This is a genomic window from Sutcliffiella horikoshii (assembly GCF_020524325.1).
GTDB lineage: Bacteria > Bacillota > Bacilli > Bacillales > Bacillaceae_I > Sutcliffiella_A > Sutcliffiella_A horikoshii_D.
This window is the reverse complement of the sequence record NZ_JAIVKY010000001.1, coordinates 115,343-172,431: the sequence shown is the minus strand read 5'-3', so window position 1 is coordinate 172,431 and position 57,089 is coordinate 115,343. Positions and strand designations below refer to the sequence as shown.

65 protein-coding genes and 2 pseudogenes (2 of these 67 running past the window's edge) are annotated in these 57,089 nt (G+C 38.1%); 46 read left to right on the top strand and 21 right to left on the bottom strand.

Translation table 11 applies throughout. The annotated features are described in order from the left end of the window. From LC091_RS00935 to LC091_RS00910, 6 genes are all read left to right on the top strand, one after another. Positions 1-66, top strand: partial view of an NUDIX hydrolase gene (locus LC091_RS00935; protein ID WP_226679849.1) — the final stretch only. Its footprint begins 399 nt before the window's first position; only the last 66 of its 465 coding nucleotides appear in the window; the start codon falls outside the window, past its left edge; it ends in the stop codon at positions 64-66. Between the two features lie 63 nt (positions 67-129). Continuing rightward, complete coding sequence (locus LC091_RS00930; RefSeq protein ID WP_226679848.1) at positions 130-798, top strand: DUF421 domain-containing protein; 669 nt, start codon at positions 130-132, stop codon at positions 796-798. A gap of 67 nt (positions 799-865) precedes the next feature. Continuing rightward, positions 866-1,315, top strand: a complete 450-nt coding sequence (gene mntA, locus LC091_RS00925; protein ID WP_226679847.1) for a type VII toxin-antitoxin system MntA family adenylyltransferase antitoxin — start codon at positions 866-868, stop codon at positions 1,313-1,315. Beyond that, positions 1,308-1,721, top strand: coding sequence for a type VII toxin-antitoxin system HepT family RNase toxin (gene hepT / locus LC091_RS00920; RefSeq protein ID WP_226679910.1), 414 nt, complete (start codon positions 1,308-1,310; stop codon positions 1,719-1,721). Before mntA ends, hepT begins: the two co-directional genes overlap by 8 nt. A 412-nt stretch (positions 1,722-2,133) precedes the next feature. Beyond that, the gene (locus LC091_RS00915; RefSeq protein WP_226679846.1) at positions 2,134-4,065 is read left to right on the top strand and encodes an endonuclease MutS2; all 1,932 of its coding nucleotides are present in this window, start codon (positions 2,134-2,136) and stop codon (positions 4,063-4,065) included. 142 nt (positions 4,066-4,207) lie between these two features. Then, positions 4,208-4,354, top strand: a complete 147-nt coding sequence (locus tag LC091_RS00910; protein WP_010194254.1) for a hypothetical protein — start codon at positions 4,208-4,210, stop codon at positions 4,352-4,354. Between the two features lie 439 nt (positions 4,355-4,793). Here LC091_RS00910 and LC091_RS00905 read toward each other — a convergent pair whose 3' ends face one another. Further along, complete coding sequence (locus tag LC091_RS00905) at positions 4,794-6,725, bottom strand: S8 family serine peptidase (RefSeq protein WP_226679845.1); 1,932 nt, start codon at positions 6,723-6,725, stop codon at positions 4,794-4,796. A 226-nt stretch (positions 6,726-6,951) separates the two neighbouring features. Between LC091_RS00905 and LC091_RS00900 the strand changes: the two genes are divergently transcribed. From LC091_RS00900 to LC091_RS00870, 7 genes and pseudogenes are all read left to right on the top strand, one after another. Then, positions 6,952-7,656, top strand: coding sequence for a response regulator transcription factor (locus tag LC091_RS00900; protein ID WP_226679844.1), 705 nt, complete (start codon positions 6,952-6,954; stop codon positions 7,654-7,656). After that, entirely contained in the window at positions 7,653-8,654 is a 1,002-nt protein-coding gene (locus LC091_RS00895) for a sensor histidine kinase (protein ID WP_226679843.1), read from the top strand. Before LC091_RS00900 ends, LC091_RS00895 begins: the two co-directional genes overlap by 4 nt. Positions 8,655-8,757: 103 nt before the next feature. Next, positions 8,758-9,528, top strand: coding sequence for an ABC transporter ATP-binding protein (locus tag LC091_RS00890; RefSeq protein WP_226679842.1), 771 nt, complete (start codon positions 8,758-8,760; stop codon positions 9,526-9,528). Then, positions 9,518-11,500, top strand: a complete 1,983-nt coding sequence (locus tag LC091_RS00885) for an ABC transporter permease (RefSeq protein ID WP_226679841.1) — start codon at positions 9,518-9,520, stop codon at positions 11,498-11,500. Before LC091_RS00890 ends, LC091_RS00885 begins: the two co-directional genes overlap by 11 nt. 274 nt (positions 11,501-11,774) lie before the next feature. Then, positions 11,775-11,921: a hypothetical protein gene (locus LC091_RS00880; protein WP_226679840.1), complete on the top strand. Its 147-nt coding sequence runs from the start codon at positions 11,775-11,777 to the stop codon at positions 11,919-11,921. A gap of 424 nt (positions 11,922-12,345) precedes the next feature. Beyond that, positions 12,346-13,107: pseudogene (locus LC091_RS00875) on the top strand (Nif3-like dinuclear metal center hexameric protein). A gap of 52 nt (positions 13,108-13,159) precedes the next feature. Then, on the top strand, positions 13,160-13,912 hold the full coding sequence (locus LC091_RS00870; RefSeq protein WP_226679839.1) for a DUF5694 domain-containing protein: 753 nt from the start codon (positions 13,160-13,162) through the stop codon (positions 13,910-13,912). Between the two features lie 29 nt (positions 13,913-13,941). Here the strand turns inward: LC091_RS00870 and LC091_RS00865 are convergent, their stop codons facing one another. After that, positions 13,942-14,655, bottom strand: coding sequence for a DUF459 domain-containing protein (locus LC091_RS00865; protein WP_226679838.1), 714 nt, complete (start codon positions 14,653-14,655; stop codon positions 13,942-13,944). A 125-nt stretch (positions 14,656-14,780) separates the two neighbouring features. On the opposite strand from LC091_RS00865, the gene LC091_RS00860 reads away from it, so the two are divergent. Further along, positions 14,781-15,245 carry a YjdJ family protein gene (locus LC091_RS00860; protein WP_226679837.1) on the top strand — a complete coding sequence of 155 codons (465 nt, stop codon included), beginning with the start codon at positions 14,781-14,783 and terminating at the stop codon, positions 15,243-15,245. Between the two features lie 42 nt (positions 15,246-15,287). Here the strand turns inward: LC091_RS00860 and LC091_RS00855 are convergent, their stop codons facing one another. Continuing rightward, on the bottom strand, positions 15,288-16,769 hold the full coding sequence (locus LC091_RS00855; RefSeq protein ID WP_226679836.1) for an esterase/lipase family protein: 1,482 nt from the start codon (positions 16,767-16,769) through the stop codon (positions 15,288-15,290). 223 nt (positions 16,770-16,992) lie between these two features. On the opposite strand from LC091_RS00855, the gene LC091_RS00850 reads away from it, so the two are divergent. Genes LC091_RS00850 through LC091_RS00840 form a run of 3 tightly spaced genes read left to right on the top strand, consistent with a single transcriptional unit; the run spans position 16,993 to position 18,393 of the window. Then, entirely contained in the window at positions 16,993-17,268 is a 276-nt protein-coding gene (locus LC091_RS00850) for a hypothetical protein (RefSeq protein WP_226679835.1), read from the top strand. Positions 17,269-17,280: 12 nt separating this feature from the next. Further along, on the top strand, positions 17,281-17,673 hold the full coding sequence (locus LC091_RS00845; RefSeq protein WP_226679834.1) for a DUF2085 domain-containing protein: 393 nt from the start codon (positions 17,281-17,283) through the stop codon (positions 17,671-17,673). A 30-nt stretch (positions 17,674-17,703) separates the two neighbouring features. Next, positions 17,704-18,393 carry a hypothetical protein gene (locus tag LC091_RS00840; RefSeq protein WP_226679833.1) on the top strand — a complete coding sequence of 230 codons (690 nt, stop codon included), beginning with the start codon at positions 17,704-17,706 and terminating at the stop codon, positions 18,391-18,393. Positions 18,394-18,412: 19 nt separating this feature from the next. Here the strand turns inward: LC091_RS00840 and LC091_RS00835 are convergent, their stop codons facing one another. The 3 genes from LC091_RS00835 to LC091_RS00825 form a co-directional block, all read right to left on the bottom strand. After that, positions 18,413-19,165 carry a hypothetical protein gene (locus LC091_RS00835; RefSeq protein WP_226679832.1) on the bottom strand — a complete coding sequence of 251 codons (753 nt, stop codon included), beginning with the start codon at positions 19,163-19,165 and terminating at the stop codon, positions 18,413-18,415. Beyond that, positions 19,158-19,373 (bottom strand): helix-turn-helix transcriptional regulator, encoded by a 216-nt coding sequence (locus LC091_RS00830; protein ID WP_010194276.1) that lies wholly within the window; start codon positions 19,371-19,373, stop codon positions 19,158-19,160. Before LC091_RS00830 ends, LC091_RS00835 begins: the two co-directional genes overlap by 8 nt. A 123-nt stretch (positions 19,374-19,496) precedes the next feature. Then, positions 19,497-20,117: an alpha/beta hydrolase gene (locus tag LC091_RS00825; RefSeq protein WP_226679831.1), complete on the bottom strand. Its 621-nt coding sequence runs from the start codon at positions 20,115-20,117 to the stop codon at positions 19,497-19,499. A 141-nt stretch (positions 20,118-20,258) separates the two neighbouring features. On the opposite strand from LC091_RS00825, the gene LC091_RS00820 reads away from it, so the two are divergent. From LC091_RS00820 to LC091_RS00795, 6 genes are all read left to right on the top strand, one after another. Continuing rightward, positions 20,259-20,594, top strand: a complete 336-nt coding sequence (locus tag LC091_RS00820; RefSeq protein WP_226679830.1) for a zinc ribbon domain-containing protein YjdM — start codon at positions 20,259-20,261, stop codon at positions 20,592-20,594. 95 nt (positions 20,595-20,689) lie between these two features. Then, entirely contained in the window at positions 20,690-21,184 is a 495-nt protein-coding gene (locus LC091_RS00815; RefSeq protein WP_226679829.1) for a hypothetical protein, read from the top strand. Between the two features lie 3 nt (positions 21,185-21,187). Then, the gene (locus LC091_RS00810) at positions 21,188-21,643 is read left to right on the top strand and encodes a GNAT family N-acetyltransferase (RefSeq protein WP_226679828.1); all 456 of its coding nucleotides are present in this window, start codon (positions 21,188-21,190) and stop codon (positions 21,641-21,643) included. Positions 21,644-21,717: 74 nt separating this feature from the next. Then, positions 21,718-22,062, top strand: coding sequence for a hypothetical protein (locus tag LC091_RS00805; protein WP_226679827.1), 345 nt, complete (start codon positions 21,718-21,720; stop codon positions 22,060-22,062). Between the two features lie 176 nt (positions 22,063-22,238). Next, positions 22,239-22,400 (top strand): hypothetical protein, encoded by a 162-nt coding sequence (locus LC091_RS00800; protein ID WP_226679826.1) that lies wholly within the window; start codon positions 22,239-22,241, stop codon positions 22,398-22,400. 123 nt (positions 22,401-22,523) lie between these two features. Beyond that, positions 22,524-22,778, top strand: coding sequence for a hypothetical protein (locus tag LC091_RS00795; protein ID WP_319003621.1), 255 nt, complete (start codon positions 22,524-22,526; stop codon positions 22,776-22,778). Positions 22,779-22,834: 56 nt separating this feature from the next. Here LC091_RS00795 and LC091_RS00790 read toward each other — a convergent pair whose 3' ends face one another. Both LC091_RS00790 and LC091_RS00785 read right to left on the bottom strand, forming a co-directional pair. Next, positions 22,835-24,169, bottom strand: a complete 1,335-nt coding sequence (locus tag LC091_RS00790; protein ID WP_226679908.1) for an alanine/glycine:cation symporter family protein — start codon at positions 24,167-24,169, stop codon at positions 22,835-22,837. Positions 24,170-24,225: 56 nt separating this feature from the next. Further along, positions 24,226-24,855 (bottom strand): LysE family transporter, encoded by a 630-nt coding sequence (locus LC091_RS00785; RefSeq protein WP_226679825.1) that lies wholly within the window; start codon positions 24,853-24,855, stop codon positions 24,226-24,228. A gap of 128 nt (positions 24,856-24,983) precedes the next feature. On the opposite strand from LC091_RS00785, the gene LC091_RS00780 reads away from it, so the two are divergent. After that, positions 24,984-26,060: a YqcI/YcgG family protein gene (locus LC091_RS00780; protein ID WP_226679824.1), complete on the top strand. Its 1,077-nt coding sequence runs from the start codon at positions 24,984-24,986 to the stop codon at positions 26,058-26,060. A gap of 203 nt (positions 26,061-26,263) precedes the next feature. Next, a complete protein-coding gene (locus tag LC091_RS00775; RefSeq protein WP_226679823.1) occupies positions 26,264-26,890 on the top strand; it encodes a nitroreductase family protein in 627 nt (208 codons plus the stop codon). Between the two features lie 45 nt (positions 26,891-26,935). On the opposite strand, the gene LC091_RS00770 is transcribed toward LC091_RS00775, so the two are convergent. The 3 genes from LC091_RS00770 to LC091_RS00760 all read right to left on the bottom strand — a co-directional run bounded on the left by LC091_RS00770 (position 26,936) and on the right by LC091_RS00760 (position 29,319). Then, entirely contained in the window at positions 26,936-27,706 is a 771-nt protein-coding gene (locus tag LC091_RS00770) for an alpha/beta hydrolase (protein WP_226679822.1), read from the bottom strand. A gap of 114 nt (positions 27,707-27,820) precedes the next feature. Next, positions 27,821-28,243: a ferritin-like domain-containing protein gene (locus LC091_RS00765; protein ID WP_226679821.1), complete on the bottom strand. Its 423-nt coding sequence runs from the start codon at positions 28,241-28,243 to the stop codon at positions 27,821-27,823. A gap of 107 nt (positions 28,244-28,350) precedes the next feature. Then, positions 28,351-29,319 carry an alpha/beta hydrolase gene (locus LC091_RS00760; RefSeq protein ID WP_404819642.1) on the bottom strand — a complete coding sequence of 323 codons (969 nt, stop codon included), beginning with the start codon at positions 29,317-29,319 and terminating at the stop codon, positions 28,351-28,353. 104 nt (positions 29,320-29,423) lie between these two features. On the opposite strand from LC091_RS00760, the gene LC091_RS00755 reads away from it, so the two are divergent. Beyond that, on the top strand, positions 29,424-30,152 hold the full coding sequence (locus LC091_RS00755) for a nucleotidyltransferase domain-containing protein (protein WP_226679820.1): 729 nt from the start codon (positions 29,424-29,426) through the stop codon (positions 30,150-30,152). 57 nt (positions 30,153-30,209) lie between these two features. Continuing rightward, positions 30,210-30,608: a VOC family protein gene (locus LC091_RS00750; protein WP_226679819.1), complete on the top strand. Its 399-nt coding sequence runs from the start codon at positions 30,210-30,212 to the stop codon at positions 30,606-30,608. 5 nt (positions 30,609-30,613) lie between these two features. Here LC091_RS00750 and LC091_RS00745 read toward each other — a convergent pair whose 3' ends face one another. Next, entirely contained in the window at positions 30,614-31,384 is a 771-nt protein-coding gene (locus tag LC091_RS00745) for a class I SAM-dependent methyltransferase (RefSeq protein WP_226679818.1), read from the bottom strand. After that, on the bottom strand, positions 31,377-31,922 hold the full coding sequence (locus tag LC091_RS00740) for a GNAT family N-acetyltransferase (protein ID WP_226679817.1): 546 nt from the start codon (positions 31,920-31,922) through the stop codon (positions 31,377-31,379). The genes LC091_RS00745 and LC091_RS00740 overlap by 8 nt, the downstream gene beginning before the upstream one ends. 132 nt (positions 31,923-32,054) lie before the next feature. Here LC091_RS00740 and LC091_RS00735 point away from each other — a divergent pair, with 132 nt between their 5' ends. Continuing rightward, positions 32,055-32,426, top strand: coding sequence for a VOC family protein (locus LC091_RS00735; protein ID WP_226679816.1), 372 nt, complete (start codon positions 32,055-32,057; stop codon positions 32,424-32,426). Between the two features lie 56 nt (positions 32,427-32,482). On the opposite strand, the gene LC091_RS00730 is transcribed toward LC091_RS00735, so the two are convergent. Together LC091_RS00730 and LC091_RS00725 are read right to left on the bottom strand one after the other, a co-directional pair. Beyond that, positions 32,483-32,668 (bottom strand): hypothetical protein, encoded by a 186-nt coding sequence (locus LC091_RS00730; protein ID WP_226679815.1) that lies wholly within the window; start codon positions 32,666-32,668, stop codon positions 32,483-32,485. A gap of 37 nt (positions 32,669-32,705) precedes the next feature. Beyond that, positions 32,706-33,041 carry a hypothetical protein gene (locus tag LC091_RS00725; protein WP_226679814.1) on the bottom strand — a complete coding sequence of 112 codons (336 nt, stop codon included), beginning with the start codon at positions 33,039-33,041 and terminating at the stop codon, positions 32,706-32,708. A gap of 161 nt (positions 33,042-33,202) precedes the next feature. On the opposite strand from LC091_RS00725, the gene LC091_RS00720 reads away from it, so the two are divergent. Together LC091_RS00720 and LC091_RS00715 are read left to right on the top strand one after the other, a co-directional pair. Next, entirely contained in the window at positions 33,203-33,754 is a 552-nt protein-coding gene (locus tag LC091_RS00720; RefSeq protein ID WP_226679813.1) for a hypothetical protein, read from the top strand. Positions 33,755-34,031: 277 nt separating this feature from the next. Continuing rightward, the gene (locus LC091_RS00715; RefSeq protein WP_226679812.1) at positions 34,032-34,955 is read left to right on the top strand and encodes an aminoglycoside phosphotransferase family protein; all 924 of its coding nucleotides are present in this window, start codon (positions 34,032-34,034) and stop codon (positions 34,953-34,955) included. A 124-nt stretch (positions 34,956-35,079) separates the two neighbouring features. Here the strand turns inward: LC091_RS00715 and LC091_RS00710 are convergent, their stop codons facing one another. From LC091_RS00710 to LC091_RS00705, 3 genes are all read right to left on the bottom strand, one after another. Then, a complete protein-coding gene (locus LC091_RS00710) occupies positions 35,080-35,277 on the bottom strand; it encodes a hypothetical protein (RefSeq protein WP_319003620.1) in 198 nt (65 codons plus the stop codon). A 283-nt stretch (positions 35,278-35,560) separates the two neighbouring features. Next, a complete protein-coding gene (locus LC091_RS20295) occupies positions 35,561-35,695 on the bottom strand; it encodes a hypothetical protein (RefSeq protein ID WP_264179181.1) in 135 nt (44 codons plus the stop codon). A 55-nt stretch (positions 35,696-35,750) separates the two neighbouring features. Beyond that, a complete protein-coding gene (locus LC091_RS00705) occupies positions 35,751-36,671 on the bottom strand; it encodes a hydroxymethylglutaryl-CoA lyase (RefSeq protein ID WP_226679810.1) in 921 nt (306 codons plus the stop codon). A gap of 146 nt (positions 36,672-36,817) precedes the next feature. On the opposite strand from LC091_RS00705, the gene LC091_RS00700 reads away from it, so the two are divergent. The 12 genes and pseudogenes from LC091_RS00700 to LC091_RS00650 all read left to right on the top strand — a co-directional run bounded on the left by LC091_RS00700 (position 36,818) and on the right by LC091_RS00650 (position 48,491). After that, positions 36,818-38,002: an acetyl-CoA C-acetyltransferase gene (locus tag LC091_RS00700; RefSeq protein WP_226679809.1), complete on the top strand. Its 1,185-nt coding sequence runs from the start codon at positions 36,818-36,820 to the stop codon at positions 38,000-38,002. 20 nt (positions 38,003-38,022) lie between these two features. Further along, on the top strand, positions 38,023-38,712 hold the full coding sequence (locus tag LC091_RS00695; protein ID WP_010194325.1) for a CoA transferase subunit A: 690 nt from the start codon (positions 38,023-38,025) through the stop codon (positions 38,710-38,712). An 18-nt stretch (positions 38,713-38,730) separates the two neighbouring features. After that, the gene (locus tag LC091_RS00690; protein ID WP_226679808.1) at positions 38,731-39,393 is read left to right on the top strand and encodes a CoA transferase subunit B; all 663 of its coding nucleotides are present in this window, start codon (positions 38,731-38,733) and stop codon (positions 39,391-39,393) included. A gap of 431 nt (positions 39,394-39,824) precedes the next feature. Next, positions 39,825-40,067: a hypothetical protein gene (locus LC091_RS00685; protein WP_226679807.1), complete on the top strand. Its 243-nt coding sequence runs from the start codon at positions 39,825-39,827 to the stop codon at positions 40,065-40,067. A 544-nt stretch (positions 40,068-40,611) separates the two neighbouring features. Continuing rightward, the gene (locus tag LC091_RS00680; protein WP_226679806.1) at positions 40,612-41,250 is read left to right on the top strand and encodes a Type 1 glutamine amidotransferase-like domain-containing protein; all 639 of its coding nucleotides are present in this window, start codon (positions 40,612-40,614) and stop codon (positions 41,248-41,250) included. A gap of 218 nt (positions 41,251-41,468) precedes the next feature. Beyond that, positions 41,469-42,050, top strand: a complete 582-nt coding sequence (locus tag LC091_RS00675; protein ID WP_226679805.1) for a YdcF family protein — start codon at positions 41,469-41,471, stop codon at positions 42,048-42,050. A 3-nt stretch (positions 42,051-42,053) separates the two neighbouring features. Beyond that, positions 42,054-42,749, top strand: a complete 696-nt coding sequence (locus tag LC091_RS00670) for a Type 1 glutamine amidotransferase-like domain-containing protein (protein WP_226679804.1) — start codon at positions 42,054-42,056, stop codon at positions 42,747-42,749. Between the two features lie 14 nt (positions 42,750-42,763). Continuing rightward, positions 42,764-43,573, top strand: coding sequence for a protein phosphatase 2C domain-containing protein (locus LC091_RS00665; protein WP_226679803.1), 810 nt, complete (start codon positions 42,764-42,766; stop codon positions 43,571-43,573). 27 nt (positions 43,574-43,600) lie between these two features. Then, positions 43,601-44,074: an NUDIX domain-containing protein gene (locus tag LC091_RS00660; RefSeq protein ID WP_226679802.1), complete on the top strand. Its 474-nt coding sequence runs from the start codon at positions 43,601-43,603 to the stop codon at positions 44,072-44,074. Next, positions 44,074-44,799: pseudogene (locus LC091_RS00655) on the top strand (alpha/beta fold hydrolase); the annotation flags it as partial. The gene LC091_RS00660 and the pseudogene LC091_RS00655, both read left to right, overlap by 1 nt. Before the next feature lie 30 nt (positions 44,800-44,829). After that, a complete protein-coding gene (locus LC091_RS20590; RefSeq protein ID WP_455685170.1) occupies positions 44,830-45,174 on the top strand; it encodes a YunG family protein in 345 nt (114 codons plus the stop codon). A 95-nt stretch (positions 45,175-45,269) separates the two neighbouring features. Then, on the top strand, positions 45,270-48,491 hold the full coding sequence (locus tag LC091_RS00650; protein WP_226679801.1) for a hypothetical protein: 3,222 nt from the start codon (positions 45,270-45,272) through the stop codon (positions 48,489-48,491). 119 nt (positions 48,492-48,610) lie between these two features. Here the strand turns inward: LC091_RS00650 and LC091_RS00645 are convergent, their stop codons facing one another. Continuing rightward, the gene (locus LC091_RS00645) at positions 48,611-48,919 is read right to left on the bottom strand and encodes a hypothetical protein (RefSeq protein ID WP_226679800.1); all 309 of its coding nucleotides are present in this window, start codon (positions 48,917-48,919) and stop codon (positions 48,611-48,613) included. 251 nt (positions 48,920-49,170) lie between these two features. Further along, positions 49,171-49,881, bottom strand: a complete 711-nt coding sequence (locus LC091_RS00640; RefSeq protein ID WP_226679799.1) for a vanadium-dependent haloperoxidase — start codon at positions 49,879-49,881, stop codon at positions 49,171-49,173. A 138-nt stretch (positions 49,882-50,019) separates the two neighbouring features. Between LC091_RS00640 and LC091_RS00635 the strand changes: the two genes are divergently transcribed. Beyond that, positions 50,020-51,315, top strand: coding sequence for an MFS transporter (locus LC091_RS00635; RefSeq protein WP_226679798.1), 1,296 nt, complete (start codon positions 50,020-50,022; stop codon positions 51,313-51,315). 30 nt (positions 51,316-51,345) lie between these two features. Here the strand turns inward: LC091_RS00635 and LC091_RS00630 are convergent, their stop codons facing one another. Beyond that, a complete protein-coding gene (locus LC091_RS00630) occupies positions 51,346-51,648 on the bottom strand; it encodes a hypothetical protein (protein ID WP_226679797.1) in 303 nt (100 codons plus the stop codon). Between the two features lie 181 nt (positions 51,649-51,829). Here LC091_RS00630 and LC091_RS00625 point away from each other — a divergent pair, with 181 nt between their 5' ends. The 3 genes from LC091_RS00625 to LC091_RS00615 form a co-directional block, all read left to right on the top strand. After that, entirely contained in the window at positions 51,830-52,363 is a 534-nt protein-coding gene (locus LC091_RS00625; RefSeq protein WP_226679796.1) for a C40 family peptidase, read from the top strand. A gap of 152 nt (positions 52,364-52,515) precedes the next feature. Further along, entirely contained in the window at positions 52,516-56,739 is a 4,224-nt protein-coding gene (locus LC091_RS00620; protein WP_226679795.1) for a tetratricopeptide repeat protein, read from the top strand. 99 nt (positions 56,740-56,838) lie between these two features. Beyond that, positions 56,839-57,089 carry the 5' portion of a dihydrofolate reductase family protein gene (locus LC091_RS00615; RefSeq protein ID WP_226679794.1) on the top strand. It continues 304 nt past the right edge of the window, so only the first 251 of its 555 coding nucleotides appear in the window; its start codon is at positions 56,839-56,841; its stop codon lies beyond the right edge, outside the window.

Below are 57,089 nucleotides of genomic sequence, written 5' to 3'. Positions count from 1 at the left end.
GAATTTTTGAAGAAGGCGTTAAAGAAAATACCTGAGACCACCGAGCATCTAATAGTAAGCAACTAAATCACAGGATATTTTCAGGAAATCAGGACATCATATTTCGAAAAGAGATATGAGGAGTTAACCATGATTTTAATAATAAAAATATTGACCATATACATCATTACGATTGCCATTATGAGGATAATGGGGAAATCCACAATCGTACAGATGACTCCGTATGACCTTGTAGCCATTATTATCGTTGGAACGGTGGCATCAGAACCCCTCATCAGTACAGAATACCTACCGACGCTTGGTGCACTTGCTGTGCTCGTTATGATACATATAATATTCTCAAAACTGACCCTTTGGCAATGGGGCAACCGTTTCTTTCTGGGAGAGCCGACAATACTGATTAAACACGGACAAATAGTAGAGGATAATATGGAAAAATCAATGGTATCCATCGCACAGATGCTTTCCATCTTAAGAAGTAAAGGGTATCCGAAAATCTCTGACATTGACTATGCCATTTTAGAACCGATTGGGGAGATAAGCATCATTCCAAAGCCGGAAAACACCCCTGTTACGGTCCAACATCTTGAAATATCGATTGATGATGAGGGGTTACCAATTTCGGTTATTATTGATGGGAAAATTCAAGATAAGAATCTAAAGCTACTGGACAGATCCAAGGAGTGGCTGCTAGATCATTTAACTGTCCGACAGATAGATGTGAAAGACATCCTCTACGCCTATGTTAATGAGAAAACAAAGAAATTGATTATTAATAAGCGGAATAATATACAATAATGGAAGCAAATGTACTCCTGTTTATACAGGAGTTTTGTTTTGCTTGAGGATAGATGTGGAAAGAATAATGAGATGTGGTATGATTTACATAAAATTGTGTTTGGATGGAGGGATAATGATGGTTGACGAGAATATTATCATAGACTTTTTGGTCAAAGAATTAAGTCCAGAAGTTATCTATTTATTTGGTTCTCAAACTACACCAGAGTTAACTCATCCAGGTAGTGATGTAGATGTCGCTTATCTGAGCAGCAAGAAATTGGATCACTACGAAAGGTATATGCTTGCTCAGAAATTAGCAAGTCTTATTAATAAAGACGTGGATTTAGTTGACCTTACGCAAGCATCTACTGTTTTTCAAATGCAAATTATAACCAAAGGAAAAGTAATATATTTGTCCGATAAGAAAAGACAGGCTTTGTTCGAAATGGTCACCTATAAAAAGTATGCAATGTTAAATGAGGAAAGAAAGAGGATTCTCGATCGAGTTACCGAAAGTGGGAGAGTTTATGAATAGGGATATTATTCTAAATAAAATAAGTACGATAGAGCGGTGTATTAAAAGAATTAGAGAAGAATATGATAATGACCCATTAAATCTAAAGAATTTTACAAAGCAAGATTCTATCATACTGAATATTCAACGAGCATGTGAAGCAAGTATAGATATTGCAATGCATGTAGTATCTGAAAAGAAGTTGGGTATTCCTCAATCAAGTCGAGATGCGTTTGATTATTTGTCTTCGCATACTATCATTAATGAAAATTTGTCTTTACGGTTGAAGGCAATGGTAGGATTTCGTAACATAGCAGTTCATGACTACCAAGAAATTAACTTAGAAATTGTAAGAGTAATTGTCGAGAAACATCTTGAAGACTATTTAGAATTTACAAAGCAAATATTAAATGTAAAAAATAATTAGGCGTGACTTTCAAAAGTTCATCCTTTATAATGTTAGTATCTTCAAACAGAAGGAGTTTGTTTTATGGAAAAGGTAGTTCTTAACTAAACGTAACCAAATACGTGCGATATGAGGAAAAAGTTCGACTTTGTCGAGCTCTGTTTGAGTACGCTTTTTTTCTCATAGCGAAATGTTAAGAACACGGGTTTGCGCCTGCTCCATAAAATGATAGTTACAGCACGAGTATAGGTATTTTTCTGCCTAACGTGCATTCCATTTTAAAACTACCATTCAAAACGCAAAGGACGAGTGTTGTTCTTTGTGTTTTTTTATTTGTAAAAAATAGTTATGGCCCTGATCTTAGCATTTCCTCGCACGGTTTTAGTGGCCTACATCCACCAAACTGCTTACTAATTACTAGGAGGAAAAAACAGTGAATAACGAAACAATTAAAGCTTTACAATTTACAGATCTAAAGAAAGACGTGGCAACTTTTGCACTATCAGAACCTGGGAAAAATGCTGTTTTGGCATTGGAACCATCCGTGAATAAAAGACAGATTGAAGCATGGTTAAACGAGGTAACAGAAGGAAAGAAGATACTGGCCATTAGTTCAAGTGTACCCATTCACGGTCTTCACGGAATTGAGTACATTCTAAAAAATCTGCACAAAGGAATTGCATTCAGGCCAGATCAGCTGATAGGTCTCCATGATTTCTTGGATACCATCGAAAAGCTCAAACGTTTTATGAAAGACAAGGAGTACGCAGCACCAGTAATCACAAGCTACATCTACTCTGTTACAGAGCTCTCTCATGTAGCAGAAGAGATAATTCGATGCATTCGAAATGGCAAGGTAGACGATTACGCGAGCAAAGAGCTGCTGAAAGTAAGAAAACAGATAGCTACATTGGAGGAACGCATCAAGAACCGTATCGAGCAGCTTGTCAAGTCCACCAAATACAGTAAGTATCTACAAGAAAACCTGGTAAGTACCAGAAACGGAAGGTATGTCATTCCGGTCAAAAAAGAATACAAAAACAATATTAAGGGATCGGTTCTCGATGTTTCTGCTTCCGGATCCACCGTGTACATGGAGCCTGAAGAAATTAGCATCATCCAAGATTCCATCAGTATGCTGAAGTTTCAAGAAGAGGCAGAAGAAGAGCAAATCCTGTTTGCGCTGACTGGATTGGTCCAAGAGCATGAAAAAGAAATAAAATTGGCGATGGATTTAATGGTCAGCTATGATGTGATTTTTGCAAAGGCGAAGCACAGCTTATTGCTTGATGGAACAGCACCAAAGATAAATGAACATCATGTTATCCGATTGGAAGGTGCGAGACATCCGTTACTTGGAAAAAATGCAGTACCATTAAACTTGGTAATAGGTGAGGATTATGATGCACTGGTTATCACAGGCCCAAACACGGGCGGAAAAACAGTGACAATTAAAACAGTGGGACTCCTAACTTTGATGGCCCAATGTGGCATGCATATCCCTGCTGAAAAAGGGAGTGAGATAGCCATTTTCCACAAAGTGTTGGTGGATATCGGGGACGGGCAAAGTATTGAACAGTCTTTAAGTACCTTTTCTTCCAGAGTGAAAAACATAATTGAAATTTTGGCGGAGTCTACACCTCAGACATTGGTGCTGCTTGATGAACTCGGTTCCGGAACAGACCCGGCAGAAGGGATGGGGCTTGCAACTTCTATTTTAGAAGAATTATATAACAAGGGAACGACAATGCTAGCCACTACCCACTATAGTGAAATCAAGGAGTTTGCAAATGAACATGAAGGGTTCTGCAACGGATCGATGGAATTTAATGTCGAGACACTCAAGCCGACCTATCGTCTTATCGTAGGGAAAGGTGGGGACAGTCAAGCGTTTGCCATTGCACTTCGTCTAGGCATGCACCCCAAGTTGATAGAACGGGCACACCAGATAACGTATAAAGAAATGAAAGATTACAGCGATAAATCAGATAGGCCAAGACATGAGCTAGACAGGCAACTAGCGATGAATCAAAAGTACGTGAGAAAAATGAAACATCCAGAAAAAGAAAAAGCAAAGCAGGAGATTATTTTTAAGAAAGGGGACAATGTAAAAATTCAATCTATCGGTGAGTTCGGTATCGTCTATAAACCAGCTGATGAGAAAGGGGATGTGCAGGTAATGGTAAAAGGAAGCTTGGAAACCTTTAACCATAAGCGACTTTCCCTCTATATTAAAGCGGAGGATCTTTATACAGAAGATTATGATATGGACATTGTGTTTGAATCCAAAGAAAATCGTAAGCTTCGAAATAAAATGAAGAAACATCATGTAGACGAGGTAATTTTAGAGGAGTCAGACGACTGATATTTAGGGGATGTAAAGCGTACGTAAACAATGTTTAATTGTTGTGAATTATTGGTAAAATAGCTTTCTTTTGTTCGGATTTCTTGTAAGATTAAGCTTGTAGTCCACTAAAACAAGCATAGCTCAAGGAGGAAGTTCAATCATGAAGAAAATGTTATTGGCTTTATCATCTTCCGTATTATTATTAGCTCTTGCAACTGGATGCGCCGCTGAGAATGAAGAAATGAACAACAACGAAACGAATATGGAACAAAATGAAACGAATACTGGGGAAACAAACGAAGAATAGGTTGAGTGAATGAAAGCATCTGGGATAGACGGCTCTTTTAATGGGAGTCGTTCTACTTCTGGGTGCTTTTAAATTATTTGATGGTGATTTGGATTGAAAAATTGGAAAAAAAGATACCGAATAGTGGTCAAAAACGTGCTTTTTCAACCCTTTTTCATGTGTTTTAAAGTGGTTCGGTCAAATTATAGAGTTGTTCGGACATTTCAATGATGCAAAAACTTCGGTCAATTTCTCAAAAACTTCGGACATTTACCATGATTGAGCTTATTCTTCCGCAAAAACGGACACTTTCATGGCAAAAAAGGGCAATCCAACTCAATTCAACCAGCAGCCACCAGCATGCAATTCAGCCACCGTAACCTAACCCGAAAAACCAAAAACCACCGCAACCGAAAGTTCTCAAACTCCCAATCGCAGTGGTCTCTCCAAGAAATTAAATTTAGTTCACAATTGCCAATGAAAACGCCTGTGGGCCTTGAGGTACATTGTATGCTTGAACCTCTATCGTATATGTCCCACTTTGTGGAGCATTAACGAATACATTTTCTACGTTATTACGTCCGTCCCAATTATTGTTATAAGGAGCAGTAAAGTCGTTTCCTACATATTGTGTTCCGTTTGGTGCAGTAATCACCAAGTCAAGATCATTTACTAGTGTCACAGACGCGGATGTACTTGCAGGAGCATCAGACCATACTAGAGAGATCTTAAGCGGCTTGCCTGCTGTTGCTGTGAAGGAGTAGGTTGCCTTTTGGCTTGTAGAAAGAGAACTTGTTTCATTCACAAATGCAGTGTTTAAAGACTTGTCCAATGTTACACGTCCCCAACCTTGGTTACCATTCGGGAAGCCAAGACCTACATCCGTTGCACCAGCAATCAAAGCTGCCTTCAATAAGGATGGCTTCGGTGTGATGCCTCTGTTTTTGATAAAGTGCTCACGTAATTGTGCTACGTTTCCTGCGACAATCGGTGTTGCCATGGAAGTTCCGCCCATGTATGCATATTTGCTATCATGGTTTGCCCAGAAGGAAGAATCCGGTGCAAGGGAAGAACGTGCGGATAAGATAAATGTTCCTGGCGCCATTACGTCTGGCTTGATACGTCCGTCACGAGTTGGCCCTCGGGAAGAGAATTGAGCAACATGGTTGATATTATCCGCATAAGATCCAAAGCTTGGACGCAAGTTTTCTGTTGCTCCAACAGTAATGGCGTTTTTCGCAGTACCTGGTGCATTAACAGTACTGCTGCCTGGACCTTCATTTCCAGCTGCGAAAAGAACAGCCATGTCATTTTTACGAACATAATCATCGACATTTCTGGAATCTGTCGTGTAAGCACCGTTTACCGCAGCGCCCCATGAGTTCGTATGAATTCTTGCTCCGGCACTATACGCTTGGCTGAATAATGTGCTCAAGTTAGATGGAAGTCCGCCCAATCCACCGCTGCTATCCATAATAGATTGAAACACTAGGTTTGCCTGTGGTGCCATTCCTTTATTGCTTGTTCCGTTTCCAAGAACCGATCCGGCAACGTGCGTTCCGTGACCATTTGGATCATTGGAGTTATTCGATCTTCCTAATGCATACAATGCGGTGATTTTACCACGGAAAGCTTCATGCATGGAGCTGTCATTACGCCCGGTATCAAGACCAGTATCTGCTACAGCAACTGTTTGACCTTGCCCATATAACCCATAGCTGCTTTGGGCAACATCGGCTTTAACAATCCCTCTCGCTACATCATTCAACACCTTATATTCCGCTTTAGGAGAGATATAAAGAACATTATTGTTAGCGGCATATTCAACAATTGCATCTATGCCTTTGAAATTCATTTCTTTGTTATTATGTTTTGCGTCAAGTGCAACAGCTTTTACTAAAGCAGAAGCCCCTTTCGTAAACAATAATGGATCTACTTTATAAAGCGGCAAATATGGCTCTACGGATTCTAAATGAGCAATCCCGTTTGTAGCTTTCGCAACATCGCCTTTGTATTCCACAATGTAAGCATAGTCTGGTATGTAATCAACAATAGTTGCCCCAGTGGACTCCAACTCTTTTTTCGTTTCTTCTAAAATAGGCCCATCAAATTGAACAATATATAGACTGTTATCTTTAGGCACGACCTCTAGCTTCTTTTGAAGTCCTTTTGGGATTTTCACATTTTCTGTTTCTGCTAGAAAAGAAGCTTCCCCAGTTTTGCCGTTTTTAGAAACCGACTTCATCTCTGTTATCTTGCTGACTCCCTTAAAGTCTAGTTCGAAGCTGCTAGCCCCCCCTGTTGATGGACTGCTTAGCGCAACAGTTGATAGAATAGTTGCTGCTGATAAAACGGATAAAAACACTTTCTTGGATTGATTCTTTTTCTTCATCCTCATGCTCATCTCCTCTCATTTGGTAACACAAGAATAATTTAACATACTAAAGAAAGAATTTATATTGGGAAAATTCAGAATAAAAGTCTGAGATAATAGTAGAAAAAAGCATTCATTTTCCCAATGGAAAGAATTGTAGATTCCATTAATAAAGAGCGGCTAATAATTTCTATGGTAAAATATACATAATACAGCTACAGCAAAATAAAGGGGATTTTGAGACATGCATAAGATTATGCTTATTGAAGACGATAGGCAGTTAAGTGAGCTAGTAGAAAACCATCTAGAGAGGTATGGGTACAAGATACATAAGCCAACAGATTTCCAACATATTATGGAGAGCTTCACCGAAGTCCAGCCGGACCTTGTTTTATTGGATATCAATCTACCATACTATGATGGCTATTTTTTATGCAGAAGCATCCGTCAGCAATCGACTGTCCCTATTATTATCATTTCCGCTAGAAGTACAGAGATGGATCAGATTATGGCAATGGAACTTGGAGCGGACGATTACATAACCAAGCCCTTTACATTTGAATTACTACATACCAAAGTAAAGGCAACAATAAGAAGAGTGTATGGAGAATATGCATCAATAGATACGGGTGATTTATCTATTGAGGGCTTGAAACTAGATAGTCAAACTTTTGCAGTTTATCTTGAAGGGAAAAGGGAAGAGCTGAGTAAAAATGAATACATATTATTAAAAAAACTGATGGAACATCATCAAATCTATATTCCTAGAGAAACACTGATGGAAGCCGTATGGGATTCGTTAACTTTTGTTGATGACAATACGTTGACGGTCAATATGACGCGAATCAAACAAAAACTAACTTCTCTTGGACTGCCAAATGTCATTACAAGCAAAAGAGGAGTGGGCTATATGATGAGTATTCCATCTCGGGGTAGGCAGAACAAATGAATAAAAGAATTCTAAAGAACTTTTTCAAAGATAGAGCGCTGCTAATTTCGTTCTATCTCTTTAATATTCTTTCTGTCATTGCCTTCTTTCATCTGAGTGAGCCTTCCAACACAGAAATCCTGTATCCTTTTTCGGTAGGGATGTTTCTTCTATTCGTTTATCTCCTCATTGATGGATACCGCTATTATCAAGTAAATGGAGAGATAGAAAATCAGCATGGTGATATGAAGATATATACAGAAGAACAAAAGGCTTTTTATCAATGGATTAAGAAACTAAGCTATCAACATTCTAAGGAAAAGAATGAGCAGAGCGAAAAGAACAAGGAAAGGCTTTATTTCTTATCCCATTGGATGCACCACCTGAAGACACCGGTATCTGTCATGGATTTAATTATTCAAAATGAGAAGAAGTTACAAGGTGATCGAGAAGCTTTCCAAAAGTTACAACAGGAGAATAGGCGACTACATTCAGACATAGAACAAGGTCTGACCATGATCAGAATGGACAGTTTTGAAAATGATTTGGATATAAAATCAATGGACCTAATATCTTCATTACGGAAGTTAATCAATAACCAAAAAAGTGAGTTTATCTATCAATCTGCTTTCCCTGTTATAGATAGTGAGGAAGAAGCTGCTTTCATTATTACCGACCAAAAATGGAATGAAACCATGCTTGATCAAATCATTTCTAATGCTATTAAATACTCTAGTGGACGAGATGGAAGCAAAAAGATAAGATTTCATGTAAAACAAGAAGAAGAGGTTACGATTCTCTCTATTACAGATGAAGGCGTCGGCATCCAGCCCTATGATTTAGAGAGAGTATTTGAAGCATTTTTCACTGGCGAAAACGGGAGGAAATATGAGAATTCCTCAGGTATAGGGCTATACCTTTGTAAGAAAATTGCGAACCGGCTGAACCACCGAATTACAATAGAGTCGGAAGTATACCAAGGTACTACTGTCACGATTCAATACCTTACAAAAGTGTAAGGTATTTTTCGTATTGTTCCATGGTTGATGTATCGGCTAATCAGTAAAATAAGACATAGAAAGGGAGTAACATACATCCCAACTTGCTTGAGGAGGTTTTATTTTGGGAGATACGATTTTAGAAGCTAGTAAATTAGTGAAAATATATGGGGATGCCGGTGCAGAAGGAGGGACAACTGCAGTCGATGGCGTAAACCTTTCCATAAACAAGGGAGAATTCATCGCCATCATGGGTCCGTCGGGTAGCGGAAAAACGACCCTGCTTCATATGATGAGTGGAATAGACGCCCCAACATCCGGAGAGGTATATATTGCGGGAAAAGAAATTGGTGAAATGAACGGGGATGAGTTAGCCCTTTTCAGAAGAAAACAACTCGGTTTTGTTTTCCAAGAATTCAATTTGCTAGATAGTCTGACAGTAAAGGAAAACCTGCTGGTACCGATGGTGTTGGAGAAGAAATCAGTGGCCGAAATGGAGGCGAAGGTACAGGGACTGTCAGAGTTGTTTGGTATTGAAAGTATACTGAACAAATATCCCTTTTCTATTTCAGGCGGTCAGCAGCAAAGGACAGCAGTGGGCCGAGCACTGGTGAACGATCCTACCATTATTTTCGCGGATGAACCGACCGGCAACCTAGATTCTAAATCATCCACAGTCATCATGGAGTGTTTTGAAAAGATTGTGAAAGAACTCGATACAACTGTGCTAGTGGTCACACATGACGTATTCGCTGCAAGCTATTGCCGGAAGGTTGTATTTATTAAAGATGGAAAAATAGATTCTTATATTATTAGAAAAGGGGATCGAAAAGATTTCTTAAATCAAATCATGGACAATCTCGCCGTCTTGGGAGGAAGGAGCCATGACATTTAATCAACTGGTATGGAAAATGGCAAAAGGAAACAGGGGCAAATACTTATTTTATTATTTGTGTAACAGCTTTGCGGTGTTGTTCTTTTTCATGTATTCGACCATTTATTTCAATGAAGCAATTGAGGCGGTTAAAGTAATGGAAGGCATAAGAGATATACTAACGATACCAGGTGTGGGACTTGTATTGTTTACCGTATTTTTTATTACCTATGCTCATCGGATTTTTACACGGAGACGGAAGAAAGAGTTTGGTCTTTTAATGACACTTGGAATGTCGAAATGGGATATAGCCAGGCTTTTATTATTAGAGAACGCTTTGATTGCTGCTGCTTCCATCGTTACTGGAATTGTATCTGGTATGGTGTTTTCTCGATTGATTTTTTTGCTTTTCATAAATATAACTGGATTAGGTGATATCCCATTTAATCTTTCGCTGGAAATGTTTATTTATTCAATAGGTGCTTACCTGGGGATTTTTCTCATTTCGGTTCTCATCACTCTTTATCTGACACTAACAAGATCTTTATCTCAAAATATGAAAAGTGATCGAGTGGCAGATACGATCAAGCATCGAAGTCCGGCTTTCGGTCTGCTGGGAATAGTCATGGTTAGCGGAAGTGCTGTGCTGCTTTACTGTACCTTTTCCATACCCTCCATGTCTCAAGATGTTGGTGGATACCTTCTTATGAGTACCTTGGGCATATTAATGGGCCTTTATGTAGCCTTATCTCAAGGAATGAGTTTCTTTATGAAGTTAGCAAGGAAGCATAAACCCTATTACTATAACGAGCTACTTACTTTAAGTAGTCTTGAATACAAATTCAAACAGCTTACGGCCATCATGCTTCTTGTAACGATTATGAGCATGGTGACCATCTTTTATAGTACGACCATATTGATTATCAGTTCCATGGGAGAGCAGCAGGTGATGGATGATAATCCCAATGACCTTACTTACATAGAGACAGAGACGAAAAATAATATATCCACGGAAGAATTGTATTCTATTTTGGATAAAGAAGAAAATCCAGTTAAAGAACACGAAACAGTTAATGTGTTTGCATACTACGAGAAAGATCCGCAATGGGAAGAAGCGTATTACGAATATGTATTTATAGGGTTATCGGATTATAATCGAGTTGCTGGAAGGGAGGAAACCCTGACCAGTGAAGAATATATTTATCTAATAAATGATGTTCCTAAATATGCCCTTCCAGATAGTACTTATGAACATGGCCTTTCATTTAATGTGGAAGGTGGGAAAATAGAGTACACCTTGAAAGAAACCATTGTTGATCAAATAATTAATCGAACAACACTCATCCCAACTTCCATTTTGGTCATCAGTGATGAGGAGTTTGGGAAAATAAACAATGCTTTAATAGGAAATAAGATGAAGGTACACATCTTCAATTTTCAAGATTGGGAAGCTAGTGAACAAGTGACACATGAATTGAATGATAGATTAAAGGAATATAACAACACTACACCGCCATACCAAAGTGTACGTCTTAGCTATAGTGAGGAAGAGGAGGAATATTTTCTTCAGCCGACATCTAAAGTGATGCACTTCAACTATATCAAAAACTCATCTAGAATCATGTTTTTTGTCACCACCTTCATAAGCATTCTTTTCTTCTTTGGTTCCTTCATCCTTTTGTACCTAAACATATTCTCCAACATGGAAGAGGGGAAGGCAAAGTATAAAAAGCTATTTAAGATTGGTATTTCGAAAAGAGAAATAAAGAAGCTTGTTTCAAAGGAAATGAGCGTGCTGTTTTTCTTTGCACCGCTACTGGGTTGCGGTTTGGCATTTGTTTATATTTTTTCCTTTGCCCAAGATGTAGGTGGAATCTTGGAGAATCCACAATTTCTTATTCATTTTTCCAGCATCTCCGGGGTTTACCTATTGATCCAGACGGTTTATTACTTTTATTCGAGGAAAAAGATGTTACGGGAATTAGAAACTTAAAATAATGGTCGTGGCAGGTTTTATTCTATAACGAATGAAGCCTGCTTATTAATGTTTAAGAAATTATAAAATAATCGAATAGTGGATAGTCTTCAGAGTAGACGGGATGAAGACCTATGTGACAAGAAATCAGGAGGAGAGAGGTCCTCATCGCCGTTATGAAGACCTTAGTGACAAGAAATCAGCAGGAGAAAGGTCCTCATCGCCGTTATGAAGAACTTGGTGACAAGAAATCAGGAGGAGAAAGGTCCTCATCGCCGTTATGAAGCCCTTAGTGACAAGGAATCAGGAGGAGAGAGGTGCTCATCGCCGTTATGAAGCCTTAGTGACTAGGAATCAGCAAGAGAAAGGTCCTCATCGCCGTTATGAAGACCTTGGTGACAAGAAATCAGGAGGAGAAAGGTCCTCATCGCCGTTATGAAGCCCTTAGTGACAAGAAATCAGGAGGAGAAAGGTCCTCATCGTCGTTATGAAGCCCTTGGTGACACGAAATCAGGAGGAGAAAGGTGCTCATCGCCGTTATGAAGCCCTTAGTGACAAGGAATCACTTGGAGAGAGGTCCTCATCTCCAATATGAAGCCCTTGGTAAAATGATAATCTTGCCAAGGCCAAAATTTCGGAGCTATTCAAAGAGCGAGAAAACGTCCAAAGAGATTAAGATTTTGGAACGTGGTTTTAGGTCGCGTTAGCAACTCTTTTTAAAAAAATAGATATAGAGCTATTTACCCTAGCAATCTATTATATTAGTTTGAATTGAATAGAAAAATAAGTATTGAGTTAATAATTGGGATTTGAAATAATTGTCATATGAAAAGGTTACCCACGAAAGATTTTGGGAGGGAATTATGGATATCACAAAATTTGAAGCTTCAATCAATGAGCTTTTTCCTAAAGAATTGTTGGAAGAATTCCATGACGATTACGGATTTACCAACACTTCCAATAACAAGATTAAGAAGATTGGGTTTTCAACCAACCTTTCAATCGAAGTGATTGAACAGGCAAGAGTCGCAAAGGTTGATTTAATCATAACTCACCATGACGCATGGGATTTTATTTATGGCTTAAAAGAAGAATGTATCAAAAGATTAAAAGCATATAACATCAGCCATTTCTGGATACATGGACCATTGGATTATATTGAATTTGGAACCTGCACTTCCTTGATGAAAGAAATTGATATTGATAATATCTTACGTTTTTCTGAGTACAAGAACTCGAGTGTGCCTGGTATAGGTGAGTTTAATGAAACAAAAGATTTTGAGGCCCTTGTGGACAACTTGAGAACTAAACTGAACGAACCAGTAAGAGCCTGGAAAAACAATAAGGACAAGGTAAAGTAAATAGGAATACTGACAGGTGCAGGCCATTCAACCGATCAAATAAAATTTGCATTGGATCAAGGCTGCGATACGTACATAACTGGAGAGGCAAGTTTATATACCATTCAATATGCTAAGTTTGCAGGTGTAAATCTACTGGTCGGGAGCCATACCTTTACGGAAATATTTGGTGTGGAGAGTTTGGCAGTTAGAGTGAAAGAATCTAATGATGGGATTTCCCTCGTAAAGCTGCAGGAAGAGCATTTTGAGTTAAATCATGGATAATGATTCTTAACTTTTAAATGCAAATTAAGAAAAGTAGAGGAGCAAGTAAATCGTGAATAAACCTTCAATCATGATATTAGGAACCGATCACTTTGAAAAGTCTGCTGTTCAGGACTATGCAAAAACAAAAGACTCGGACATTTTCTCTCACCGGAAACAAATGGAGATAAAAAATTTATTATCAAGTCTGAAAGAATACGCTCCTACAAAAATTGTGTTGGAGTATCCCTTAAAGTATCAGTCGAAGTTATCAGATGAGTATCAAGAATACATAGATGGAAACTTTAAATTATCGGCTAATGAACGCCACCAAATAGGGTTTAATCTAGCAAAAGAGTTAGGTCATACAAACATTTTTTCAGTTGATTGGAATGAAGAAGAAGGTGTACCAGATATATTTGGGTATATGCAAAATCATGAAACTCAAACAACTCGAAAAATATTCAAGGATATAGAGAAGATGGTAGCTGAAGCCAATGAAAAATCTAATACTACAACAATAAGAGAATATCTTTTATTTCTGAATGAAACTCAACATGTGAGAAACAATCATCAATTATATATGGATATTGCGATGATAGGAGAGAATGACAATCCAATTGGAGCTAATTGGGTTGCAAATTATTGGTATTATCGTAATTTACTAATCTATAAAAACATAAAAAGTCTAGCTTGCGAAAATGATCGTTTATTAGTCATATATGGGGTAGGACATGTTCACCTGTTAAATCAATTAGTTTTTGAAGGGGACAGCTTCACTATTGAAAATGTGAGGGATTACTTAGTATGTATGAGCACTAATTAAAAAACGCTCACTCCTGAGCGTTTTCAATCTTAAAAATCATATTCATCAATAATCTTGTTAGTAATCAAGTCATATCCCTTTTCGTTAGGGTGCAAGGAATCGCTGAAATACTCCTTTGACTTCTCCTTAAAAAGATTATTAGTGGAAATAAATTTGATGCGTTTATAACCATCCACTAGTCTTTGGCTATTTTCATTCCACTCGTCAATGATATTTACATGTTCGGCTGAATCAGGATAAGCATTGTATAGCCCGAGAAATAATATTGGAACGTCTTTATTTTCTTGACGGATTGTCTTAAGAATTTCTTGAACATTCTTCTCGTATTCTAAAGCGCCTTCTTTGATCTTTTCTTCATTGATTCCTTTCAAGTCGCCGCCATTGCTTTGAATTAAATCATTGGTGCCGATAAAGAGAATAATATAATCAGCATTGCGAATATCCTTCTGAATGTTAGTAAGTTTCACTTGTTTTACAACACCGTCTGATTCTTGACCAGGGATACCGTAGTTCTTCACTTTAACATTTGCTTCTTTCTCTTTTTGAATAAGTTGCTCTAGGTTTTCTACGTATCCTTCACCGGACTTGTCCCCGACTCCATAAGTCAATGAATCGCCTAGTGTAACCATAGTTTTTGGTAAATGACTAGATTTTTGTGTATTATCTTGATAGCCACTATAAAAACCTGCCCCGATAAGAGCAATCACAATTAAGGCGGCAGCATAGATGATTGTTTTTTCCATAGGTGAACCTCCTCAATGGTGTAGTAGTTCCCTATCGTAAAAATAATTAAACAGCCTGTTTGAAACTTTTTCATTATCAGATTCGTTTATTTTAATAGGAACATTTGAAAAAAAGGGGGATGTTTATGAGTTATAAAAGAACCATTCCATTCGGTTTGGCTATTATGTTGTTCTGCATCGCCACTTTTGCTTCATGGTATGAAGGGAGCGAGTTGGTAGATAATTCGTTCGAATGGAAACACACGGCAGTATTTACCTCTTGGATCCATGATGGGGAAATTGAGAGGGGAAATATATCTCAACTAGACTATTTTGTGTATTCAATTAAATTCAAGCCCATTTTTCCAATAATCATGATGGTAAGTTTTATGTATATGGTCTTTGCAGTTGGTCAGAAATTGCTGCAGCCCGGAATAAAACAAAACATATTTATGAGTATTCTTGGCGTTATTTTACTTACTGGAGCGGGAGTGATATCTGGGTCTCCAACTTCTGGAGCAAAAGTTTTTATGATGTCACAAATATTGGGCGGAACTTTACTTATTGCTCTAGCATTCTTCCTTCAATTTCGAAAAGTACAATTAGACTAATGTAAAAAGTGCTCTTCCATGAAGGAAGAGCACTTTGTCAAATCAATATCTATTGCCGTTCTTATCTACATAAACCGATTTCACGATTGTTCGTTCAAATGGATTTCCGTCTTTTGTGGTACCTTTTACATCAAGCGTAATAGTATAGACGCCTTCCTCTTTGAAGTCCACGTCTACCTTCCCTTTATTAGCAACCTTCATCCCGAAGTCTGCTTTAGCCTTCCCATCTTTATTGATTTTGACATCTACATTCATTTTTTTGACTTTTTGCCCTTTATTCTTCAGTTCAAATGTAGCATCTTCCAGTACTACTTCCTCATTCAGATCTGTATGGAAACCAACAGTCATTAAATAAGCAGCTTTATCTTTTTTGGCTTTAACGGTCCATTGCCCTTTTTCAGGTGATAGGATTTGGAAAGTGTGGTGGTGGCCACCCTTGAAAATTTCCTGATCGATGGAGTGGACAAAGTTTGAATATACCTTTCCAGATGGACTTATCACTTCAATATCTTGTGTCTGCTTGTCACTTAGCCAATCCAAGTCAATTTTTTGTACATTTTCCTCTACAGTAAAGGTTTGTTTCCCTTCTATCTGAAACTGGCCGCCACGGTGAAGTGCACTTATGTTAACTGGCTCCTGTTCCATTGGTTCGACTGTTGCAGCTGCCTGGCTAAGTGCGAAACCGGCAGTTTGGGTAGTAGTCAAATATGGACGGAAGTATTGAAATGTACCACCTTCACGAACTGTGGTATGGTTCCAGTTACTTACCCTGACTTGTGTACTATAGGTTAAACGGGAATTATTAACGGTGACTGCACCGTCATTTGAACCATATGCACTTAAGTATAATCCACCCCAATAAAGAGCAGATCCGAACCCGCCCCAACTAGTTCCGGCTAGAGTATAAATTTTATTGCGATTTCTATTTGCATGATTATCCATTTGAGGTCGGTAGCTATTCATATAACCAGTTTGAAGAGAGTAGGTTGCATCATTTTTACTGCCTAGAATACTTGCAAGCCAGCTTGCCCAGCCACTATAAGCAAGGTCTGCGAGTTGTGAACCGTAATGAGGAGTAGATAGTGTGATGAGGTTTGAAACATAAGGATGCGCTCCATAGTGAACAAGAGCGTTCTGAGCATCAATGCCGCCTTTGCTATGGGCAACTATCACTATTTTCTTTTGGTTAAAATGATTGGATATATCACGGATTCGACTATTAATGATGGCACCATTATCCCACATGTTCTTATCTGGATGAACATCGATGAACGCTGTTTCATATCCGTTATTCAAGGCTGTTTGATACATATTATTGTTTTCCCACCAAGTTTTTGATGAGCTGTTAATTCCGTGAACAAATACAAGAACCGGTTTGTTCGGATCGACGTTACTTGGTGTATCACCAACATACCACTGACCAGGCACACCTCCAGGATTGTCTTTCCCACCAATGGTGCCGGCATTCACGGATACTGGTACAACTAGCAATGCTACTAACAATAAAATCACCAACCTTCTCATTTCAACACTCCTTTTGAATAAATTAGGAGATATCTCCCCATCTATTCTATCTGAAAAGGGAGCGCTTTCAGAATAGATTTTTAAAAAATGGGAGGAAGGACTTGGCGTTTGAACTATTTTAATAGGAAAAAAGATACATATTCGACAAAAAGAAGCAGGAATTTCAAGATAAGAAAAGAATTGTATGGAGTGAAGTTCAACTAATAACAAAAGAGGGTTGCAGATGATTTTTATTTTATGGGCATTATTAAGCATAACTACAATTGGTAGTATATATGGCGTTGTTGTAGCAAAATCAACAGGAGAGCTGATTGCTAGTATTATTTTTCTTATACTTAGTATGATTGGGCTGTTTGCGAGCATCCATTACTATATGAAAAGAAGCGAAAAGAAAAATAGAGGTGACGGAGGGTGGTTTGATTGTTACTATTGCGATATTCCATCAGGGAAATCAAGTGGATTGGATTGCACAGACTGTGACTGCAATCCATTTAATTAAGGGGAATGAAAGATGAATGAATACATTTATGCAGTTATCACATTGCGCTTCTTTCCGTGTCATAAAAGAAAAGAACGCTCACTTGTCATAGGGGACAGGCAATTCCCTATGTGCTATAGGTGTATGTCCATATTGCTGGGTTATCTTGCTGTAGTTCCATTACTATGGCTTGCTGCAGATGTCTCATTTTTTAAAATGGTTCTATTCGGTATTTTATTGAACATTCCGATGGTTGTGGATGGTTACTCACAGGTCCGTGGCTGGAGAGTAAGCAACAATTTCCTCCGAACATTTACGGGTTTGATGAGCGGCTTTGGTATGTCTTGTATCATCGTAGCAGGATCTATACAGTTTCATCGTGGAATTCAGGAGTTTGCTAATTTTATTGATTCGTTTATTGGTTGATTATTGATTATTTAGAATGGGGCAATGATATTGAAGACAGTAGGGAGAATTTTAGTGTATATATTAGGGTCTTTATTGGTCCTAATTTTAAGCTTCTGCATTTTTATATTAATTGGATTCATTCAATACAGTCTGTTTGTACCGGATGACTATGTGTTATGGGTATTTAAATATCCATACTCTAGATATATTATTGTTATAGTCTTTTATTTATTTTTAGTATTCTTCTATTTTTTCTATAAGGAAAATAGGGAGAAGGATCCAGTCACCAAAAAGCGTAAAAAATTTTGGACAGGTTTTATAATATTAAATATTATAGGCTTCTATATTATCTTTACTTCAGTGACTGTTGTTACAGACCATAAAATCATTGACCATTCATTCCTGCATCCACAAGGAAGAGAGTATGAATTTGAAGAAATTGTTAAAATAGAGACCGGAGTTCGTGGAAACAGATATTATTTTCCTTTTACACACAATAGAGGTGATTTCTATTACAAAATTGAGTTAATGGATGGAAAAATAATAGATTTGAATGATGAAGCTAGTGGCTATGAGGATGAAGATGATCATCCAACTTTTGTTCTAAATAAACTTGATGCACGCTTAGTAGAGATGGGGGTTACTAAAGTATCGAGCATGGACAATTTCGATTACACAACGGAAAGTTTAGATAGGATGTATACGGATCAAATCAAAAGCATATTGGAAAGAAAATAGGCATTGCTTCGAGCAATGCCTATTCGCATGTAAATTTTGAAAGGCTCCATATGTTACCACTTTCAACAACTGCGGTGCCACCCTCGTCCATACAAGCTTCCATTTGAGGTAAAATACTTTGGGAATTTGAATGGATTTGAACTATTCTTCCTATAGATAAAGCTATAATAATTAGACTAACAATCGCAATGCCTCGAACCACTCCTTTATTCACTTGCGAAAGTTCGCGACCTGTTTTTTTACCTTTATTGCCGAATGTATAATTGCCAGAGTAGTATTGGTTGATTTCATTGTAAAAAAGAAGGTTCTGAAAGATTATAACAAGCAAGATCGCCATAATGAATACAGATCGGTGAAGAGGTATCACCATCAATAATGCAAGTACGGGAAGTGCATTTGCAAAGAGTATGTAAACCTTTTTGGTGGCATTTTTAGATACTTGTTGAAGCATTTCATCATCTTCAAGTATCTCCCCAGGTTTATAAAAAACAAAGAAGTATAGTTTTTCTCGAGGATTCTCCCGATTATGTTTTCTATATCTCCGATAAAATGCAATATAGAAAATGATAAGAAGCAAAATACTTATAATGAATAGTTGAATGGATATTAAACCCCAATTAAAAGAGGTTTCTGTGCCGTTTACAACGAAAAGAGCATCAAAATTATGTATTACTAAATCAATTAACTGGACCAGACTAAACGTTAGCGGCATCAAAAGAATGCAAAAAGCGATAGTCCACAGTGGCAGCTGAATCCTTAAATCTTTATTCATTTTCCTCATCCTCTCCTTCTAACCAAAATAACTCATCCACTTTTACTTTCAAATGCTTGGCAAGCCTTAAAGACAAAGCGATGGACGGCGAAAATTCCCCTTTTTCAATAAAACCGATTGTTTGTCTCGTTACCCCGACTAAGCTACCCAAATCAGATTGAGAAAAGCCATGTCTTGCCCTTAATTCCTTCACCCGATTACACAGCATATGTTTCTCCTTTTTGTTAACTTTTATATACTTAATGTAAAGTATTGTTAACATAGTGTCAATGATACTTTACTAAACGTACAAAAAAAAACAGTACAAGAAGTGCCTTGTACTGTAAGGAAGTTAGTTTGAAAATTTTATGATGTTGTTTATAACATCTTTAAGCATATCAATTGAACCTAGTACATCCTCTTTATTTTCAAGACTGTGATCTCCATTTGGAATAAGTAGTGTTTTTAAAGATGGATTAGATTTTAGGTCTGCAAATCGGTCTTCTCGATAGCAAAAATCTTTATCCCCAATAATACAGAAGGATTTATTTTTAGCCTCTAACATAGCTTGATACACATCATCCCGATGTAGCAGAGGAGTCAACCATATGGCAGAAGCACTATTGAAAGTTGGGTGTTTTAACAGACTTGCCAATGCAATGGTTCCGATTGATTTTGCAACAATAAAACATTGGTCATAAGTTGTTTCTTTTAGGGTTTCTTCCAACGTATGTAAAACATTAGCTGAAAACCCGTCTGCATCAAATGGGTTAAGTTCTGCTTCGCTAAAACTGTAATTTACTTGAAGCACATCAAATCCCTGTTTAAAATAGTGTCCTGATGAGAAGTGCAATAAAGGCCCTTGAGACGTGTAACCTGCTCCAGGAAGAATGATGGCAAGTTTAGTAGTGGTGGCTTTTTGTTTCATTAGATTAGTAGGAAACGTTTTAACTTCTAGTTTTTGGTTTATCATGGCTTCACCCCGATTATGAATTTTATAGAATTATATCATGTTATTAGCGATATAGGGAAAAAATGTATAATTAAATTTAAGAATAACTTATGCTATTCTATAGTGAGCGTAAAAATGAACGCAAATGGAGGAACACGATAAATGTCAACATTACCAAACTGTCCAACATGTAATTCTGAATATACATATGAAGATGGGAACCTACTTGTTTGTCCGGAATGTGCTTATGAATGGGCACCAGGTACTGAGAAAGTGGATGAAGAGAAAGTGTACAAAGATTCTAATGGAAATATCCTTATTGATGGAGATACGGTAACCGTCATAAAGGACTTAAAAGTAAAAGGTAGTTCTTCCGTTGTGAAACAGGGAACAAAAGTGAAAAATATCCGTCTGGTTGATGGGGATCATGATATCGAGTGTAAAATCGATGGATTTGGTGCTATGCAGCTTAAGACGGAGTTTGTAAAAAAAGTGTAAGGATGGATCCTATTGGGGTTCATTTTTTTGTGGTCTGATATTGGAATTTAATGCTAAAATGAGATATCAGCGACGAGTGTAAAGGGGAAGAAAAAGTGAGATATTTTACATATGAATTATTTCTTGCTCAAAGCGATGGGAGCTTGAGTCTAATAGAAGAAAAGAAAATCCAGGACCAATGGAATAAATATGTTTTAGAATACAGGTCAACTTATGAAGCACTGGCTAATAGGATGTCTAAAGATGTCTATCAGCGTTTTAGCGGTTGGGGTTTTCATGATTATCATCTATTAAGTCTTAAATTAGAGCATGAAAGCCTGCGCAAAATGAACTTGAAATTAACTTTAAGCAATGATGAGGGTTTGACTAAAAATATTCTGTTATTTAATGACGTTTCTTTCATTGAATATCATCATGAAAATTATGACAACGATAAACCTGTGATGAACCGGGATATAGATATATGGTTATATGAAGAGTTACTTTCTGTCGATTCAACCACTTTATCTTTCGAAGTGATATTCTCTTCAGGTGCTTCTATTGCAATTAAGTTTCCCAATCATGCTGTAACAATTATAGAGGAGCGATAGTAAATGAAAATTAAGATTGATGATGTAACTCACCCAGCAGTTATCACTTTTGTAGAAGAGCATATGAAAAATTTAAATTTACTCTCTCCACCAGAAAGTAACCATTATTTAAACCTTGATGCTTTGAGAAAACCGGATGTTACTTTTTGGAGCGTGTGGGAAGGTAAGGAAGTTGTTGGTTGTGGAGCTCTTAAGGAGCTGGACGCCAAAAGTGGTGAGGTAAAATCCATGCGCACTTCTTCAAAATATTTAAGAAAAGGTATAGGCGCACAAATCCTCCAATCCATTATTCAAGCTGGAAAAGAACGTGGATATCAAAATTTGTATCTTGAAACAGGTTCCATGGAAGCTTTTTACCCAGCGCAAAAACTCTATAAAAGCTTTGGATTTGACTATTGTGAGCCGTTTGCTGATTACGAAGAAGATCCTAATTGTGTTTTTATGATGAAGAAATTGTAAAATATAGAAATAATAGGAAGAATTTATTTGCCACCTTAGCGAATTAATTATAGCAACAAAATTTAGGAAGTAAGGTGGAATTCGCTATTAGTATTGCAATGGTAGATGTAACAGTAAAAATGAATGATCATGATTTAAACGACAGGGAAGCTAAGATTCTGGAAGTATTCTTACTTAATTTAGCTGCTCAATCAAATGCAAGCTCAACAAAAATGGGAATGGCATTGAATCCTCTTGAAAAGTCGGAACAAGACGAGATTTTACATTATCGTTTTGCCTGGCATTCTTCCATTTCAGAGGAACTGTTTGGAGAGTTTAAAGAGGGAATAGAACGCCGATTCTCGGGGGCTTTTAAAATGTGTGATCTTCCAGAGGGTCAATTGCTATTTGAAGAAAACGCATATATAGCGAGTAGTTAGGACGTAAACTGTGTAGGGTGTTTTGTCGTTATTTGTCGGTTGGTATGTATTTGCTAGGTTTTCGACAGTAAAGTGTGTAGTTTGGATTGTATTTATAATTTTCGGACAGTATTTGGTGTAGTTTCGACAGTAAGTGGGATGGTTTGGACAGTATTTAGGAGGAGGAGGGGCAGAACATGACCACAATGAAAGATAAAACGTTTATATTGGAATGTATGGAAGGATATACACCTGAAATTGGTCGACTATTAGCAATGATGGAGTATGCAAGAGAGACAACATTTGAGGCTACTCAATATTTATCTGCGGAAGAGTTAGATTATAGAATAAACGGATAAGGTAACTCAATAGGAAGTCTACTATTACATATTGCTTGCGTTGAGGAGGTATATCATATACTTACCTTTGAAGAAAGAGACCCTGCAGACCAAGAAATAGAGAAGCTAAGAGCTGGCTTAACTTTGGGTGATAGTACCTTTAAAGAATCCGAAGGTAATGCTGTATCCTTCTACATAGAAAAATTGAATAAAATTCGTGATACGACCAAATCCCAACTAAAAGAAAAAGAAGATAAATGGTTAGATGAAGATTTCCCGTTTGGACCTAAACACCTGGCTAACAACTACTTCCGTTGGTTCCGTGTCTTTGAAGATGAACTATATCATCGAGGGCAAATCAGGTTAATACTAAGCCATATGAAACGGAATACTCACTAAATAATAAAAAGGTGCTCACTCCTTCCCGGAGCCAAGCACCTTTAACACCATAAACTTCAATTCACAAACTCCTCAAGATACTCATCCTTCGCCTTCTTAACCACTCCACTCAAAAACACAATTCCTATAATGTTGGGAACCACAATGAAGAACAGCAACAAGTCCAAGAGTTCCCAAACAAATTTTAATCCTCCAACTGCTCCGACGACAATGGCTGCAAGATAAACGAACCTCATAATATAGCGCATTTTCCGACCGAATAATAATTCAGCCTGACTTTCCCCGTAAAAGATAATTACCCCGACGGTAGCCAGGACAAAAAACACTAAGAATACGGAGATGGAAAGGGAGCTAAGCCAATCCGGCAGGGTGGTTTTCATGGCGTAGGAGACCATGGAGGCAGCTTTTTTTACGCCAACTTCTTTCCATACATCTGTTATTAGCACGGTAAGGCCGGTGAGGGTGCAGATGACCAATGTATCGATTATGACCGCGATCATGCCCCAGAATGATTGTCTTACAGGTTGGTCCGTATCAGCAGAAGCGTAGGCGATTGCAGATGTCCCCATACCGGCTTCACTAGTGTATAGTCCACGTGCTAGTCCCCATCGCATGGTCTGAACCACAGTAGCTCCTGCAAACACTCCCGCAGCCGAGGTTGGAGTAAAGGCATCCGAAACAATTAAGGAGAAAACTCCTGGCAGCTTGCCAATATTCATGCATATAATGGTGAGCGTCAACCCGACATAGGTAAGAACAAACACTGGCAATAATCTTGAACTAATTTTTCCGATACGATCAATGCCACCAAAAACGATAAAAGCAGTGACAATGGCCAAAATGATCCCAACTACCAATAAAGAAAAATTATATTCATTCTCCAGTTGAACACTTACGCTATTAGACTGGACCATGACGCTTGGAACTACTTCAAGCATTAAGCCAAATGCATAAAACCAGCCAAGCTTGTCCCAGCGCAATCCTTTGGAAAGGTAGTAAAAAGGACCGCCAACCCATTTCCCTTCTTTATTTTTTTCACGATATGTAATCCCTAATACTAGCTCGGCAAAAATGGTCGACATGCCAATGAATGCCACGATCCACATCCAAAATAATGCCCCTGGTCCTCCAAAAGCGATAGCAACTGGAACACCCACTATATTTGTAGCACCAGCAGTGGCGCTCAATGCAGAAGTAAAAGCGGCAAACGGAGTAATACCTCCCGAAGAACCCACTGTTTTTTTCCCTATTTGACCTAAAGTCATTTTCACAATGTGTGGGAAATAACGAAAAGGAAGAAAGCCTAGTCTAATCGTTAAAAAGATTCCGGCAATCACAAAAAGTATAATCATCGGGAAACCCCAAATAAAGTCAGTAAACGTAGACAGCATATGTTTCAAGTGTATCCCCCCTCTTAAGTATCTTTTTCAAAAGGGAGGAATCTATTCTACAAAATGAGGTTCAGGAATTTTGACAAAAATGGGAAGGCAGATACCGTTAAGAAAATTCCAGCACCGAGGTTAACGGTTTTAAGGATTTTTTCTTTGATAAACGCGCGTGCAAAGTGAACCGTAAAGGCTATATTCAAGTTCCATAGGAAGATCCCGAGCAACAAGGAAAGACAACCAACTAAAGCAATAATCCAGCTTTTCTCAGAAAGAGATTGAATGGAAGAACCGAAAATTCCAAACCAAAAAATAAAGTTAATGGGATTAAACGCAGCTATGCTAAATCCGACGATGAATGAATTTCTCTGAATGGGTTGTCCAAGTTCGAGGATTTTTCTTTTGGTGAAGGACCCATAGATAGTGGTTATACCGAGGTAAAGCAATAACCCTCCGCCTATTCCATACATACATAATTCAACCCACTCTATTTGGAGATAGGGTGCCATTCCAATTAAAATAATCAATAAAAAAATAATATCAGCAGTCATACCACCTAATCCAACAACCCAGGAAGCATAAAACCCAGATGAAATTCCTCGTTTGATCATCTCTAAATTTATTGGCCCCACTGGAGCAGCTAAGCTAATCCCAAGAACCATGAAGTGCACGACGGTCCATATAATTTCCATGTAAATATCTCCTAACTACAAGACTTGTCCATAAATTTATATGTAAAAGAAAAGCCGTTTCATGCATAGATGGTAAGATTTGTTCGTATTTATAATTAGTACTTTTCTTAGCTAAAGGGGGAGAATGGATGCAGCAATTGGATTTGGAAGCACTTTATACATTAAAGAATGTTCCTCCATGGGGGAGGCATGTCTTCTCAGAATTCACAAAAGACATGTTGTCAGAAACTCGTCCTTTTCCATGTGTATTCGGTGTGGAAGGCTTTAAACAGGGCTCGCTTCGTTTTGCATTTATTGAAAGTTCAACAAGTCCAGATGCAATGGAAAACTTGGCTGCAGCATTAAAATTATATCTTGAAGAAGCGAGGGAACTCGGGAAGAATACGTCGTTTGTTGCATTCTTTAGACCAGAGGAGAAGAAAACGTTAGAAAAGTATGAAAAGCAATTCTGGAATGTCCTTCAACACCTCCATCAATTGGATGATAAGGAATGGCCGGAAAATATCCCGTCAGATCCAGATCATTATCTATGGGAGTTTTCTTTTCATAATGAGCCAATATTCGTTGTTTGCAACACTCCTGTACATGAAAAACGAGCAAGCAGGAAAGCATCAACGTTTATGATCACTTTCCAGCCAAGATGGGTGTTTGACGGGATAAGCGGGGACACTCATATCGGAAAGCTGTTTCAAAAGACGGTCAGGGATCGTTTAGAAGTGTATGATAGTGTACCAGCTCACCCTTCGCTTAACTGGTATGGTAAAGCAGAAACGAGAGAATGGAGGCAGTATTTCTTAATGGATGATAATAATGTTGAAACATCAAAATGCCCATTTCACGCGTCGTTGGAGAAAGAGAAAAACAATACTTCAGAGGTTGTTTATTCGTTCACTTCAGACTTTAAAGATTTTCGAGTAGATAGAGGAGTAGGTGGCAGCCTTGAAAAAGTAACAATGGAACTATTGCCGATAAAGGGAACAGGATATGTGGAAGTACAGCGAGATGAACCGTTTAAAGCCCATCCTACTCATACCCATCCAACAAATGAGGTTTTACATATCCTTAAGGGAAGTGTCTCTATGGAAGTGGGAGGAGACCTCATTACCTGTCAAGAAGGTGACCGGATTTACTTACCAAAAGAAACAGTACACGGATCCTTAGCAGGCATGGACGGTTGTTTGTATGTCATTGCAGTTTTAAAATAATGGATTAACTCCATTCTCTTTTATTGGAATGGAGTTTTTTTGTTTAACGGGGAATAATAATAAATGATTGGAGACATTCCATTACTTTCTAATGGTAGATGAAACTTCCAGTTATCTCGAATGCATACATTTTGACATTGAGATATTCATGTGATAAAAATAAATAGTAATGAATCTCAACTAGAAGAAGGAGTGATTTCTTCATGAATAACACAACTACTAAGTCAGCTATTGAAACAATGAAAGAGCGTCATTCAGTACGTAAATATACACAATACGATATGCCGCAAAAAGACCTTCAAGAAATTTTAGAGGCAACCATTACTGCACCATCTTCATGGAACTTGCAGCATTGGAAATTTCTTGTGATTCAATCAGATAGCCAAAAGGAAAAGCTTTTACCAATAGCCTACAATCAGCAACAAGTAGTCGACAGTTCCGTCACTATTGCGGTGCTAGGTGATCTTCAAGCAAACCAAAATGCGGAAAGAGTATATGGGGAAGTAGTAAAGAAAGGTTTCATGACGCCAGAAGTTAAAGAAATCTTAACGAACCAAATTCATGGAGCTTATACAAATGACCAGTTTGCGCGTGATGAAGCGGTTATGAACGGTGCGCTGGCTTCCATGCAATTGATGCTTGCTGCAAAAGAAAAAGGCTATGATACCGTACCAATGGGTGGATTTGATAAAGTAGCATTCAGAGAACAATTCAACATCCCTGATCGATATGTACCTGTTATGTTAATATCTGTTGGTAAAGCGGCGGCTGAAGCTCATGGAACATTGCGTTTCCCACTTGATGAAGTTGTAACATATGAAACATTTTAAGGTGTAAAAATTGAAAGGACTCACTCGAGGGTGAGTCCTTTTCCATTACTTATACAAAAATTCAAACATGACAGGAAGCCTATCGCGCCATGCAGCCTCGTTATGCACTGCCTCTTCCACGATATCGAAGCGTACATTCTGAATTTTCTCTACTAATAATTCATACACTTTTTGACTAGAGTCTATATAAATTTGATGATTGATAAATGAGGTATCTTCCTTTGTGCCAACATCCAAATAAAATCGTTCCACTTCATTTAAATCACTTTCTTGTATGTATACTTCTATTTCAGGTTGATTAATCCAATAGGCAGAAGACAGGGAAGCAATCTTCTTATAAATATGAGGGTATTTACATGCCGCATAAGTTGAAATAAGTCCACCCATAGAAGAGCCAGCCATCGCCGTCTCTTCCGGAAGAGTTCGGTATTTTTCATCAATGAAAGGTTTTAACTCAAACGTCAAGTAATCAATATATTCTTTGCCTTTTCCGCCTGTAAGGTTGTCATCGTTAAACAGCCTTTGACCAAGCTCCTTATTTTCCCATGGCGCATATTCGTTAAAACGCTCAAAACCTTCATGGTTGCAGTCAATACCCACCACAATGATTTCAAAGTCTGACTCTTGTTCTAAATAATCCTTGATTCCCCAGCTGACACCAAAGCTTGCTTCGCTATCGATAAACAGATTTTGTCCATCATGCATATACAGAACAGGATATCGCTTATCCGTTGTTTCATAGCCTTTGGGTAAAAGAACGCTTACTCTGCGGTCTGATTGAAACGGGGTGATAGTTACGTTGAAAAATTCAAGCATGTTTCATTACTCCCTTATATTTTTTCTTTCTTTTATTATAGTAGTAATTTCGAAAGGGAGGTAGTGCATTCCATAAAAAAAGACAGTGGCAACCGCACCGTCCTAATTCATTTCTTATTTCAAATGCTTTCTTAATAATTCAATATGTTGCTGATGCTCCTTCAGTATGGACTGGACGATATTCCTGCTTTCCAAATCCAAGTCACCCTTCACAAACTCTGCCATCATATCTGACCCGAACTCCTCACCATGTATAGCCCCTTCTATAATTGCACGAGAATCCTTAGGGTAGCCCTTTACCTGTTGGACTCTCTCCTGAAAAGCTCCGACCAGGCCGACATCATCGACTGCCTCGCCACCAAGATTCTGAATTCTTTCCGCTACAAAAATAGCATGCATCTTATGGTTCTGCTGGATCGTTTGCAAATCTTTCTTTATCGCTTCATCCTGTGTGTTTTTTATATAATGTTCATATGCATGAATGCCCATGAATTCGCCCTCCAAAAAGGCGTTCAATTCCTTGATTTGCTCATCCATTCCTTTCACTCCTTCAAAATTGTCCTATCTTTATGATTCAATTAAAAATAGGAAATTATTCTAAGCAAAAAAAAGAAACAACCACTTTTATGGTTGCTCCCTAGATATTACTCGCTCTTGCCAAAACCAATCTCATCAAGAAATTCATCAATCGCTTTTTCGTATTCCTCGCGATTTTCACTATAGCTCATCGCATGCATTCCGTTTCTAGCGACATACAACTGCTTTTTGCCTTTTTTCTTTTCAAAAAGTTGTTGAGTCATCATAATCGGAATAAAGTCATCAGGTTCACTGTGGATAAACAAGACTGGATTCTCGATATTCTCAATAACATTAATTGGTGAAACATCTCGGATTGAGTATTTATCTCTAATGCGTAAAAATGTATTGGCGATTGGCATTACAAGTTGCTTGGGAATTTTGAAATCTGCTTTTAAACGATAAGTCAGTTGTTCCTCAAGATCTGAAAACGGACAATCAGCTATATAGAAGTCTGCACCATCTTCAATTCCTCCCGCATACATCAGCAGTGTAGCAGCACCCATGGATTCCCCATGTATCCCTATGGTTGCCTCATTTCCTGCATGTTCCCGAACCCAATCTACGACCGCTTTTAAATCGTGCTTTTCATAAAAGCCATAGCTTGTTGTCTTCCCACCGGATTTTCCATGTCTACGGTGATCATATAAAACAACATTCCAGCCCCTTTCAAGGAAGATATTCATGTATTTAATAGAATTGAGGGTGTTCTGTGTGACACCATGACTTAAAATCATATAACGAGTGGAACCTGGTACATCAAACATTTCCCCGTAAATATTGTAACCGAGTGGGGAAGGGATGGTAAGTTCTTGTTTAGGCAACTTCAAATAAACATCTTCTTTAAAGTGGCCGAGTAGCTTTTCACGCTGTAAAATTTCTTCATTTGTTTTTTTACGAATGTACATTACTTTATTGGTGAAAAAAATTCCGACAAACAGGATATAGGAAAGTAAAATGCCCATAACAATTAATATGCGTTTTAGCTGTCTCACCTTAAAACCTCCAAAAAGGATATATATACCATAGTTTATCATTTGGATAAGCCAGAAGGGAAATGGGATGGTAGAAGAGAGAGAAAATTTATCTAATAATGGATGTTTTTTTATGATATGCTTTTGGGAAAAGAGGTGTTTAAAGGATGAAAGTAGATTATCTACAACGATTGCCTGCAATGAAAGCTGCAAAGGAAATTATTGAGAAATATTTTCCTAATTGTGATGGAGCGATACTTGCGGGAAGCGTTGTTCGTGGACAGGAGAATTCCACATCAGACTTGGATATTGTGGTCTTTGACTCAAAGTTACACGCTTCTTACAGAGAGTCTTTCTTCGATTTAGGATGGCCGGTTGAATTATTCTGTCATAACTTAGACTCCTATCAGGCGTTTTTCAAAAGTGATTGTGAAAGGGCACGACCATGTTTGCCGAGAATGATCGCAGAGGGGATTGTTTTAAAGGATAAAGGGATTATTGTTGGAATAAAACAAGAAGCAGAATTACTTTTACATGCTGGTCCGGTAAAATGGGACGAAACAACAATTAAGCTGAAACGATATTTTCTTACTGATGTGTTAGATGACTTTATTGGTACGACAAATCGATCTGAAGCAATATTTGTTGCTGGGCATCTTGCTGACCTTGCAGCAGAATTTGTCCTAAGAATGAACAATAAGTGGATCGGCTCTTCCAAATGGGTTTTTCGCTCTCTAGCTGATTATGATGAAGAATATGCAATAGAATTTACGGAAGCCTTTGACTTATTCTATAAAACCGATGATAAGAGAAGAGTTATACATATTTTGGAGGGGATTTTGAATCCACACGGTGGTAGGTTATTTGAAGGTTTTTCGTTAGGGAAAAATCAATGAGTTATTTATTATTGTTATACTAAGCAATATTATTTTTAGAAAGGACGTGTAACCAAAATGAAAATATCGGATATGCATCATGTCAGCCTTGCGGTCAATGATGTGGAAGAAGCAAAACACTTTTACGGAACACTACTCGAGTTTCCGGAGTTAAAAAGACCTGATTTTGACTTTCCAGGAGCTTGGTATCAAGTTGGGAATTCGCAGCTTCATTTAATTCAAAATAAAAAAGCAGAAACATTGAGAAGTGAAAATAAAATTGACAGTAGAGATGGTCATTTTGCCATCAGAGTAGACGATTATAATAAAACAGTGGAATTTTTACAAGGTAAGGGTATTGAAATAGTGCAAAAACCTCATAGCAAGAGCGGCTTTGCGCAAATTTTTTGTATGGATCCTTCCAATAATTTAATTGAATTTAATGTTGACCAGATGGACTTAAATGGAAAGGAGTAGTCACTTTAACTACTCCCTTTCTTTTGGCAAACATAGATCATTTGGGGACTTTTTGCGGTTAATGAACTTTTATTCCAGTCACCGTACTCATGCAACAACTTGAATCCATGTTCATTTAAAAGCCGGCGCATTTCCAAGGGGAAAACATAACGTAATGAAATAGTATCTTTTTCTATTGACTCTATTTTTGTCCCATTTAAAAATCTTCTTTCCGTCTCGCAATGAAGTATCTGTGTTAGGGGCTGATACGTTTCTTTATGATACTCTGCCACCTGCATCCCATTAGAGTGCATAAAATACTCTTCATACTCATCCATCTTTGATAACTCATCCATCTTCGGATTTCTTGTATCAAAAATGAATATTCCTCCATCTTCTAGGTGTTGATGGACGGATTGAAAAAGTGCGTCTTGCACCTCATTCGTCAGGAAATGTTGAAATGAGTTGCCACTCATGAAGATTAACTTACTAGATTGATTAAAAGATAACTGAGAGCAATCCTGTAAAAACCATTGAATGGTCAGATTTTTATCAATAGCCTTTGCTTTAGCTCGCTCTAGCATCCCCTGATGAATATCCACTCCAATCATTTCATGACCTTGTTCAGCAATTGGAATAGTCAATCTTCCCGTCCCACATGCGAATTCAATAATAGGACCACTCTCCGGTGCCCACTCCAGAATTAGAGGTAAATCTATTAGAAAATTCTCGTGTTTACGATCATATTCCTTTGTATCTGCATATTTTTCAAGATTATCACTGAAAATGTTATTCATTGTTTTCCGCCTTTTTGTTTCTTAATACCGTAATAAATCCTTCTAGTATCTCGTGACTTACAAAAAAACCCTTTCGTTTATAAAACTCAAGTGCTTGTTCATTCCCATTTGAAACAAAGATAAAATAATCTTCTATTTCATTGAAATTTTGAAGCCAATCCAACGACATGGAAAACAGTCTTGAACCAATTCCATATTGACGATATTTTTCCTTAATGTAGAATTGAGACAAGCAACCAACATGCGTCTTCTCAACAGTATTCATGTCAAAAAAAGTTGCAAATTCCGACGAATAGACCTCTTTTGGAGAAATGTTTGAATAAACATAGCCAATGATTTCATCTTCATTTTTCACTACCATCAAATAATTATGTTGAGCTTTTTCCACAGAGGGAATCAATCTTGTTTCATAGGTCATGTTATCGAAGCGTTCAGGTGTTATAAAGGCCAATGATTTCTGGTATACCATTAACTCATTACAAATTTCTTTGCATATTTCTAATCTATCAATAGGTACCACTTCATATGTAAAATTCAATTATCTCTCCTCCTATAGGTTATTATAAAATAAATAGAATGAAAATTCTCTACTTTCTCTTTCCATATTGTTGATATAATAGAGTGGAACAAACTTAAACGGCTAGGATATTCGTATCCAGAGGGAGGAACAATGAAACTAGGCGCTTTTTCAGTAAGTTTAACGGTTAAAGATATTCATAAATCAAAAGAATTCTATGAGTGTCTCGGATTTGAAGTATTGGGAGGAGAAATCAGCCATAATTGGTTGATTATGAAGAATGAAAGTTGTGTTATCGGGCTTTTTCAAGGTATGTTTGAGAAAAATATTTTGACATTTAATCCAGGTTGGAATCAAAATGCCGAGAGCTTAGATGAATTTACAGATGTCAGAGTCCTTCAAAAGAACCTTATGGGAAAGGGAATAAAATTCCTGACAGAAGCAGATGAAACAACAAAGGGACCGGCCAGCTTTACAATAGAAGATCCAGATGGAAACCCTATTTTAATTGATCAGCATAGATAAAAAAGTCGACTTGTTGTATTGGGAGGATATCCCTCAACAAGTCGACTTTTTTATTTTTATTGATTAAAAATTTTGTCCCATGTATTTACCATATCCCAAGAAAATTTCGGTAACATGGAGAATATATTTTGGTCGGTTACCATGGCTGCAACTACAATCGAAGTAAGAAACAAACCTGTCACAGCAATTAAAAGCGCATAAGTTGCCATGGATTTTTGAAATTCAGTTTTCTGATTCATCATCTTTCCTCTTCTCTATGATTTAGTAATTAATAAGTATCTAAATCACTGTAAGTGAGAGGTAGCCACCTTGATAAAAGTATGGTGTAAGGAATAGATGTGGCCTTGCCAGGATAACTCGATTGATTGAAAGTTTGTATGGATGATGGTAAATGTCTATTAAAAGTAAAGGAGGGGATTCACACGTAATATCCATCTTCTTGTTTTGCCAGCCATTTGTACTAGGAGCCTGTACTGCCGGTTCAATCTGCATGTCAATATAAGTGGAAATAGTATCACTGGATAATGGAAAAGAGTGTGCAATTTCACTATACGCCAAACAAGGAAAGGATAGAATTAAGAAAGCTATAATTATGTAAAAGTGTTTTTCCATCATGATCCCTTTCCTTGTTAGGTTAATTATTTTTAGGATAATTTTACTCCCATATTATGCAGAAGGCAATATCAGACGAAAGAGCTATAAAATAAAAAGTATATGTAATTTTATGTTAAAATTGTTATAGATTATTAGAAAATGAAGTAAAAAGGGGAGTTTGGATGGTTGACAGTGTTCTTACCTTAAAGTTTCTTTTTAGTTTAGTTGTTTTTGGAGTATTACTTGTCGGTGCAGCAAAGCTACTACTTCGCAAAAGTCGGTTCGGACCAATTTCTGTAGTTCTGGTGATACTTGTAGGAGGATACTATCTGTATGACCAAGTGATTTCCACTACATCTGACGCTGCGGTTCTTGAAGAAATTCATGAGGATAGTGAGATACGGCATTTGGAAATAAGAAAGGTTGTATTAGAGAGAGGTATATATACATACAAGGAACGGATCCTGATAGAAGAAGAGGAGACGATTCAAAAGATATTGAAAGACTTGTCAGGTCTTGAGTTAAAAAGGGATATCAACAAGGAACCAGGCGGAGCGGAGTATGTGCTAAATTTGTTGGTATCGAATCAAAAGGATAATTTGATTGAAACGGGCAACTATCAGATTACAGTAGGAAAAGAGTATATTGATGATTATTATCAAATAGTGAGCGACAAGGATCATTTAAAGACGATCAAAGAGTTAGAGAGGGATTTAGAGTGGGAGGAAGAATAAGGGGAATTATTCTTTCTCCTTCTTTTCCTTGTTGCGTGTAAAAGAAGTAGCAATTGCAGCGAAAATGTCACCTAATAATGTAAGTAGAGCAGCCAAAGTTTAGACACCTCGTTTATTATAATTAGAGTTCATAATTTTCAATTAATTATAACATAGGAGTGATAAGTTTTGGTTAAGGTTCTAATTATAGTGTTGAATTTTTATCAATAACATGGACCTAGATAAAGTTATGAGGGATAATTTAATGTTCATAAGTAATTAAGGGGGATGTGGTAAATTGGTTAAAGTTATAGAGCAAGAAATTCTGTACTTGAGAGAAGCGAATAATATACAACAGCTTACCAAAGGTTTTTCCAACGACCAGAAGTTTGTGGTTGATGAAAAATACCTTATGCGTCTTTTTCCAATAGAAGATGCAGATCGTAGAAGGAGAGAATTTGAAACAATTAATAAGTTATCATTGCTCTCTGATTTGGTGCCAAAAGCAATCGAATTTGGTGAACAGGAAAGCTTAGGATTGGCTTATATGGTATTAACATATCTGCCAGGTAGAGATGGGGAAGAGGAGTTAAGTAATTTGACAGAGAGGGAGCAATTTCTTGTTGGGTTTCAGGCGGGGAATGAGCTGAAAAAACTACATGAGTATCCTGCTCCGGAAGGAACCGAACCATGGAACATACATAAGAAAAGAAAAAGTGATAAATACATAGAAGAATTAAAGCTACTAGAAGATATAGACACCGTGCTTATAAGTAAACTCATAAACTATATAGAAACAAATGATTACTTAATGGAAGGCCGTCCTAATAGATTCCAGCATGATGATTTTCACCCTTGCAATCTCATTGTAGATGGGAAAGAATTCAATGGGTTTATTGATTTTCAGAGGATGGACTGGGGGGATCCCATACATTATTTACAGAAACTTGGCTTTTTTGGAATAAAGGTAAGTGTCCCTTTTTCCATTGGTGCCATTGATGGATATAATGGAGGAGAGGAAATTAGTGAGGAATTTTGGAAGCTATTTGCTCTTTATAGTGCCATGCATGTAGTTTCATCATTCGTGTGGGGTAAGAAAATGGGAGAAGATCAGTATGAACTATTGTCCCGATATGCCATGGATGTGATGAGGGATCATGATGATTTTAGGGAGAATATTCCTCAATGGTATAGGGAGATAGGTTCTATAAGACAGTTTTGAAAGTTTGAGAGGTGCTCCGTTCAACTAGAACGCTTCTATAAGACATTTTGGCATGTTTGGAAGGTACTTCTATCTAATAGAATCAAAAAAGAGGTTCTTCAATTGAAGAACCTCTTTGCCCTAACTATTTCTTCTTCTTTTTCGATAAGTCCACAAATCCTTTCTTCACTACTTTTTCCAATGCAACATGTACATTAATGTGTCTGTCATCAAGATGACTAACACTAAGGACAGTCCCTTTTCTTCCCTTTATCTTCAATTCCTCATCCACGTTCGGCAGCTCTTTCCGGTACTGACTTAATACAACGTTCTTATTTTCCATAAAATAAACGAAATACATAGAGATCTCACCTGTTTCATTTAGAATGGGTTATAGGAGCTCGCTCTTATAACACTTTTTACAAAATATGTTTGGATACTTTGTTTTAGACCTTATTTAACCAGGACTACTAAATGAATAGAATGAGGACAAAAATTGCAATAATTCCGGGATACCGGGCTTCATAGGAGTTCAATGAGGACACTGTTAACATGAATTTAAGGAACCGGGCTTCATACCAAAAGAAAGAAACTGCACCTCTGCAGTTTCCATCAAAAAACTATGATTATTGCTCCGAATTCTGACGCTTTGTCGGGTGGCTCGCGCGTTCCACTTCTTCAGCAGATACAACCTGTTTCACGCTCTCAGCGTTAGGCTGCCCCTTTTGGCTGGGACCATTATGGTTATTATGCTTGGACATTTAAGTCTCTCCCTTCCTTATTCTCCCTATTTAATGTGAGTAAGGAAGCGGAAATTTATACACCTGGAGGGACAGCGGTTCCATTGACTTGTACAAGCTTATAATATTGACTTTCATATTGTTTATCCAAATGAGGCAAGAGATTCTCCAATGCTCTAACAACACGCTTCAAATTGATCCCTGTTTCAATGCCCATTTGTTCGAGCATATAGACAACATCCTCTGTTGCCACATTTCCTGATGCTCCCGGTGCAAACGGACATCCACCAAGCCCTCCTGCTGACGTGTCAAAACGGTCCACACCAGCTTGAAGGGCGGCAAATATATTAGTCAAAGCCATACCACGAGTGTTATGGAAATGGGCGGTTATCATTACATCTTCAAGTTCCTCTTTCAAAACAGAGAAGAGCTGAAAAGATTCCTTTGGATTCGCCATTCCGATTGTATCTGCAACGCTCAACTCATCCACACCAAAAGCAACAAAGCGCTTACATAAAGTTACTACATCCTCCATTGCTACTTTTCCTTCATAAGGACAATAAAACGAAGTTGAAATACACGCACGCACAAAGTATCCCTGATCTTTTAATTCTCTTACTAAAGGTTCCAATTCGACCAAGCTTTCCTCGGTAGTTTTATTAATATTTTTCTTGTTAAACGTATCGCTTACCCCTACAAACACAGCGGCATTTTTACATGACGTGCTTTTTAATCTCTCAATGCCTTTCTGGTTTGGTACCAACACAAAATTTCTAGTCTCACTATCATTACAACTTTCAATGATAGTTGCGGCGTCTGACATTTGTGGTACCCACCTTGGAGAGACAAAGGAGGTTAGCTCCATCTCCGGAATACCTGCTTTTTTTAATTCTGTAATAAATTCAATTTTCGCATCCGTCGGTACAAATGTTTTTAAGTTTTGTAATCCATCACGCGGACCTACTTCGATAATGGTTGCTTTAGAAGGCAAATTCACCGTTGTTCCCCCTTCACGAATAATTTCTCCCATCCTTAATTCTATGGAATAGAGGGTACTAAAAGCAAGAATAATAGAAATTTTATAAAAAAAGAAGGATTTTCGACATGAATCTAGAAATTAATCAGTCGAGAGGAGAGGAAATTATGTCGAATAAAGAAGTAGTTATTGTAAGCGCTGTCAGAACAGCGATTGGAAGTTTTGGTGGGGCATTTAAAGATGTTTCCGCTCCACAGTTAGGATCAGTTGTAATTAAAGAAGCGCTCGCAAAAGCCGGGCTTGCACCAGATAGTGTAGATGAAGTAATAATGGGAAATGTTTTGCAGGCGGGGCTTGGCCAAAATCCGGCAAGACAAGCAGCGATGGCAGCAGGACTTCCACAAGAAGTGTCCTCCATGACAATCAATAAAGTTTGCGGATCGGGACTGAAAGCAGTTCACCTTGCAACACAAGCCATCCTTGCTGGAGATGCAGATATTGTCGTGGCAGGTGGAATGGAAAATATGTCTCAGGCTCCTTACTTATTGAAAGGTGCTCGTGACGGTTTCAAAATGGGCGATCAGAAGTTAGTCGACACCATGGTGGCGGATGGATTAACTTGTGCATTCAACGATTACCATATGGGAGTGACAGCGGAAAACCTCTGCACGAAATATGAATTAACACGAGAAGAACAGGATGAATTTGCTGCAAACAGCCAACAGAAAGCAGTTCAAGCAATCGAAGACGGCAAGTTCAAAGACGAGATTGTTCCAGTAGAAGTGAAAAAGAAAAAAGAAATTCTGACGATAGATACAGACGAATATCCTAGAAAAGGAACCACAGCAGAAAAGCTTGGCGGCTTGCGTCCTGCTTTTAAAAAGGATGGTTCTGTTACAGCTGGTAACGCATCCGGAATAAATGACGGAGCTGCGGCTGTCGTGGTAATGAGCAAGGAGAAAGCGGATGAACTTGGTATCAAACCGCTTGTAAAAATCGTTGCCAATGCAAGCAGTGGGGTAGATCCAAGCATTATGGGAATCGGTCCTGTCACTGCCGTGAAAAAAGCGATGGAAAAAGGCGGACAGTCCATGGAGGATATGGACCTCGTAGAAGCAAATGAAGCTTTTGCAGCTCAGGCACTTGCAGTCGGAAGGGAATTGCAGTTCGATCCTGAAAAGTTAAATGTTAATGGTGGTGCCATTGCCTTAGGTCACCCGATTGGTGCAAGCGGAACTAGAATTTTAGTGACACTTATCCATGAAATGAAACGCCGTGAAGCGAAAAAAGGACTTGCTACATTATGTATCGGCGGCGGACAAGGTGTCGCAACCATTGTAGAAAACATATAAAGAGAGAGGTGCAACTTAAGATGAAACCAATTTATACATCCTTTACAGAAGCAGTAAAAGACATTCATGATGGGGCTACCATCATGGTCGGTGGATTTGGATTATGCGGCATACCGGAAAACTTAATTCTTGCCCTTGTGGAAACAGGAGTAAAAGATTTAACGGTCATTTCCAATAACTGCGGTGTTGATGAATGGGGTCTTGGACTTCTATTGAAAAACAAACAAATTAAGAAAATGATTGGTTCGTATGTTGGCGAAAACAAAGAATTCGAACGTCAGGTATTGTCTGGCGAGCTAGAAGTAGAGCTAACACCACAAGGAACACTTGCGGAAAAAATAAGAGCTGGCGGAGCGGGTATCCCTGCATTCTACACACCGGCGGGAGTGGGGACACCAATTGCGGAAGGCAAGGAAGTCCGTGAATTCAACGGGAAAGAATACTTGCTTGAAGAAGCTTACAGCGCCGATTTTAGTTTAGTGAGAGCAACCAAGGCCGATAAAATGGGGAACCTCATTTACAACAAAACGGCTCGAAATTTTAATCCAATGATTGCTGCAGCTGGCAAAGTGACCATTGCGGAAGTGGAAGAGCTTGTAGAGATTGGAGACTTGGATCCAAACCTGATTCAGACACCAAGCATCTATGTTCAACGACTAATCGTAGGTCAGCAAGAAAAGAAAATCGAACGTGTTACCACAAGAGACTAGCAAGGAGGGGAACAAACGATGACAAATATAAATAACCGCGAAAAAATAGCAAAAAGAGCAGAAAAAGAAATCGAGAACGGCTACTATGTGAACCTTGGAATCGGAATGCCCACTCTTGTGGCGAATTACATATCCGATAACAAACAGGTAGTCTTGCAATCAGAAAACGGCCTTTTAGGTATTGGGCCATACCCGACAAAAGAGAATGTGGATGCGGATCTAATCAATGCCGGAAAAGAAACCGTAACGGCTATCCCTGGAGCAGCTTATTTTGACAGTGCAGAGTCCTTTGCCATGATTCGTGGTGGGCATGTTAACATCGCAATTTTGGGTGGCATGGAAGTAAGCGAAAATGGTGACCTTGCCAACTGGATGATTCCAGGCAAAATGATCAAAGGCATGGGCGGTGCGATGGACCTTGTGCATGGTGCCGAGCGAATCATTGTGATTATGGACCACGTAAATAAAGCAGGAGAAGCGAAAATTTTAAAAGAGTGCACATTGCCTTTGACCGGAAAAGGTGTAGTAGATCGTATTATCACAGACCGTGCAGTAATGGATGTAACGGAACAGGGCTTGAAGCTTGTGGAAGTGGCAAGCGGCTTTACTGTGGAGGATATCCAGAATACGACTGAACCAACGCTGATTGTGGATGAGCACGTGAAACTTGAGGCTTTTTAAAATTTATAACATAAACAGGAGGGAGCAGGAATCCTTCCTGTTTTTTAGTTGTATCTATCTCTTTACCTTCTAACATAAAGAACAACGATCACCAAAAATATTAGTCCTCCTATAAAGAATGGACCGACACCTGAACTATAAACAACATAAATCCGAACGTGCCGGACAACATTTACAACAATGAATAGTAATAGCAAAACACCTAAAAATATGATCAATTGTTTATTTTTATTCTTGTACAAAGCAGTCAGCCCCTTAGTTGAAGCTTGTGTATTAAATAGGTGGAAATATCTCCTTATAAAAAACTATGTTCATTTAATCTTGTATTATTCTGAAAGTTACACTCGGGTCTTTTTGCCTATAAAAAGACAATGATTTGTACATGCTTATTAATAATCATGCTATAATAAGGTAAAGGGAGGTGATCTAAAGTGGAAAATGAACTGTTAAAACAAATATTGCAAGGAATCAATGAGATGAAAGCAGACATTACCACGTTGAAGAGTGATGTAGATACGCTTAAAGTTGAGTTCAAACAATATAAAGATGAATACCGACGTGACATGAAAAAGATTGATTTACGACTTAACTTCACAAATGAAAGACTCGACTCGTTTAAATTTGATTCAGATCTTCTTATTGAGAAAAACGCCAAATTGGAATTTAGTCAATAGGTTAGAGAAAAACACAGAAGTTTAAAGTCTCCTCGAGATAAGCTTATAATCAACCCCTAATTTCTACGCCACGCCACTAGAATGTAAATCTCCTTAAGTACAAATATCCAAGAATAAGCATTGAAAAATGTATCGGGTTCCATTACCTATCGCAAATATAAATTGCCTATCAGTTTGTAAGAATTTGATAGGCAATTTTTGTTGTTTATATCAAAGGCTTTCCAGTCATATATAGGGGGGGACAGCTGAATTTGTACCCCTATTTGCGAAAAAAACAATAGGCCATTGTATGACGGAAAATACACCTGTACCTTGTGATGCAAATTCAAATAGCTTAACTAATTTTATAAAGGTTTAGTGGAATTTTATGTTAAAATTAGTGGAATTTTATGTTAAAATAAAGCAAGATTCTATGTAAGCGTTATTCCGTTATAGGGCAGGATGGTTTAGTAAGGGTTATTATTTTTTTGTAATAATTTCTATTGGAATTGCGAAAAACAGAATAATGAAAGTGTTTAATAGATAATTGAATTGAGGGGAAAAGATGATTAATAGTCATTTATTTTTATTTGGGGGAAGTCCACCTTTTTCTAGTCATCTTGGAAAGAGGTTCTCAGAACTTGCAATGAGCGGAAAAGGAAAGGTAGCTATCTTATTTGTGCTGCGAGATGGATGGGAGCAATATATGCCAAGATATACAAATGAGTTAGAACAAAATGGGATTTCCGATTTTGTTTATATACCTTTATCAGAGCATAATATAGATATAAATCTTGAAAAATTGAATTCTTGCACAGGAGTAATAATTGGTGGAGGCGAAACGGAGCTATATCGTAAATATATTGTAGATACTGAAATAGGGCATCAGTTAAAAAGAATGTATGAACAAGGTGTACCAATAGCAGGATTTTCAGCAGGTGCATTAATCAGTCCTGAAAATTGTGTAATCCCTCCGATAGATAATTCTGAAGGCAAACATCTTTATCTTAAAGGGTTAGGATTGATTAAAGAATGTGTTGTTTGTGTGCATTTTACTGAATGGAACGAAGAGAAGAATCTAAAAATTGCAATGTCTAAACTTGGGGTCCCTAAAGGTTATGGAATTGACGATGAGGAAGGTTTGTATTTTATAGATGGAAATCTTAAAGAAAGTGAGGGTGATAATTATCTTTTTGTTCAATAAACTAGGGCTATTGTTGAGTAAGGTCTTGCAAAATATATGAATTTTAACTCAGTTCATTTTTGCGCTGGGTTATTTTTGTATGTTAAATACAAGTTTTATTTTCTAAATACACAGACAATATATCTAATGGTTATGGAATTTTATGTTAATATATACAGTGAGGTTTTTAGTGAAAAGTGAGTACCGAACTCTAAAGAATTTAAAAGGAGTTTATTTAGATGGTTAATCCGTATGATAGTATTACTGAATTTATATTTGTGGAAACGCCAGTATCTCCAGCAGATGTAATATTGGTTCCAGGTGCCGATCATCCTCCATTAATGGAGAGGGCTGCAGATTTGTATAAGCAAGGAATGGCTCCTTATGTTCTACCATCTGGCGGATATAAACCACATGTTGGAATGACTGAGTGGGAGTATTTACGAAATATAGCCATAGAAAATGAAATACCTGAAGATGCAATTTTAAAAGAAGACAAGGCACAACATACATTGGAAAATGCTCGCTTTTCGTTAAAAGTTCTTCATAGGAACAATATAGTTCCGAAAAAAGCGATCGTAGTTTGTAAAGCAGGGCATGCTCGACGTTCATTATTATGCTATCAAGCTATATTCCCAAAAGATTGTGAATTTCTCATCTCACCGTGTGTTGATAGATATGGAATAACGAAGGATAACTGGTTTTTAACAGAAGTAGGTATAAAACGTGTAATGGATGAAGTTAAGAAGATTGGTACATATTTCGGTGAAATCATTCCTGTGTGGAACAACATACAAGAATTAAAAGAGAGGAGACAATAGAACATGAAACAGTTAATCGCCCTCGGTGGAGGAGGCTTTTCCATGGAACCGGAGAACCCTCTGTTAGATCGCTATATTCTCCAACAATCAGGTAAATCTACACCTAAAATATGCTTTATTCCCACTGCGAGCGGTGACGCGGATAATTATATTGCTAGGTTTTATCAGTTCTTTGAGAAGCTAGAATGTGAACCATCCCATCTTTCTCTATTTACCCCGCCTACGAGAGATTTTGAAACATTTTTATTAGAAAAAGATATCATATATGTCGGAGGTGGCAACACTCGAAATCTATTAATACTTTGGAGAGCTTGGGGGCTAGACCTCATGCTGAAAAAGGCATATGACAAAGGTGTCTTACTTGCCGGTATTAGTGCAGGGTCCATATGTTGGTTTCAAGAAGGTGTGACGGACTCTTTTGGTGATGTATTAGAACCTATTCAGTGCTTGGGTTTCATAGAAGGAAGCAATTGTCCTCATTATGATGGGGAAGTAAAAAGGAGACCAACCTATAAAGAAATGGTGGCAAGTGGAAACATTATTCCAGGTATTGCAACTGATGATGGTGTTGCGCTCCATTATGTGAACAATAAACTTGAGCACATTGTTAGCTCAAGGCCAAGTGCAAAAGCATACAACGTTTATTTCGAGAAAAAACTTATGGAAGAAGAGCTTCCAACAAAGTATTTAGGGAGTTAAGAGGGGATGCAACAGTGGTAAACAAACTGAGTTGGGTAGGGAGCAAGAAACATTTTGTGGACGAAATTAGTGTAATGACAGTGGGAGAAAAGATCGTTCTCGGTCGGTTTGGTGGGAATTCCAGCGCAGGACAATACAAAAATGAAGATGGGTGTTTAATCTGGTGTGATGATAAACTAGATTGGGAGTTCGTGATTTTACTAGATGCCCATTTTACAGCGGAAAGTGCAGAGTTGGTTATTTCAACAATTGAAAAGAACGAGCAAAGGTTTCTAGACACTTTTACATTTCCAGTAAAAGAATTATTTGCAAGTTTAAGTGACTTGGTATTGGATATCTTTCAAAGCGAGAGTTTCATACAGGAGTGTGAGAATGTTCAGGGAGAAACAGCCTGTTTGTTTGCATTTCGAAAAGACAAATATTTATGGTGGTTTTCAATAGGAGATTGCTTGCTGCTACTGCATCACAGTGAACTGGAGCAGTTAGGTGAATACCAACAGAACCAACGCAGCTTTTATGAATGGGTGGGTAAAGAAAGTACCTTTCACAAGGACGTTCCCTGTTATAGCACGGGTGTAAAGGAACTGCGAACTGGTGAAAATCATATTTTCATGACCACTGATGGGTTAGTTGAATGTCCTAATACTTCATATAGTGAGTCAAAAAATATTTACCGAGTGTTTCAGGATGTCGATACTTGTGCAGTAGGAGTAAGGAAACTACTAGAAGATATTCAATTAAAAAACGTACGGGACAGTACAACGGTTGTTTCCTGGATAATACAAAACGATAAAGTGGCGACCATTCCAAGTGATTTAAAGTGAACGAAAAAAAAGGTAGGTACTACATACATGTCATTTCATATTAGAGTAAGAGCTGGCGCATTGATTATAAAGAACGATTCTATTTTATTGATTGAATTTAATGACGAAAATGGTTTGCATTATAATTTACCCGCTGGTGGAACTCAGCCAGGTGAAACGCTAAAGGAAGCTGTAAAAAGAGAAGCTAAAGAGGAAGCGTCCATTGATGTGGAAGTTGGCCCATTGGCATTTGTTTATGAATATGCCCCTCACTTAAATAGCAACAAGTTCGGTGACACCCACTCCTTAGGATTAATGTTTGAATGTAACATAAAAGACGGCTGTACTCCAAGAATACCGGCTAACCCAGATCCTAATCAGACAGGAGTGAGATGGGTTTCATTAACTGAATTGGATAAGGTGATTCTGTATCCGAATATCAGAGAACACATTCTTAAATACGTGGAGAATAAACGAAATGTTGAAATCATAGAAGAACACCAGTTGGAGGAATACCTTTAATGAATGAAGAATATTCAATCAGGACTAAAAAAACTTTTCACTTGAATTGTAAAATTTATGGAGAAATAAATGGATTTCCCACTGTCATCATGGATGCTGGATATGGAGACTATTCGAAAGCTTGGGAATCCATCTATCCTGCAATCTCTAAATTAACTCAGGTTATTTTATATGACAGAGCTGGCCTTGGGAAAAGCGAGAGAAGCTCTAATCCCAGGACCAGCTTATTTATGGTAGAGGAATTAAGAGAACTCTTAAAGAGTAAGAACGTCTTGCCACCCTATATTCTTGTAGGTCATTCATTTGGTGGTGTCAACATGCGTTTATTCAATAATTTGTACCCCGAGGAAGTAGCTGGGTTAGTTTTGATAGATTCTACACCAGAAGAATACCCAGAAAGATTTCTACCGACGATGTCTGAAGGATTTAAAGAGGCCTATAAAAAACAGTTCACTCGTGAAGGGAATTTCCTTGAATTTATGGGAAGTTTAAAACATCTTCAAAAAAGCAATAGAGTTTCAGACACACCAACTATTGTTTTGTCAGCAGGGAAAAAAGATCACTATTCCAAGGAATCCCAAGCCTTATGGAACAAGATGCAAAAGGAGATTCTGAAATTCACGACAAATGGTGAATTTGTAGTCGCTGAAAATAGTGCTCATTACATTCAGAATGATGAACCGCAGTTGGTAATTAACATACTTGTAAGACATATCAAATCCTTATCAAACATTAATTATTCCAACAATAGGATAATGATAAACGAGAAAAATTTGATAGATGTTCTTTTTGAATCTTGGTCGAAAACCACAAGTTCAAAGTGGTGCCCTGAGAATCCTGCTAAAGGACAATGTGGAGTAACCGCATTAGTAGTTCAAGACTTTTTGGGAGGGGAAATTGTTAAGACTTTGATGCCTAAAGGTTGGCATTTCTATAACAAGGTAGATGGTATTCGTTATGACTATACATCCTCTCAATTTGATAAAGGAGTTCATTACTCCGATATTCCTTCTAACAGAGCAGAAGCATTTCAGGATACAAACTTGGAACAATATCTTACGTTAAAGCAAAATGTGTTGTCATACCAGATAAATAGATAAAGAGCTTAGGAGATTATTAATATGACTATGTGCGAAAAAAACACTATCAATCCCCATTTAAAAGTCGGTGCATTTGAATGACGGAAAAGAAAAAAATGTGGCTGTGGGTAATATTAATACTGTTAGTAATTCTTGGTTTTTGTTCACCAGTAATAGGATGGCTACTTAAGCCTTCTACATCACTTGATGTGTTGATTGTCGATAAAACGGTTCCAGATGATTCTTACCGGGAACATATAGGACTAACGTGGTTACTTAACCAGCAAAAAATCCGTAAACCAGACGGAGGAAATTATACGCTGCATACAGATTATGTTGGATATGACCCACAAAGTGATGTGGCTAACAAAGTTAGATCATATCCTGAAAATAAAGTGCACGATGTCATCTATATAGCAGATGGATACGGTGTATATGAAGAGGATATCACAACAGGTAATGTTCAAGGGCAACGTTCAGAACTCATATACGGGGGCATGACATCTGAGGATGTAGACTATATAAAAGAAGCTGTTTTTAAGAACGGTACAACCTTAATTGGAGAGTTTAACACATTTGGAAGTCCTACTCCAGAAGAGGTAAAAGAGTCATTTTACCAACTGTATAATTTAGAGTGGACAGGATGGATAGGGAGATTCTTTACAGAGCTAGAAGGGGAGGAAGTACCTGTCTGGGCAAAAAAGAATTATCTTGAGCAGTATGGGGAAGAGTGGGATTTTAGCGGTAAAGGGATGGTTTTCGTTCACGATAGCAATCAGCTCTTAGTCTTGACAGAGGAAGATATGGAAAAACAACATGTAATGTTTGAATTTACGCAAAATGGCAAAGAACACTTTAATCTACAGGATAGAGCAGCCTATCACTATTGGTTTGATATTATCGTACCCAAAGAAGATGATGAGGTGCTTGCATCCTTCTCCCTTTCTTTAACAAACGAAGGAGAAGAAAAATTAAAAGAAAAGGGGATACCCATAAAATTTCCGGCCGTCCTCCATCATGTAAATCCTACTTATGAAAGCTACTATTTCTCAGGTGATTTCGCTGATCAGGCAGAACTCCCATCCCTTTACCAGGCTAAAGGATATACGGCACTAAAGAAATGGCAGTCAAGGAATAAAGATGATCTAAAATCCTTTTATTGGAGAGTGTATCATCCTATGATGAGTGAAATTATGCAGCAACAGAAAAATAAGAGCACTGTAAAAAAGGAATTAACTACTAATCTTGTAGGGGAATCCTATATTCCAGGCAGAGCAGGCAAAGATTATTTGCAAATACAAAAAGAGGGAAAATGGGAAGATTTTCTGATTAAAGGGGTTAACATGGGAATAGCAAAACCAGGTACATGGCCTGGTGAAACAGCTATTACGAAGCAAGAGTACTTACGTTGGTTTAAGCAAATTGGTGAAATGAATGCTAATGCTATACGTATTTATACGATTCATCCGCCTCATTTTTATGAGGCTTTGGCTGAATACAATCGCATGCAAGAGGAACCCATCTATCTGTTTCATGGCATCTGGATAAATGAAGAGATTTTCCTTGAATCAAATGATGCTTTTGCAAAGGAAAATGTCAAAGATTTTAAAGAAGAAATCCAAAGAACCGTTGATTTAATTCATGGAGATGCAGTTCTAGAAGAGCGTCCAGGTCATGCGCATGGAAATTACACCGCAGATGTTTCACCCTATGTACTCGGATGGGTCCTCGGGGTAGAGTGGGATCCGCAAGTAGTACTGAATACAAACAGGAAACATTCAGGTATGCATGAGTTTAATGGTGAATTCCTCTTCACAAAAAGCGCTCAGCCATTTGAAGTGTGGCTTGCAGAAATGATGGAGTATACGATTGACTATGAACAGGAGACTTATCAATGGCAGAGGCCAATGAGCTTCACAAACTGGGTGACGACCGATTTGCTTAATCACCCATCAGAACCTTCAGAAGAAGAGGATCTTGTAAGCGTCAATCCTAATTTAATATTTTCGAAAGATGAGTTTGAAGCAGGTATGTTCGCTTCCTACCACATCTATCCATACTATCCGGACTTCCTTAATTTTGAAAAACGGTATGTGGAATATATTGACCATCGTGGAGAGAAAAACAATTACGCAGGGTATTTACAGCATATGAAAGAAGCACACAGCATGCCGCTATTAGTTGCTGAATTTGGCATTCCATCTTCAAGAGGAAATACTCATAATAATATTTATGGATGGGACCAGGGCGGTCATACAGAAGAAGAGCAGGGAGAGATTTTATCTCATCTCTTTGAAGATATCGTAGAAGAAAAAATGGCAGGTGGATTAATCTTTTCATGGCATGACGAATGGTTCAAACGGACTTGGAATACGATGGATTTCGATAACCCCGACCAGCGACCTTACTGGAAAAACGTCCAGACAAATGAGCAGATGTTCGGGATGTTGACATTTGAACCCGGCAATAATCAAAAGATAATAATTGACGGAAAAGAAGAGGACTGGAAAGCTTTAGACCAAAAATCACTTTACAGCCCTTCTTCCATCATAAAAGAGATGCAAGTAACACATGATGAAGGATTTTTATATATAAAGTTGAAGGCGGATAAATTTAAAGAACATGAGATGTCTTTATTGTTTAATGTATTGGATAACCAGGGGCAGTCAAAGGTGGTACCTGGGTCTGATTATATCACGGAAGGCATAGACTTCCTTCTACAAGTGGAGAATGGAAAAAAAGCTAGAATGCTTGTAGATAGTTATTATGATAGTTACTACTACATGTATGGCCATAAGCTAGGGATGATAGAGAAGCAGGAGTATGCAAACAAAAAAGATAATGGTATTTTTCATCCGATCAGGTTAACTTTAAACAAAGAATTAACGTATAAAGATGAGAATGGCGAAGAACAGCTTGTTCCGTTTGACAGCTATGAAACTGGTATATTACGTTCTGGTAATTCCAATCCGAACGAAGAAAACTTCGACTCTTTAACAGATTTTCATTTAAATGAGGAGGAAGGCTTGTTAGAAGTTCGTATTCCATGGGCGTTGCTCAATGTAAAGGATCCAGGTCAACTAGAAGTGATGGGGGATATGTGGACAGATGATGGGTTGAATAGCAGTGCATGGGTTGATGGAATTCGAATAGGTGCAATTGCCGTGTCCAATTCCAATGGAAATGTTGTAGATAGTCTTCCGAAAACAGTAAATGGAAAGAGCAGGCAAGAGGATTACTTCATATATGCTTGGGGAAAATGGGAAATGCCAACTTATCATGAACGCTTGAAACAGTCATACTATAGGATTCAGAAGCTGTTTTCTGAAGTGGAATAGGTTACACAGATATACCATGCAATAGATAGGAGTGGAGGATGGAAGGATGCCTCCACTTCTTCTGGTTATCTATAAAAATAGATTACTTAAACAGACAAAAAAGGTGATTCAACAAGTAATCACCCTTCGAGATAGAAAGCAACCATTGGGGCCGCGATGGCTAAGATAGAAAGAATAATGAAAAATACCTTTCGTCCTTTTGGAGTTAAAAAGTATAAATGAACTAGGAGAAAATAAGTGACGCTTGAAACTAGTAAAAAGATTGCAAACTCGTACAACCTTTTACCTTTCATAACAGCCTTATCAGTTTGAAAGATTCCTAAGTTTGGATCTATAGTTAATGGGTTAGTAATGGCCATGATGATCATGCTTAAAAAGATTACTACGCCCAATAAATTCATTAAGCGCTTCATTGTTAGTTTTGCCATGAATTTTGCTCCTTGTAGAGTGTGTTTTTTAAGGGGAAACTGAATAAAGTCAATTTAGGCCTGAAACTACAGCTCAAAGTGTCTTCATAAGGCGGATGAAGACATTTTGGATTAGAATTTTAAGCTCAAATTGTCTTCATTAGGACAATGAAGACAATTTTGCACTTAAATTAAAGTTAAAAGTGTTTTCATAATAATTCTTTACGATGAAAAGGGTAAAAAGTTTCATAAAAACGAAAATATCAACTACTTTACTGCTTCACATTCTGAACCTTCAACACTTCCACTACCATTCTGCCAATTTGTCTGCCAAGTCGTAAACCTTCATCATTATCCACTTTAAAATGAACGCCTGCATACAATCGGGATTGAGCAGAAGCCTCTGTAGTAGATTTTATTCGGGCTTGTTCTTGAGGAAAATAGTACGTCATTATTTCTTGAGCCGCTCCTGCTATGCTTGCGTGTGCAGAGGGGTATGCAGGAAATCTTGGTGTTTCCATGATCTTTCTAATATTTCTCCCATATTGATTGGGGCGGGCAACATCCCATAAATACTTTAAATACCAACAAACTACAAAAACGTCATTCATGGTTGCATGGAAAAATCCTTGCATGCGGGCACAGTTTGGTGATCCCATCGGATATTGCTCAGCAAAATCATATAGCATGGTGGAAAATCTCTCTGCAATTTCACCGGTAGCCCAATATTGTGCGCTTTGAATCTGTTGTGGAGTTAGGGTACTCATCGTTTGTTCTACAATCTGTAGTTCGCTGTTCCAATCTATTGATAAAGGGTCTTTTATTTGCCAAGTTATTTCCTTTCCGAAAGGATCTCGAAATCTATTGGCTCCCTCGCGTCTTATGAAAAACATCGGCCAAAAGCCAGCATTAGGATTTCCAACTGGGGGAGTTTGCTCTCCTTGATATGGATATTGGGACCATCGTCTGTATTCTGTCCGCATAATGTCAACCCCTCATAATGTTCTTCTAAATTTTTTATGATTAATCCATCAAATATATGTTAAAAATTATAAGCTGACCTTAGGTATGCATGCTAAAATAGGAAGAAATGTCTTTTAATTAATGAAGGGGAGAGTAAAATGAAAGTCCATGAAAGAACTTCGGAGGAGATTAGCGTTTCCCCTGAAAAAATACAACAATTATTTCGACGGACACTTATGATTGTCGTTTTCTCCCAAATATTTGGTGGCGCAGGTCTTGCAGCAGGAATTACGGTAGGTGCTTTGCTGGCTCAAGATATGCTTGGGACAGATGCTTATTCTGGTGTTCCTGTAGCTTTATTGACGTTAGGTTCAGCAGGAGCGGCTTACTTGATTGGTCGTGTATCGCAAAGATTCGGTCGCCGGATTGGTTTGGCCGGAGGTTTCCTAACCGGTGGAATGAGTGCCTTAGGGGTAGTGTTTGCAGCTGTCACCAATAATGTGTGGTTGCTGTTTTTCTCGCTTCTTTTTTACGGTGCTGGTACGGCATCCAATCTTCAAGCAAGATATGCCGGAACAGATTTGGCATCTGCCAAACAACGGGGTAAAGCAATCAGTATTGCACTAGTTTCGACTACACTTGGGGCAGTTGCGGGACCTAACCTAATTGGAGTGATGGGAGATTTTGCAGTCTCAATGGGTGTCCCATCATTAGCGGGGCCATTTATTTTAGGAGCGGCAGCATTCCTTACGGCTGGGCTGGTATTACTAGTCTTCATGAGACCAGATCCTTTATTGGTTTCTAATGCGTTGGAAAATGAGAAAAGGATAGATTCAGATAACACAACAAACCCAACTCCTGTAAAGAATAACCGAGGAATCATCGTTGGTGGATCTGTCATGGTGTTAACTCAGATGGTAATGGTTGCAATTATGACGATGACTCCGATTCATATGGGTCATCATGGACATGGGCTGGATGCTATAGGGCTTGTAATCGGGATTCATATTGGTGCCATGTATCTCCCTTCATTAGTTACTGGGGCTTTGGTCGATAAGGTCGGACGTACCGCTATGGCTTCAGCAGCGGGTGTAACTCTGCTCCTAGCGGGTATTGTTGCCGCGACAGCTCCCGGTGATAGTTTAGTCGTATTAATTTTGGCATTGGCACTACTAGGTTTAGGTTGGAATTTCGGTTTGATAAGTGGCACGGCAACGATTGTGGATGCCACGACTCCTTCCACACGAGCAAAGGTCCAAGGTTCCATGGATGTGCTGGTCGCATTATCTGGTGCTACTGGTGGAATGATGTCAGGTATGATAGTAGCCCAAACCAGTTATGCCATGCTCTCTATAGGTGGCGGGCTCTTATCTCTGTTATTATTACCTTTAATTATCTGGGTAAGTAGAGATAACGTAGCTCTCAAACAGGATAAAAATAAAAAAACGGCGTAAGCAGAAATAGCCTGCAAACGCCGTTTTTTATTAATTCCCTTTTATCTTTGCTATCTCCTCAGATACCACAAAAGCTAAGTCATCATTACCAAACATAGCTAATACCCCGAGCACTGTATCGTTTGAGATATCTCCCGCCTCTTCTTTGGATACGGTCAGTTCCAAGGCTTGAGCAAGTGCGGGATTATTTGCCTGATTAGGGTATGCCTTCGTATAAAGTGTAAATGGATCGAGGTCTTGGTTGATACACCATTGTGCGAAGACCAATATCATCATATTTTCTTCTTTTTGGTAGTTTTGTATGATTGCTTGTTCCAAATCTTTTTTCTCCATTACCTTTTAACTCCTTTAATTCTAGTACTCTCATTATAATCTAATTCATCTTTGGAACCAACTCGTTCTTTTTAAAGAAAAAATTTGAATAATTAGTAAAAAAGTCATGAGAATTGTTATATAATAAGGTAGATACATATAGGGATATTTTACCTGATTTTATAGATAATGGGGTGGAAAGATGAAAATGGCAGTTGGTGATTTACTCTTTGTGAAAGGAAATTGCAATTTCAGTCCTTTTATCCGTTTTTTTCTGAAATCTGAATACACCCATGTGACCATAGCAGTGGATGAAGAGCAAATTTGTGAAGTAGATTTATATCGTAAAATGGAGATCATGAAAAATCCATATAAAGAATACGACTTATATAGACTAAAAGTGAACTTGACGGAAGACCAACAAAAAGATCTCCTGCATTTTCTTCATAAAAAGGTATCTACCTCAAAAGGGTATGATTGGTGGCGGCTTATTTCATTATGTGTGAAACGTTATTTTCGTTGGAACATCATTATTCATGAACAGGATCGTTACATTTGTTCCGAAATAATTGACAAAGCATTTCAGCATATTGGTATAGATTTGGTGGAAGATCTGGTTACAGGAGATGTTACACCGATAGATATCATGAGGTCAGAACGAATAGAATTCGTCTCTTCCATATATAGTGTTAAAGATTCCCTGGTCGAAAAAGGGAGTTTTAAAAAGAGCGGATGAGATTAGCAGGGAGATTGCCTATATTCGGCAATCTTTTTCTTTTCATTTCGGGTCATTTTCCCTACAAAAAATAGATGGTAAAGAGAATAGAATCATCGTATATTTAATCTAGTTATGTGAAAATTTCGAATGGGATTTGAGGAGAATTCATAATGAATATTAAACAGTTGGCACAATTATTAGAAGAAACTAATTATAAAGCTGCACTACAACTATTTATGGTTAGTTACACCGAATATACAAAGAAGCCAAGGTTGTCTGCGTTCCGGGAAGTTCTATCGTTATCTGATGATGAGTTGAGACCAATTTTACAGATAATGGACCTGGCTCTGATGGATGATGTTTCGGGAATGTTAATAAGAGCAAATTATAGAAAAAAGAAAACAGTAACATCTACCATCTGGTACTGTGAAGAATTGATTGACCAAGGAGAGCTTATCCAAGCAGAGGACTTGCTACTAGAGTTATTATACAAAGACATTACCATTAAGGAAGAAGAAAAAATCGTGTATAACCTTGCTATTGCCTGTATCAAAATGAGGCGGTACCAAGCAGCTTATAACTATATGTCAAAGTGTGAAGAATTGACAACGGATTCGATGAAAACCCGATGGGGCTATTATTATCTCCAAAAGGGTGAGTGGGAGAAAGGAGTGAAGCAACTCCTTGAAGGACTACAGGATAAGAAAGACGAGGCCTATGCCTTCGGAATGTTGATCAGGCATTATATGCTTCAGGGGAATTGGGAGGAAGCAAAAGGGTTTTTGGACCGCGCCATGGAAAAATATCCTGATTTTCCAAGGCTGCAAATGGAAAAATTGCGGTATCTTTATAAAACGAAAGAGTGGTCCGAGCTGAGAAAGACGGTCCAGGAACTTCAAGAGCTTAGTCCTTTTCATAGCTATCAGACCCTTAACAGCCTGTGGGTGGCAGAAAGCTTATACCATCAACAAGATATTTTAAGTTTACGTCTTTTTCTGGAAGATCACGAAAAGCTAGCTACCCAGTCCCAATTTAAACATCTACCAGAATCCTTAAATAATGAATCTATACTAATGAAGAGGTACAAACCTACCATCCAAAAAAGCAACTACTGTGTACCAGCGAGTCTTGAGATGGTGTTCAGCATATATGACCAACACGTTTCTCAAGAGGAAGTGGCGGAATCCATTTTTACAGTTTCAGGTTCTAGTATCTCTAAAGCTATCTCTTTCTTGAAAGAGAGGGGATATACTAGCAAATACTTTTATAGCAATGTAGAGATGATTAAACAGATGCTGCACACTGGCATTTCTGTCATCATGAGCTTGGAATATCCTACTTCCTCTCATGTACAAGTTGTGGTTGGCTATGATGATAATTTACAGTGTCTGCTTATTCAGGATCCAAACCTGACGGATGTCGTCTATTTGGAATATGAAAAGTTCCATGAAGAATTCAGTAATAGTCACTCGTTGGCCATTGCAGTCGTACCATCACAACAGGAAGACTCTCTCCATTTTTTAGATGAAAATGAACATGAAATTGCTGCTAGGATACAAGTGCTCGGTGAAAACTGTAATGATGATTTTGCCGAGGAGGATAAATCCTTTATTCGGGAAAACATAACAAACATAATTGTCGCTGCAAGCTTCTTGAAGTTCCTTGCCAAACAAGGTGAGGAAGAACTGCTATCACAAGCAGCAGCCGTTATCGAACAGTCTAATTTTGAAAAAGAATATAAATATCTTATTATCGCTATGGCCTATGTTCGCATAAAAAAATGGGAGCATGCAGAAGAGTACCTACAATATGTAAAACCTCATTATTATCAATCTGCCTACTGGTATTTAAAAGGAAGAATCTATTACGAAAAGAACGAACAGGTTGAGGCATCACAGTGCTTCCAAAAAGGAATCACGTTCGAAGCGGATGACTTCGTTCTGTGGTCTTACCTTGCTCTTTCCACTTCCTTTCAAGGCATGGATGAACAGGCTCTTAAATACTCGACAATTGCAATGGATATTAACAATTTGGACACATTCACCAGAATCAACCATGGTATGATTTTGTTTGATAATAAGTTTTATACAGAGGCAAGAGAACAATTCAGTTCTGTCTTGAAGGAAGTAAAATCCCACGGTCATGCCTGGTTTGAAAGAGCAAGATGTGACAAGGAACTAGAGCGGTACCGTCATGCAGAAAGAGGATTCAGGACAGCCATTTCACTCGATCCGGAAATAGCCGTACCATATCGAGATCTTGCCCAACTGTACGAATTTGTCTATATGCAACCAGAAAAGGTGGAATCCCTTTTACATGAAGGGTTGATACAAACCGAGGAAGCAATTCTTTTACTTCTCGAGCTCGGTGACTTCTACGAGCGCCAGAAAGAGTATGAGAAAGCAAAAGTTCTATACTTGCGTGCAACAGAGAAGTACCCGGAGGATCCGTCAGGCTGGGTGAATATTGGTCATCTATTAAAAGAAGAAGGGAAATTTAATGACGCGTACGCTTGGCTGAATGAACATTTTGAAAGATTTCAGGATGATAGTGAGTATTTAGTGAATGCAGGAAAATATATGTGGGAAGCAGCCCTTGCCATGGATGCTTCAACAGGACATTTGGAACAGGCACTTTCTTTATTTGAAAAAGGAATCAACTGTGCTCCCGCCAATATCGGGGACGCACTAGAACTGTATGTCAACCTGATTGAAGATACGCCTTATAACGATAGAGGGATTCAGTTCTTGCAGTCCAAACACGAAGAAGACATGGAAAACTATCTCTATCCAACTTATATAGGTTGTTTGTATGAAAGTAGCGGGTTATGGTACCAAGCGAAGGAATACTATGAATTGGGTCTTTCCAAGGCCTACGAAATACTCCCGCTTTACCGTTTAGGTGAAATCTTGGTTAAGCTAGGAGAAGATAAAGAAGCGAGAAAATTTTATAAAACCGTTCTTGAACTTGATCCCACTCACGTTCAGGCCCATATTAACATTGCTGATATCTGTCAGCGACTGAATCATAAGGTCCAAGAACGGTTTCACATCCGTAAGGCGTTCGATCTTAACCCATATGCCATAAATATCGAGTATTTCGCTTCACTTTTAAAGGAAAAAGAATTGGTGGAATTGAAAGAGGAGTTAGAAAGTCAATTTAATGATAGAAATGCTTCCTTTGTGTATGACAGCCTTGGATATGTGTATGGAGCAATGGGAGAGTTTGGACAAGAAGAGGAGGTTGTGTTGAAAGCCCTTGCTTTGGAACCTAATGAGACTCCACTCTTACTACATCAAATAAAAATCCTGAATAGGAAAAAGAAGTATGTGGAAGCGAAGAAAGCGATCCTGCCATTAATATGTAAGGATACAGAAGATCGCAATTTGTATGAACTTTTGGTAGAGATCCATATAAATGCGGGTTCCATGCTTACGTTGGAAAAGGTCATAAATCGACTTAACATGTCTATTCAAGAAAAAAGTAAAGTCAGCATGTTCACAGCAGCAGCTTTTGACAAAGTGCTTATGGCGAGAAGGGAAAACGAAGAATACGATTTGTCTGAACGAAATTGGTTCAAGAAACTGAAGAATTTCGGCAAAGCAAGTGTAGACTTTGGTGTGCTGATAAGTCTTTACGAAAACGCGCTGAAGAATGATAAGGAAAATGTCACAGCGATCTTCTGGCTGGCAGATGTTTACCTGCAGCTGGACATGAAAACAGATGCCATCAAATCGTATGATAAATTCCTGAAACATCATTGGGAAGTTGATGTTGCTTACCAACTGACTTCTACCATACTTGAATACCTGGAAGAAGAAGCTTCTGAGAAAAAACAACAACAACTACTGTTTCAAGCTAAAGAGTTGGTGGAACGTTGTCTGTCCGAAGAAAACGCTCCAAGGTATTTGTCTCAATATGGTTATGTGCTGAAACTACAAGGTAAGACGGAAGAAGCGGAATCAGTCTATAGGCAAGTAATCGAAGTAGACTCAACAGATCCTGTGGCTTACTTGCAACTAGCACTCCTTTACAGAGAAACCAATCGCGTAATAGAAGCAAAAGAAACGATCTGGAAAGCATTAGAAATTGCTCCCGAAGACGCTCAAATATTGAATGAAGCAAGTATTGCCTTAAGGTTGAATGGCGAATTCCAAGCGGCATTAGATATGGTGGATACGGCATTAGCATTGGAAAGCGAAGAGGCAATGCTACTTTATAATCGGGCATGCTATCTGTCGTTATTGGGTAGATTTGAGGAATCAGCCGCTATCTTGGCTGAAGTGTTCGAAGCGGATGAGGATGGAATCTTCATTGAAATGTCTTTGGATGATGAAGACCTGGAACCTTTAAAGGAAGCGGGTATGTTTCCTTTGGAAGTGTCAGGGCAATAATGGTTAAAAACAGGAACAAAGCATATTGCGGTGCTTGTTCCTGTTTTCTATAGATGCTATTATCAATGAATTAAATGTATTTTTATAGGAGTGAAGATTGTGAAGTACTCAAGAAAAGTAATTGTATACATAGCGCAAAGTGTGGACGGATTTATAGCAAAAAAAGATGATGACATAAGCTGGCTTTCTGTGGTAGATGCTCCTGGCGAAGATTACGGTTATATGGAGTTTGTAGAAAGTGTGGACACGGTAATCATGGGGAGGAGAACGTATGAGAAAGTGTTGTCATTTGGGATCGAATTTCCCCACAAGGAAAGAAAGACATATGTTCTTTCCAATTCTAAAAAAGG

Excerpts from the sequence above, each read along its gene's own strand:
- LC091_RS00930 (WP_226679848.1), top strand. The coding sequence starts at position 130 with ATGATTTTAATAATAAAAATATTGACCATATACATCATTACGATTGCC.
- mntA (WP_226679847.1), top strand. The coding sequence starts at position 866 with ATGAGATGTGGTATGATTTACATAAAATTGTGTTTGGATGGAGGGATA.
- hepT (WP_226679910.1), top strand. The coding sequence starts at position 1,308 with ATGAATAGGGATATTATTCTAAATAAAATAAGTACGATAGAGCGGTGT.
- LC091_RS00910 (WP_010194254.1), top strand. The coding sequence starts at position 4,208 with ATGAAGAAAATGTTATTGGCTTTATCATCTTCCGTATTATTATTAGCT.
- LC091_RS00905 (WP_226679845.1), bottom strand. The coding sequence starts at position 6,725 with ATGAAGAAAAAGAATCAATCCAAGAAAGTGTTTTTATCCGTTTTATCA.
- LC091_RS00900 (WP_226679844.1), top strand. The coding sequence starts at position 6,952 with ATGCATAAGATTATGCTTATTGAAGACGATAGGCAGTTAAGTGAGCTA.
- LC091_RS00895 (WP_226679843.1), top strand. The coding sequence starts at position 7,653 with ATGAATAAAAGAATTCTAAAGAACTTTTTCAAAGATAGAGCGCTGCTA.
- LC091_RS00885 (WP_226679841.1), top strand. The coding sequence starts at position 9,518 with ATGACATTTAATCAACTGGTATGGAAAATGGCAAAAGGAAACAGGGGC.
- LC091_RS00865 (WP_226679838.1), bottom strand. The coding sequence starts at position 14,655 with ATGGAAAAAACAATCATCTATGCTGCCGCCTTAATTGTGATTGCTCTT.
- LC091_RS00860 (WP_226679837.1), top strand. The coding sequence starts at position 14,781 with ATGAGTTATAAAAGAACCATTCCATTCGGTTTGGCTATTATGTTGTTC.
- LC091_RS00855 (WP_226679836.1), bottom strand. The coding sequence starts at position 16,769 with ATGAGAAGGTTGGTGATTTTATTGTTAGTAGCATTGCTAGTTGTACCA.
- LC091_RS00850 (WP_226679835.1), top strand. The coding sequence starts at position 16,993 with ATGATTTTTATTTTATGGGCATTATTAAGCATAACTACAATTGGTAGT.
- LC091_RS00845 (WP_226679834.1), top strand. The coding sequence starts at position 17,281 with ATGAATGAATACATTTATGCAGTTATCACATTGCGCTTCTTTCCGTGT.
- LC091_RS00835 (WP_226679832.1), bottom strand. The coding sequence starts at position 19,165 with ATGAATAAAGATTTAAGGATTCAGCTGCCACTGTGGACTATCGCTTTT.
- LC091_RS00830 (WP_010194276.1), bottom strand. The coding sequence starts at position 19,373 with ATGCTGTGTAATCGGGTGAAGGAATTAAGGGCAAGACATGGCTTTTCT.
- LC091_RS00825 (WP_226679831.1), bottom strand. The coding sequence starts at position 20,117 with ATGATAAACCAAAAACTAGAAGTTAAAACGTTTCCTACTAATCTAATG.
- LC091_RS00820 (WP_226679830.1), top strand. The coding sequence starts at position 20,259 with ATGTCAACATTACCAAACTGTCCAACATGTAATTCTGAATATACATAT.
- LC091_RS00810 (WP_226679828.1), top strand. The coding sequence starts at position 21,188 with ATGAAAATTAAGATTGATGATGTAACTCACCCAGCAGTTATCACTTTT.
- LC091_RS00800 (WP_226679826.1), top strand. The coding sequence starts at position 22,239 with ATGACCACAATGAAAGATAAAACGTTTATATTGGAATGTATGGAAGGA.
- LC091_RS00790 (WP_226679908.1), bottom strand. The coding sequence starts at position 24,169 with ATGCTGTCTACGTTTACTGACTTTATTTGGGGTTTCCCGATGATTATA.
- LC091_RS00785 (WP_226679825.1), bottom strand. The coding sequence starts at position 24,855 with ATGGAAATTATATGGACCGTCGTGCACTTCATGGTTCTTGGGATTAGC.
- LC091_RS00780 (WP_226679824.1), top strand. The coding sequence starts at position 24,984 with ATGCAGCAATTGGATTTGGAAGCACTTTATACATTAAAGAATGTTCCT.
- LC091_RS00775 (WP_226679823.1), top strand. The coding sequence starts at position 26,264 with ATGAATAACACAACTACTAAGTCAGCTATTGAAACAATGAAAGAGCGT.
- LC091_RS00770 (WP_226679822.1), bottom strand. The coding sequence starts at position 27,706 with ATGCTTGAATTTTTCAACGTAACTATCACCCCGTTTCAATCAGACCGC.
- LC091_RS00765 (WP_226679821.1), bottom strand. The coding sequence starts at position 28,243 with ATGGATGAGCAAATCAAGGAATTGAACGCCTTTTTGGAGGGCGAATTC.
- LC091_RS00760 (WP_404819642.1), bottom strand. The coding sequence starts at position 29,319 with ATGATAAACTATGGTATATATATCCTTTTTGGAGGTTTTAAGGTGAGA.
- LC091_RS00755 (WP_226679820.1), top strand. The coding sequence starts at position 29,424 with ATGAAAGTAGATTATCTACAACGATTGCCTGCAATGAAAGCTGCAAAG.
- LC091_RS00750 (WP_226679819.1), top strand. The coding sequence starts at position 30,210 with ATGAAAATATCGGATATGCATCATGTCAGCCTTGCGGTCAATGATGTG.
- LC091_RS00745 (WP_226679818.1), bottom strand. The coding sequence starts at position 31,384 with ATGAATAACATTTTCAGTGATAATCTTGAAAAATATGCAGATACAAAG.
- LC091_RS00735 (WP_226679816.1), top strand. The coding sequence starts at position 32,055 with ATGAAACTAGGCGCTTTTTCAGTAAGTTTAACGGTTAAAGATATTCAT.
- LC091_RS00730 (WP_226679815.1), bottom strand. The coding sequence starts at position 32,668 with ATGATGAATCAGAAAACTGAATTTCAAAAATCCATGGCAACTTATGCG.
- LC091_RS00725 (WP_226679814.1), bottom strand. The coding sequence starts at position 33,041 with ATGATGGAAAAACACTTTTACATAATTATAGCTTTCTTAATTCTATCC.
- LC091_RS00720 (WP_226679813.1), top strand. The coding sequence starts at position 33,203 with ATGGTTGACAGTGTTCTTACCTTAAAGTTTCTTTTTAGTTTAGTTGTT.
- LC091_RS00710 (WP_319003620.1), bottom strand. The coding sequence starts at position 35,277 with ATGGAAAATAAGAACGTTGTATTAAGTCAGTACCGGAAAGAGCTGCCG.
- LC091_RS20295 (WP_264179181.1), bottom strand. The coding sequence starts at position 35,695 with ATGTCCAAGCATAATAACCATAATGGTCCCAGCCAAAAGGGGCAGCCT.
- LC091_RS00700 (WP_226679809.1), top strand. The coding sequence starts at position 36,818 with ATGTCGAATAAAGAAGTAGTTATTGTAAGCGCTGTCAGAACAGCGATT.
- LC091_RS00695 (WP_010194325.1), top strand. The coding sequence starts at position 38,023 with ATGAAACCAATTTATACATCCTTTACAGAAGCAGTAAAAGACATTCAT.
- LC091_RS00690 (WP_226679808.1), top strand. The coding sequence starts at position 38,731 with ATGACAAATATAAATAACCGCGAAAAAATAGCAAAAAGAGCAGAAAAA.
- LC091_RS00680 (WP_226679806.1), top strand. The coding sequence starts at position 40,612 with ATGATTAATAGTCATTTATTTTTATTTGGGGGAAGTCCACCTTTTTCT.
- LC091_RS00675 (WP_226679805.1), top strand. The coding sequence starts at position 41,469 with ATGGTTAATCCGTATGATAGTATTACTGAATTTATATTTGTGGAAACG.
- LC091_RS00670 (WP_226679804.1), top strand. The coding sequence starts at position 42,054 with ATGAAACAGTTAATCGCCCTCGGTGGAGGAGGCTTTTCCATGGAACCG.
- LC091_RS00660 (WP_226679802.1), top strand. The coding sequence starts at position 43,601 with ATGTCATTTCATATTAGAGTAAGAGCTGGCGCATTGATTATAAAGAAC.
- LC091_RS20590 (WP_455685170.1), top strand. The coding sequence starts at position 44,830 with ATGATAAACGAGAAAAATTTGATAGATGTTCTTTTTGAATCTTGGTCG.
- LC091_RS00650 (WP_226679801.1), top strand. The coding sequence starts at position 45,270 with ATGTGGCTGTGGGTAATATTAATACTGTTAGTAATTCTTGGTTTTTGT.
- LC091_RS00645 (WP_226679800.1), bottom strand. The coding sequence starts at position 48,919 with ATGGCAAAACTAACAATGAAGCGCTTAATGAATTTATTGGGCGTAGTA.
- LC091_RS00640 (WP_226679799.1), bottom strand. The coding sequence starts at position 49,881 with ATGCGGACAGAATACAGACGATGGTCCCAATATCCATATCAAGGAGAG.
- LC091_RS00635 (WP_226679798.1), top strand. The coding sequence starts at position 50,020 with ATGAAAGTCCATGAAAGAACTTCGGAGGAGATTAGCGTTTCCCCTGAA.
- LC091_RS00630 (WP_226679797.1), bottom strand. The coding sequence starts at position 51,648 with ATGGAGAAAAAAGATTTGGAACAAGCAATCATACAAAACTACCAAAAA.
- LC091_RS00625 (WP_226679796.1), top strand. The coding sequence starts at position 51,830 with ATGAAAATGGCAGTTGGTGATTTACTCTTTGTGAAAGGAAATTGCAAT.
- LC091_RS00620 (WP_226679795.1), top strand. The coding sequence starts at position 52,516 with ATGAATATTAAACAGTTGGCACAATTATTAGAAGAAACTAATTATAAA.